At 61.2% G+C, this 49,302-nt stretch carries 45 protein-coding genes and 2 pseudogenes (1 of these 47 cut by a window edge); 15 read left to right on the forward strand and 32 right to left on the reverse strand.

The window, feature by feature from the left end; genetic code table 11:
• On the forward strand, window positions 1-91 hold the 3' end of the coding sequence (locus ACT4ML_RS19170; protein WP_444722303.1) for a beta-ketoacyl-ACP reductase. It extends 653 nt beyond the left edge of the window; only the last 91 of its 744 coding nucleotides appear in the window; its start codon lies beyond the left edge, outside the window; its stop codon occupies window positions 89-91.
• Between the two features lie 13 nt (window positions 92-104).
• On the opposite strand, the gene ACT4ML_RS19175 is transcribed toward ACT4ML_RS19170, so the two are convergent.
• From ACT4ML_RS19175 to ACT4ML_RS19205, 7 genes and pseudogenes are all read right to left on the reverse strand, one after another.
• A complete protein-coding gene (locus ACT4ML_RS19175; protein ID WP_444722304.1) occupies window positions 105-740 on the reverse strand; it encodes a hypothetical protein in 636 nt (211 codons plus the stop codon).
• Window positions 741-742: 2 nt separating this feature from the next.
• Window positions 743-1,570 (reverse strand): DUF4330 domain-containing protein, encoded by an 828-nt coding sequence (locus ACT4ML_RS19180; protein WP_444722305.1) that lies wholly within the window; start codon window positions 1,568-1,570, stop codon window positions 743-745.
• A 94-nt stretch (window positions 1,571-1,664) separates the two neighbouring features.
• Window positions 1,665-2,153, reverse strand: coding sequence for a metal-dependent hydrolase (locus ACT4ML_RS19185; protein ID WP_444722306.1), 489 nt, complete (start codon window positions 2,151-2,153; stop codon window positions 1,665-1,667).
• Complete coding sequence (locus tag ACT4ML_RS19190; RefSeq protein ID WP_444722307.1) at window positions 2,146-2,679, reverse strand: DNA-binding protein; 534 nt, start codon at window positions 2,677-2,679, stop codon at window positions 2,146-2,148. The genes ACT4ML_RS19185 and ACT4ML_RS19190 overlap by 8 nt, the downstream gene beginning before the upstream one ends.
• Window positions 2,680-2,746: 67 nt before the next feature.
• The gene (locus tag ACT4ML_RS19195; RefSeq protein ID WP_444722308.1) at window positions 2,747-3,184 is read right to left on the reverse strand and encodes a VanZ family protein; all 438 of its coding nucleotides are present in this window, start codon (window positions 3,182-3,184) and stop codon (window positions 2,747-2,749) included.
• 62 nt (window positions 3,185-3,246) lie between these two features.
• On the reverse strand, window positions 3,247-6,060 hold the full coding sequence (locus ACT4ML_RS19200; RefSeq protein ID WP_444722309.1) for a type IV pilin N-terminal domain-containing protein: 2,814 nt from the start codon (window positions 6,058-6,060) through the stop codon (window positions 3,247-3,249).
• A gap of 201 nt (window positions 6,061-6,261) precedes the next feature.
• Window positions 6,262-6,851, reverse strand: a pseudogene (locus ACT4ML_RS19205) (GDP-mannose 4,6-dehydratase).
• Between the two features lie 160 nt (window positions 6,852-7,011).
• Between ACT4ML_RS19205 and ACT4ML_RS19210 the strand changes: the two are divergent.
• Both ACT4ML_RS19210 and ACT4ML_RS19215 read left to right on the forward strand, forming a co-directional pair.
• Window positions 7,012-8,484: a sugar transferase gene (locus ACT4ML_RS19210; protein WP_444722310.1), complete on the forward strand. Its 1,473-nt coding sequence runs from the start codon at window positions 7,012-7,014 to the stop codon at window positions 8,482-8,484.
• Window positions 8,485-8,605: 121 nt separating this feature from the next.
• Window positions 8,606-10,402, forward strand: coding sequence for an ABC transporter ATP-binding protein (locus tag ACT4ML_RS19215; RefSeq protein ID WP_444722311.1), 1,797 nt, complete (start codon window positions 8,606-8,608; stop codon window positions 10,400-10,402).
• A 177-nt stretch (window positions 10,403-10,579) separates the two neighbouring features.
• Here the strand turns inward: ACT4ML_RS19215 and ACT4ML_RS19220 are convergent, their stop codons facing one another.
• Window positions 10,580-11,527, reverse strand: coding sequence for a D-glucuronyl C5-epimerase family protein (locus ACT4ML_RS19220; protein WP_444722312.1), 948 nt, complete (start codon window positions 11,525-11,527; stop codon window positions 10,580-10,582).
• Window positions 11,528-13,646: 2,119 nt separating this feature from the next.
• Between ACT4ML_RS19220 and ACT4ML_RS19225 the strand changes: the two genes are divergently transcribed.
• A complete protein-coding gene (locus ACT4ML_RS19225; protein WP_444722313.1) occupies window positions 13,647-14,039 on the forward strand; it encodes a glycosyltransferase in 393 nt (130 codons plus the stop codon).
• 129 nt (window positions 14,040-14,168) lie between these two features.
• Here the strand turns inward: ACT4ML_RS19225 and ACT4ML_RS19230 are convergent, their stop codons facing one another.
• A complete protein-coding gene (locus ACT4ML_RS19230; protein WP_444722314.1) occupies window positions 14,169-15,479 on the reverse strand; it encodes a sulfatase-like hydrolase/transferase in 1,311 nt (436 codons plus the stop codon).
• A gap of 120 nt (window positions 15,480-15,599) precedes the next feature.
• Window positions 15,600-16,940, reverse strand: a complete 1,341-nt coding sequence (locus tag ACT4ML_RS19235) for an O-antigen ligase family protein (protein ID WP_444722315.1) — start codon at window positions 16,938-16,940, stop codon at window positions 15,600-15,602.
• 157 nt (window positions 16,941-17,097) lie between these two features.
• Between ACT4ML_RS19235 and ACT4ML_RS19240 the strand changes: the two genes are divergently transcribed.
• The 3 genes from ACT4ML_RS19240 to ACT4ML_RS19250 all read left to right on the forward strand — a co-directional run bounded on the left by ACT4ML_RS19240 (window position 17,098) and on the right by ACT4ML_RS19250 (window position 20,706).
• Window positions 17,098-18,249, forward strand: coding sequence for a glycosyltransferase (locus tag ACT4ML_RS19240; RefSeq protein ID WP_444722316.1), 1,152 nt, complete (start codon window positions 17,098-17,100; stop codon window positions 18,247-18,249).
• A 151-nt stretch (window positions 18,250-18,400) separates the two neighbouring features.
• Window positions 18,401-19,603, forward strand: coding sequence for a glycosyltransferase (locus tag ACT4ML_RS19245; RefSeq protein ID WP_444722317.1), 1,203 nt, complete (start codon window positions 18,401-18,403; stop codon window positions 19,601-19,603).
• A gap of 2 nt (window positions 19,604-19,605) precedes the next feature.
• Window positions 19,606-20,706, forward strand: a complete 1,101-nt coding sequence (locus tag ACT4ML_RS19250; RefSeq protein WP_444722318.1) for a glycosyltransferase family 4 protein — start codon at window positions 19,606-19,608, stop codon at window positions 20,704-20,706.
• Here the strand turns inward: ACT4ML_RS19250 and wecB are convergent.
• From wecB to ACT4ML_RS19320, 14 genes are all read right to left on the reverse strand, one after another.
• On the reverse strand, window positions 20,703-21,770 hold the full coding sequence (gene wecB / locus ACT4ML_RS19255) for a non-hydrolyzing UDP-N-acetylglucosamine 2-epimerase (protein ID WP_444722319.1): 1,068 nt from the start codon (window positions 21,768-21,770) through the stop codon (window positions 20,703-20,705). The genes ACT4ML_RS19250 and wecB overlap by 4 nt on opposite strands.
• 102 nt (window positions 21,771-21,872) lie before the next feature.
• Complete coding sequence (locus ACT4ML_RS19260) at window positions 21,873-23,237, reverse strand: nucleotide sugar dehydrogenase (RefSeq protein ID WP_444722320.1); 1,365 nt, start codon at window positions 23,235-23,237, stop codon at window positions 21,873-21,875.
• A complete protein-coding gene (locus ACT4ML_RS19265; protein ID WP_444722321.1) occupies window positions 23,234-24,211 on the reverse strand; it encodes a Gfo/Idh/MocA family oxidoreductase in 978 nt (325 codons plus the stop codon). Before ACT4ML_RS19265 ends, ACT4ML_RS19260 begins: the two co-directional genes overlap by 4 nt.
• Window positions 24,208-25,293, reverse strand: coding sequence for a DegT/DnrJ/EryC1/StrS family aminotransferase (locus ACT4ML_RS19270; RefSeq protein ID WP_444722322.1), 1,086 nt, complete (start codon window positions 25,291-25,293; stop codon window positions 24,208-24,210). The genes ACT4ML_RS19265 and ACT4ML_RS19270 overlap by 4 nt, the downstream gene beginning before the upstream one ends.
• Before the next feature lie 21 nt (window positions 25,294-25,314).
• On the reverse strand, window positions 25,315-26,103 hold the full coding sequence (locus ACT4ML_RS19275; RefSeq protein ID WP_444722323.1) for a methionyl-tRNA formyltransferase: 789 nt from the start codon (window positions 26,101-26,103) through the stop codon (window positions 25,315-25,317).
• Window positions 26,104-26,159: 56 nt separating this feature from the next.
• The gene (locus ACT4ML_RS19280; protein WP_444722324.1) at window positions 26,160-27,338 is read right to left on the reverse strand and encodes a glycosyltransferase family 4 protein; all 1,179 of its coding nucleotides are present in this window, start codon (window positions 27,336-27,338) and stop codon (window positions 26,160-26,162) included.
• A 646-nt stretch (window positions 27,339-27,984) separates the two neighbouring features.
• On the reverse strand, window positions 27,985-30,447 hold the full coding sequence (locus ACT4ML_RS19285) for an MFS transporter (protein ID WP_444722325.1): 2,463 nt from the start codon (window positions 30,445-30,447) through the stop codon (window positions 27,985-27,987).
• 68 nt (window positions 30,448-30,515) lie between these two features.
• Window positions 30,516-30,680, reverse strand: a complete 165-nt coding sequence (locus ACT4ML_RS19290) for an HVO_A0556 family zinc finger protein (protein ID WP_444722326.1) — start codon at window positions 30,678-30,680, stop codon at window positions 30,516-30,518.
• A 97-nt stretch (window positions 30,681-30,777) separates the two neighbouring features.
• Window positions 30,778-31,605 (reverse strand): undecaprenyl-diphosphate phosphatase, encoded by an 828-nt coding sequence (locus tag ACT4ML_RS19295; protein ID WP_444722327.1) that lies wholly within the window; start codon window positions 31,603-31,605, stop codon window positions 30,778-30,780.
• 81 nt (window positions 31,606-31,686) lie between these two features.
• On the reverse strand, window positions 31,687-33,489 hold the full coding sequence (gene glmS / locus ACT4ML_RS19300) for a glutamine--fructose-6-phosphate transaminase (isomerizing) (protein WP_444722328.1): 1,803 nt from the start codon (window positions 33,487-33,489) through the stop codon (window positions 31,687-31,689).
• 2 nt (window positions 33,490-33,491) lie between these two features.
• Window positions 33,492-34,673 carry a sugar phosphate nucleotidyltransferase gene (locus tag ACT4ML_RS19305; protein ID WP_444722329.1) on the reverse strand — a complete coding sequence of 394 codons (1,182 nt, stop codon included), beginning with the start codon at window positions 34,671-34,673 and terminating at the stop codon, window positions 33,492-33,494.
• Window positions 34,674-34,836: 163 nt separating this feature from the next.
• The gene (locus tag ACT4ML_RS19310; RefSeq protein ID WP_444722330.1) at window positions 34,837-35,871 is read right to left on the reverse strand and encodes an NAD(P)H-dependent flavin oxidoreductase; all 1,035 of its coding nucleotides are present in this window, start codon (window positions 35,869-35,871) and stop codon (window positions 34,837-34,839) included.
• Window positions 35,868-36,413: a cyclic pyranopterin monophosphate synthase MoaC gene (moaC, locus tag ACT4ML_RS19315; protein ID WP_444722331.1), complete on the reverse strand. Its 546-nt coding sequence runs from the start codon at window positions 36,411-36,413 to the stop codon at window positions 35,868-35,870. The genes ACT4ML_RS19310 and moaC overlap by 4 nt, the downstream gene beginning before the upstream one ends.
• Entirely contained in the window at window positions 36,406-37,884 is a 1,479-nt protein-coding gene (locus ACT4ML_RS19320) for an NAD(P)H-hydrate dehydratase (RefSeq protein ID WP_444722332.1), read from the reverse strand. Before ACT4ML_RS19320 ends, moaC begins: the two co-directional genes overlap by 8 nt.
• 103 nt (window positions 37,885-37,987) lie before the next feature.
• Between ACT4ML_RS19320 and ACT4ML_RS19325 the strand changes: the two genes are divergently transcribed.
• The 3 genes from ACT4ML_RS19325 (at window position 37,988) to ACT4ML_RS19335 (ending at window position 39,215) form a co-directional block, all read left to right on the forward strand.
• A complete protein-coding gene (locus ACT4ML_RS19325) occupies window positions 37,988-38,485 on the forward strand; it encodes a hypothetical protein (protein ID WP_444722333.1) in 498 nt (165 codons plus the stop codon).
• A 120-nt stretch (window positions 38,486-38,605) separates the two neighbouring features.
• Window positions 38,606-38,914: a hypothetical protein gene (locus ACT4ML_RS19330; RefSeq protein ID WP_444722334.1), complete on the forward strand. Its 309-nt coding sequence runs from the start codon at window positions 38,606-38,608 to the stop codon at window positions 38,912-38,914.
• Window positions 38,915-39,056: 142 nt separating this feature from the next.
• Window positions 39,057-39,215, forward strand: coding sequence for a hypothetical protein (locus ACT4ML_RS19335; protein WP_444722335.1), 159 nt, complete (start codon window positions 39,057-39,059; stop codon window positions 39,213-39,215).
• Window positions 39,216-39,234: 19 nt separating this feature from the next.
• Here ACT4ML_RS19335 and ACT4ML_RS19340 read toward each other — a convergent pair whose 3' ends face one another.
• The gene (locus ACT4ML_RS19340; protein ID WP_444722336.1) at window positions 39,235-39,513 is read right to left on the reverse strand and encodes an acylphosphatase; all 279 of its coding nucleotides are present in this window, start codon (window positions 39,511-39,513) and stop codon (window positions 39,235-39,237) included.
• Between the two features lie 93 nt (window positions 39,514-39,606).
• Between ACT4ML_RS19340 and ACT4ML_RS19345 the strand changes: the two genes are divergently transcribed.
• Window positions 39,607-40,626 carry an mRNA cleavage and polyadenylation specificity factor-like protein gene (locus ACT4ML_RS19345; protein WP_444722337.1) on the forward strand — a complete coding sequence of 340 codons (1,020 nt, stop codon included), beginning with the start codon at window positions 39,607-39,609 and terminating at the stop codon, window positions 40,624-40,626.
• The gene (locus tag ACT4ML_RS19350; RefSeq protein ID WP_444722338.1) at window positions 40,626-40,871 is read left to right on the forward strand and encodes a hypothetical protein; all 246 of its coding nucleotides are present in this window, start codon (window positions 40,626-40,628) and stop codon (window positions 40,869-40,871) included. The genes ACT4ML_RS19345 and ACT4ML_RS19350 overlap by 1 nt, the downstream gene beginning before the upstream one ends.
• Window positions 40,872-40,896: 25 nt before the next feature.
• On the opposite strand, the gene ACT4ML_RS19355 is transcribed toward ACT4ML_RS19350, so the two are convergent.
• Both ACT4ML_RS19355 and ACT4ML_RS19360 read right to left on the reverse strand, forming a co-directional pair.
• A complete protein-coding gene (locus ACT4ML_RS19355; RefSeq protein WP_444722339.1) occupies window positions 40,897-41,214 on the reverse strand; it encodes a DUF3784 domain-containing protein in 318 nt (105 codons plus the stop codon).
• Window positions 41,215-41,277: 63 nt separating this feature from the next.
• The gene (locus tag ACT4ML_RS19360) at window positions 41,278-42,159 is read right to left on the reverse strand and encodes a DNA-3-methyladenine glycosylase family protein (RefSeq protein ID WP_444722340.1); all 882 of its coding nucleotides are present in this window, start codon (window positions 42,157-42,159) and stop codon (window positions 41,278-41,280) included.
• Between the two features lie 143 nt (window positions 42,160-42,302).
• On the opposite strand from ACT4ML_RS19360, the gene ACT4ML_RS19365 reads away from it, so the two are divergent.
• Window positions 42,303-42,791 (forward strand): DUF555 domain-containing protein, encoded by a 489-nt coding sequence (locus ACT4ML_RS19365; RefSeq protein ID WP_444722341.1) that lies wholly within the window; start codon window positions 42,303-42,305, stop codon window positions 42,789-42,791.
• 158 nt (window positions 42,792-42,949) lie between these two features.
• On the opposite strand, the gene ACT4ML_RS19370 is transcribed toward ACT4ML_RS19365, so the two are convergent.
• The 4 genes from ACT4ML_RS19370 to ACT4ML_RS19385 all read right to left on the reverse strand — a co-directional run bounded on the left by ACT4ML_RS19370 (window position 42,950) and on the right by ACT4ML_RS19385 (window position 45,245).
• Window positions 42,950-43,186: a UPF0058 family protein gene (locus ACT4ML_RS19370; protein WP_006431330.1), complete on the reverse strand. Its 237-nt coding sequence runs from the start codon at window positions 43,184-43,186 to the stop codon at window positions 42,950-42,952.
• Window positions 43,187-43,475: 289 nt separating this feature from the next.
• Window positions 43,476-43,655 (reverse strand): DUF7836 family putative zinc-binding protein, encoded by a 180-nt coding sequence (locus ACT4ML_RS19375; RefSeq protein WP_444722342.1) that lies wholly within the window; start codon window positions 43,653-43,655, stop codon window positions 43,476-43,478.
• 109 nt (window positions 43,656-43,764) lie between these two features.
• Window positions 43,765-44,748 carry a transcription initiation factor IIB gene (locus ACT4ML_RS19380; RefSeq protein WP_444722343.1) on the reverse strand — a complete coding sequence of 328 codons (984 nt, stop codon included), beginning with the start codon at window positions 44,746-44,748 and terminating at the stop codon, window positions 43,765-43,767.
• Window positions 44,749-44,957: 209 nt separating this feature from the next.
• On the reverse strand, window positions 44,958-45,245 hold the full coding sequence (locus ACT4ML_RS19385) for a DUF357 domain-containing protein (protein WP_138244483.1): 288 nt from the start codon (window positions 45,243-45,245) through the stop codon (window positions 44,958-44,960).
• An 80-nt stretch (window positions 45,246-45,325) separates the two neighbouring features.
• Between ACT4ML_RS19385 and ACT4ML_RS19390 the strand changes: the two are divergent.
• Together ACT4ML_RS19390 and ACT4ML_RS19395 are read left to right on the forward strand one after the other, a co-directional pair.
• Window positions 45,326-46,031 (forward strand): annotated as a pseudogene (locus ACT4ML_RS19390) (DUF389 domain-containing protein); the annotation flags it as partial.
• 81 nt (window positions 46,032-46,112) lie between these two features.
• Window positions 46,113-47,438, forward strand: coding sequence for an FAD-dependent oxidoreductase (locus tag ACT4ML_RS19395; RefSeq protein WP_444722346.1), 1,326 nt, complete (start codon window positions 46,113-46,115; stop codon window positions 47,436-47,438).
• Between the two features lie 559 nt (window positions 47,439-47,997).
• Here ACT4ML_RS19395 and ACT4ML_RS19400 read toward each other — a convergent pair.
• Window positions 47,998-49,302: BGTF surface domain-containing protein (locus ACT4ML_RS19400; RefSeq protein WP_444722344.1), on the reverse strand; the 1,305-nt coding region annotated here is incomplete at its 5' end.

A 49,302-nucleotide genomic window follows, 5' to 3' on the forward strand; every position in this document is an offset into this window, starting at 1 on the left:
CGTCGCCGCGGTGGTTCGGTTCCTCGCGAGCGAGGATTCGTCGTACGTGACCGGCGAAGTGATCGACGTCAACGGCGGGATGGACCTGTAGTCGGTTCCGGTTCTCAGTTCTCTCGATCGGGGCCTTCGTTGCCAGCAGTCTCCGCCGGTTCGTTCGCAGGCTCGTCCGACTCGTTCTTCCCGGTTCTCCGGTGGGACTCGGGGGGCTCTGGCGGCTCAAATGCCGCCGCGAGCAGTGAGACTGGTCGGCTTTCACGGAGTTCCCCGAGCGACCGCGTCGATCGGAGCGCGACCGCCGAGAGCGCCGCGGCGACGAGGTGGCCGGCGAACAGCGCGATCGAGAGCGCGCCCAACAGGGTGAGCGCGAGCAACGAAACTGGTACGCAGGCGAGACCGACCGCGCCGGCGGTTCGAATCGGCTGTGCCCGAACCGCCCCGGCGGCTCGCGACACTGCGGGTTCGGTCCGCGAATTCGCGTAGCCGTCCGCGAGCCGGTCGCCCGCCGACTCGAGGACTCGAATGATCGGGCCGACCGTGTAGGTTTCCCGAAGGTCGATCACGATCACGTCCGGGTCGGGCTCTGCCGTGAGCCACCGATAGCAGTACGAGGCACGGACCCACTGGGAGATCGTCTCGCCGAGGCGGCGCAGGCCGCTGGCCTCGACCGCGGCGGCGGCCCGCTCGGGGAGCGACTCGAGGAATCGAACGACCCGCGACCGCTCGAGTGCGCGATCCAGCATGATCAGTCGGTCTCGTCGATCGGTTCCGACGGCCCGCGGCGGAGCAGGTCGCCGCTGACATCGTAGCGCTCCATCCGGAGGGTGAGTCGAGAGCCGGTCTCGAGCGACCGGCCGCCGAACGTCTGCGTACCGGCTCGGTTGAACGTCACGAGATCCGCCTCGAGATCGACGACGACTGCCGACGAATTGTCCAGTTCGGTCGTCGTAACGTCGGTGACGGTCGCGACGGTTCGCCCGGCGAACCGGTACTCGTCGCCCACCTCGATCGCGTCGGCCGTCGTCGCAGACACGTTCGACTCGAGTCGAACGGTCGTCCGTGCGGTTCGCAGCGTCGTGCCTTCCTCCTCGAGTCGCTGGACGGTTCCCTCGAGTTCGTAATCAGCGGTGTCGATCGCCACGTCCGAACCGATTCGAACCGAATCGTTGTCGAACTGGAACGCGGTTTCGTCGGCGTCGGCCGGCGGATACTCACCGTCGATTTCGGCGCGGACGACCACGTGTCCGTCGTCACCGCCGTTCGTCGGGGAGACGTACACGTCGGTGAGCGTGAGGTTGTGACCCTCGGTAGCGACGGCCACCTGATCGCCCTCCGCAACGGTCTCCGCGACGTAATCTGGCTGGGTACCGAGGTCGATCGTGGCGTAGCGCGTCGCCTGCTGGCTCGTATTGTTGTCGTCTCCCGTCTGGGGACCGCCGATTCCGTTGCCGTCGTTGAGGGCACCGACGACGGCGATGCCTGCGACCAGAACGGCGACGAGGAGACAGACGGCGAGCGCGTCGATGACGTTGACGACGCCGAAGAGGTTTCCCTCGTCGTCGATCAGCGGCATGAAGTCCTCCGGATGTTCATGCGGGAGAAAGCCGGTTGCGGGACCATAGGCATTGTTATGTCGATGCTCTCGACGAGAGCGGTCGCCGGGCAGCCTACTGCGGTCGAATTGCGAACCTGTCGAGTGCGAACGCGATCGCCGCAACCGAGACGGCGACCGTGAGGACCGCCGGATCCGAGGACACGTAGAGGCTCGGCGTCGGATGGCGCGCCCACGTGAACGGGTACAACCACGCGCCGGCGGCCCCGTCGGCGTAGGCCTTGACCCCGTCGATCACATAGTGGGAGAGCACGCCCGCAAGAAGGGCCGCAAACACCCGTCGATGCCGGTCGGCGACGACCATCGCGCCGATGCCCGCGAGGACGATACCGCCGCCGAACGTCGACAGCGCATCGAAGTCGAACGGGGTCCCGAGAATACCCTCGAGCGTTCCGTTCGCGACGAGCAGGGTGATCCGATTGAGGTCCGGCAAGATTGCACCGACCATTACGACGGCGATCCAGCGGTCCGGGATCGGGCGATACCAGCTCGCGACCGTACAGCCCGCGTACGCGAGCAGGACGTGTGAAAGGAGATCAGCCACGGCGGTGCCCCTCCGTGTGGTCGGCGTCGGGTTTCGAGTCGGTGGCTCTCGGTTCGAACGCGAGTTCCCGAACATCGATCCGCCAGTGACGGAGGAAGTACCCCGCCGCGAGTAGCAGGCCGACGACCGACGCCCCGAGTTTGAACGCGGCCGCCGATGAATCCCGGTTCACGACCACCGTTCGATCCGCGTGCATCGTCGACGCCGACTCGAGGACGCCGTACACCTGTACGACACCGCCAGGTTCCACTCGCTGTTCGACGCCGGTGACCGCGAGTTCGGCGGCGACTTCATCGCTGTCGTCCGTGACGCGGATGGTGATCGTTTCGGCGTCGGCATCGACGGCTCGAACCTCGCCGAACAGGAGCACGCGGTCGCCGACGAACGCGTCGGCTCCCCGGTCCTGAATCTGATCGCCGGTCGGGTGGGGCCAGTTCTCGTCGTACGCCGCGCCGTAGTGGACACAGAGCCCACCGAGGGCGACGAGCAGTGTGGCGACGACGGCGAGCCTGATCGCGGGACGCATTCGGTGCCCGCGACGATGGACGGCGCGTCCTTGATCGTATCGATGCTCGAGCGACTCGGTTCTCGACTCAGGACCGGCGCTCGAGTCCGGCGAGCGCGAGTGCGGTCCCAGCTCCGACAGTGTTGCTCGCGATATCGGCCATCGATGCGACGCGGGTGGGGCGGAACAGCTGTCCGGCCTCCATCAGCGCGCCGTAGGTGATCGTGACGCAGAATAGCAGGAGAATCGTGTGGGTGACGGACATCTTGCGATCGGGAACGGCATACTCGAGGCTCAGCGCCAGCGCCGCGTACGCGAGCCCGTGGCGCAGGTCGAACCAGCCGAGTTCGGGGATGGCGACGACCGCTGCCCGCGTGCTATCGGCGGGCGGGGTCAGTGACGCCTCGAGGGGCACCGTGATCGGCGGCGGCGATGTAACGACTGACCAGTAACAGATGAGCCCGGCAACGAGGACGGCCGGGACCCATCGAACGGGCGGCCCCCGAAACGAGAGACGAGCGGGCATCGCCAGCGCGTTGTCCGTCGGCCGGTATAGTAAGGCGGCGGCTGCTACTCGTCAGGAGCGGATTACCTGTCGAGACGTTCGTGGCTGATCGCCTCGCTCCCCTTGAACACGATCACGACCGCAACCGGATCACGGTCCCGCTCGCTCGCCTCGTCGAGGTCCACTGTCGTGGCATCGCCCTTCGAAACCGTTTCGTAGTCGTCCCAGCCCTGCGGTTCGTGCATCGTCGGTTCGACGACGACCCCGAGGTCATCGGCGGCAATCTCATCACCGCCCGCGTGTTCGATGGTCACGCTCCCATCGTCGGCGTCGTATTCGACATCGAACTCGGTATCCGGGACGACGACGTGCTCGGTGACCGCCCGCGGCTCATCGGGAACGGTCCACTCGACCGTGATCTCGGTACCGGCCTGGTACTCCCCGAGTTCGATCTCTTCACCGTCGGTCAGCGTCTCGTACTCGTCGGCCGGCTGTACGTCGGCCGGTTCGTCGTCGACGAGGAACCGGAAGGCATCGGCGTCGCGGTTCGTCTCCTCACGGTAGACGGCGACGAGGCCTTGGTCGCGTTCTTCGATTCTAAACGCCAACCGTGGCTCCGGCGTGAAGTGGAACAGCGACCGGTGGGAGACGTAGCCGTCCCCCTCCTGGACCAGCATAACCGAGATCCGATCATCGATCGCTACGTCTTCGATCACCACGCTATCGCCCTCCGTGAGAGTGTCGTACTGCTGGGCGAACAGGGGCTCCCCGTCACCCGATTGGGGACCGTCACCAGCGTGGTCGACCGACAGCGCCGACGGGTCGGCAGGCTGTGTGCTCGTATAGACGAGTTCGATCGTCTCCGTCTCGGGCTCGTAAACCGCGTCGAGCGCGTCCCGGCCAACGGTGATACGACCGAGACCGTATTCGGTGTCGTCGGGCCCTTCCCAGACGAGTTCGACCGATTCGAACGGGGCACCAGCAACGCGTACGTCATCACCGGGTGAGATCGTCTCGTACTCGTCGGCCGGCTGTGTCGCCGCCGGTTCGTCGTTGATCCGCAGTTCGAGGGCATCGGCGGCGATCTCGTCGCCCTCTCGGTACTCGCCGACGACCGTTCCCTCGGCGTCGTCGTACGTGAAATCGACGCGACCGTCCGGACGAAGGACATGCTCCTCGATGACGACGGGATCGTCCGGATCGGGCTCGAGCCACTCGACGGTCACGGTGGTTCCGTGTGAGACCTCGCCGAGCTCGAGTTCGCTGTTCGCCGACAGGGTATCGGTTACGTCCGCGAACTGCGTTTCGGCGGGCTCGTCGCCGATCAGCACGCGGAATTCGTCCGCATCGTGTTCCCGATCACCCAGGTACCGTGCGATGAGGGTCCCCTCGCGGCGATCGAGGTAGATACGCGGCGGTCGAACGCGAATCTGTGCCAGCGACCGCTGTCCACGGTTCGGATTGGCCGGTGCCGTCGGCTCGAGCGAGACTCGGTCACCGAGTGTCACGTCTTCGACCGTGATGGTTTCGCCCTGTCCGAGCGATCCCGACACGCTCTCGAGATCCCCGAGCGTCGTTCGTTCGGTCCTCGTCGGTCCGTTGTTTCGGTCCTGGCCGCCGTCGCGCTGCCGGTGAACGATCTCGAGACGGCCCGGATCCGCATCGAGTTCGCCGACGTATGTGATCTCTACCGCGTCCGCCTCGGGATCGTGGCTCGCCTCGAACGATTCCGAACCGACGAGCGTCGTGGCGTAATAGTAGTAGACGTCCTCGCCCTCGTCGAACCAGCGGAGCCCGACATTTGCGACCGGCCCTGTCTCGAGTTCGACGGAATCTCCCTCGGTAAACGTGTCGTACTCATCGGCGAGCTGTCGATCCGCGAGTTCGCCGTCGATCCATACCTCGAGGTCCGCAGCGTCGATCGCTTCGCCGTCGACGTGTTCGAACGTCACCCGTCCCTCGTCGGCGCTCGACTTCGCCCGAACGCGGGCGTCGGGCGCTGCGTCACGGTCGCGTTCGGGCGGCAGGTCGATGACCGCCTCGACGTGGGCGAACGTCCCGTCCCGCTCGATCGTTGTCTCGACGAACTCGCCCTGCTCGATGCGCTCGAGTTGCTCGAGGATCCAGTCGTCGTCGACGTCAGCATCCGACGCGAGTTCCAAGACGTACTCGGACTCGACCGTCCCGGTCCCCGACCGCTCCGCCGGCGACTCTTCGAAGCCTGCGCCGAACGATTCGACGCTGTCGTCGAACTCGAGATAGTCGATCGCCTCGAGGTCAGGGAAGAACACGACGAACGCCGCGGACTCGAGCCGCTCGAAGACGGATTCGGTCGCGTCGGGACTGACGAGGACCGTTTCAGTCTCTCCGGTGGCGGCATCGACCGCCGTTCCGGCAATCTCCGTCGGATCCGTTTCGGTCGCCGAGACGGCGATCAGTCGGTCATCTGCAGCGGCGAAGGCCTCGTCATCACTCACCTCGGCGATTCGCCAGTCACCTTGTTCCTCAGTGTCGGTGGCATCCGTGCTCGGGCGGTCAAACGAACCAGTCGCGGCACTGAGCCGGAGATCACCGTTCTCCGTGTCGACCGAAACGACGTCCGATACCGCTTCCGGCTCTATCTCGCCGTCGACCTCCGCTACCTCCTCCAGGATCTGGCGCGTCTGATAGTCGACGGTCTCCGCGTCTCTTCCATCCACGTGGGAGTACTGCAGTCGGAGGTAGTTCGCGTCGAGGGCCGCATCCGCGGGGAGCAGTTCGAGGACGGTCTCGAGGTCGCCGTCGGTCGGCGATGTCATTTGGCCGTCGTCAGTTTGGTTCGTCGCCGCGCCGGCAGAACCGGAGAGGGCAACGGTCGCGACGATACCGCTTCCGACGATGACTTCGCGTCTTCGCATAGCTGGACCTTTCGAACGAATCACAGTTAAATGGATTGGATATTGAAATGTGTATTTCGGTGGATTGTTTGGAACGTATACAAAATCCGTACTCGTCACGGGATCGGCTCGAGCCGTCACAGGTCTCCTCGGGAGGGTGGCAGACAATCGAGGTCTGAGCCACCGCTTGAGATCGCGGAGGTAATTAGAGAGGATGTGCGGTTATGACGAGCGGACGAGCGGATCGTACCACTCGCGGTTCTCGCGGTACCAGTCGATGAACTTCGAGACGCCCTCACGGATGTCGACAGTGGGCTCGTAGCCGAGTACGTCGTTGGCTTTCGAGATGTCGGCGTGCGTGTGTTCGGCGTCGCCCTCGCGGGCCTCGTCGAACTCGAGCTCGAGGCTGGGATCGATCGCGTCGCGGATGACTTCTGCGAGCGTGAGAATGTCGATATTGTCAGTCGAGCCGACGTTGAGGATCTCGCCGTCGGCGCTGTCGTCCGTGAGAAGTTGTTCGTTGACCCGGACGATGTCCTCGAGGAGGTTCATCGTTCCGTTCACGTTGTACTCGTTGACCTTCTTCGGCTGCTCGACGCTCGTCCGAACGCCCGCTTGAGCCGCCTGGTGGTAGACGATATCCGCGTCCGCGATCAGACCGTCGATCAACTCCGCGTCGGTGATCGTCCCCTCCACGAGATCATAGTACGGTTCGAAGTCATCGAGCACGGTCACGTCGTGGCCGCGCCCTGTGATGGCCTCCGCGATGTGACCGCCGATGAAGACCGACTGCCCGTGATGAGAACGTCTATTATGGTGGACGAAATCGCAGCCAGTACAAAATCGATGCGTCTCCGCGCTGACTGCTCGAACGGCTTTGTCTCGAATCGGCCACAATCACTATATAGAGGTATGTCAGCACACTAGCCGTTTCAAAGAGTATATGAGCATGCAGTTCCCTCACTGTATTCGATGCTTACCGGCTGGCGGTATCGGTTCGCGAGCGCGACCGGCACGGCGTGTCTCGTCGTCGCCGCAGTCCTCGCGGCTAATCACCCGTCCTCTCAATCCGCGTTCACGACGGTCGTCCCCCTGTTTGATCGGTTAGATCCAACCGTCTTGAGCGGCTCGTCACTCCGATGGGCGCTGACACTGAGCGTCATCGCTATTGCGGGAGTCGTCTGGCCCCTCTACAAGCCACGGCCACGGCGCATTCTCGATACGGTCTTTCTCGTCCAGAAGCGCGTCATCGTCGGTGGATTTGCACTGGCGACGCTCGGATACTTCAAGTGGTCCCACCGGTTGCCGCGGGCGACGCTCGTGATGAGCATCGGGTTGCTCGTCGTCGCACTCCCCGCCTGGTTCCTCCTGATCCGTGCCCGACCGACCGGTACCGACGGCCGTACGTTGCTCGTCGGCGACGATCCCGAACAGATCAAACGCGTCGCATCCACCGTCGATACGCTGGTTCTCGGTTACCTCTGTCCCACGATTGCCGGGTCTCGAGCCGAATCCGCATCCCCGTCCGACACGACAGGCGAGGCGGTCGCCGACGGCGGCATCGAACTTCGCCACGACGGGCTCGCCGATCTCGAGTCCGGATTCGATCGATCGGGACTGTCCGGATCGTTGTCTCGACTCGGCGGTCTCTCCCGACTCGAGGACGTCCTCGTCGAGTACGACGTCGACACCGTCGTACTGGCGTTCCGGCAGGCCGACCGCGCAGAGTTCTTCGGCGCGCTCGATGCCTGTCACGAACACGGTGTCGACGCGAAAGTCCACCGGGAGTACGCCGACAGCGTGCTGGTCTCGGAGGGTGACGTTGGTGAATTGGTCGACGTGGATCTCGAGCCGTGGGATCCGTTGGATCACTTGTTCAAGCGGCTGTTCGATATCGTCTTCGCGACGGCCGGTTTGCTGGCGTTCGCCCCGTTGATGCTGGTGATCGCCGCCGCGATCAAACTCGATAGTCCCGGTCCGGTATTCTACAATCAGCATCGAACCGCGGGCTTCGGCGACACGTTTCCCGTCTACAAGTTCCGCTCGATGCGGCCCGAGGGGGCCGACGCGACGCCTACTGACGACGCGGAGAACGATCGGATTACGCGCGTCGGGCGCGTGCTCCGGAAGACGCACCTCGACGAACTGCCCCAGCTCTGGTCGATCTTCGTCGGCGACATGAGCGTCGTCGGCCCGCGCGCCGCCTGGACCGAGGAGGAAGTGCTGCTCGAGAAAGACACGCCGTCGTGGCGCAAACGCTGGTTCGTCAAACCCGGACTGACCGGACTGGCCCAGATTCACGATGCCAACAGTACCGATCCGAACACGAAGTTGCGGTACGACCTTGAGTACATTCGCAGGCAATCATTCTGGTTTGATCTGAAGATCGTGATCCGCCAGATATGGACGGTGGTTGTCGATATCAGGAAAATCGTTCGCCGATAATCGGAAACGGAAGACCTACGTGAAACCACGTTTCGTCTCCCGTTGCGGCGGTGATCAGAATTGCTCGTGCTTATGTACCTGCCGACGAACCCTGTAGCAAGTTCGACTCTCTACTATCAGTATGTTCGATGAAGACAAGGGAATCTCCCGTACAGAGAAAATTGAGGCGTTGGCTGCCGTCGCAAAGTACAATCCGACCTTCACCGGCGGTATTATCGCGCTCAGCATCGTCGCCGCGTTACTCGAAGCCGTCGGGCTGAGTTTCATCCTCCCGATTATAGAACTCGTTCAACTCGACGGCGATCCGACCGCGGACGCCAACGGGCTGTTGTTGGCGTTCGTAACAGTGTATCAGACCCTGGGGATTCCGTTCACGTTGGGATTCGTCGTCGCAGGCGTCACGGTCGTGATGACGGTTCGGTATACGACATCGTTCGTAGTCGGATGGCTCCGTGCTGCAGTCCAAACCTACTATATCCGAGACATTCAGAAGCGCGCGTTCGGTAACGCGCTCGATGCACGGATCGAGTACTTCGACAGGGAAGGATCGGATGATATCCTCAACGCGATTATTACGCAGACGAACTACGCGGGTCGCGTCATTCAGCGATGTATAAAGCTCGTTGAACAGTCCTTTCTGGCACTGGTGTACCTCGCGATCGCACTCATAATCTCACCCACGCTCACGCTTTTCGCCCTCGTCGTCCTCGGTGGCATCACCTACCTGCTGCGTAGCGTGATCAAGCCCGGATACGAGTTGGGCGACGAAGTCGCGGACGCAAACGAGGAGCGACAGGAAGCGGTTCAGGCCGGAACGCAGGGGATACGAGACACTCGAGTCTTCGGGCTATCCGAGGAGCTGTACGGCGATTTCGTCGACGCCGTCGAGAAGTTCACCAGATCGCAGATCACCCTCCGGCGAAACGAAGCGGCGCTGAACAACTTCTACAACCTCACCGTCGCGGTCTCGGTGTTCGTGTTGATCTACGTGGCGATCAGTTTCGCGAGTCTGTCGTTCAGCAGTCTCGGGGTGTTCCTCTTCGCGATGTTTCAGCTCGGGCCGAAAGCAAGTATGGTCAACCAGCTCCTGTATCAGATCGAGAACGACCTCCCGCATCTCATCCGGACGCAGGAATTCATTCGAGAGTTAGAGCAGTTCGAGGAGCCGACCGAGACGAGCCGTTCGACGCCGAGTACGGTCGAGCGGGTCGAGTTTGACGACATCCGGTTCTCGTACGACGAGGACACCGAGATCCTCCGTGGTATCGATTTCGAGGTGGAGAAAGGCGAGTTCGTCGCGTTCGTCGGCCAGTCCGGGGCCGGGAAGTCGACGATCGTCTCGCTGCTCGCCCGGATGTACGAGCCCGATTCCGGCTCGGTCGAAGCGAACGGCGTTCCGATTCACGAAATGGACATCACCGAGTGGCGAGAGCGGCTCGCCGTCGTGAGACAAGACCCCTATATCTTCGGCGATACGCTCGAGTACAACCTCACGATCGGGAACCGAAACGCGTCCAGAGACGAACTCGATCGCGTCTGCGAAATCGCCAAGGTCGACGAGTTCTTCGACGAACTGCCGAAGGGATACGACACGCTACTCGGCGACGACGGCGTCCGTCTCTCGGGCGGCCAGAAGCAACGGGTCGCACTGGCGAGAGCGCTGTTGAAAGACGCCGATCTCCTCGTGCTGGACGAGGCGACGAGCGACCTCGACTCGAATCTCGAGCAGGACGTCCAGCGTGCGATCGAAGCGCTTGACCGCGATTACGCGACGATCGCTATCGCACACCGTCTCTCCACGGTGCAGAACGCGGATCGGATTTACACGGTTGAAAACGGTCGAATTATCGAGGCCGGGGGACATCGCGAATTGATCCAGAACGACGGTAAATACGCCGAGTTACATTCTATCCAATAAATATACACAGCATATGTTATTTCAAAATCGCTATCTCGTATAGGAATAGGAGTCTTGTTGAATTTCTCCGTTGATAGGCACGCTGGATACAGAGTGTATGCCCCTCACAACCAATAGCGACAAGTATCTATTTCTTCGTTGATTTGATTGTAAGTGTTGAACACTGTATCTCAAAACCTACCATTCTCCTTTCCAGAAATCTGCACGAAACTGCTCAGACTTCTCTTTAAATCGCCTATCGCCTGTCATTTGGTATAGCTGCTCGAGTTGAACTACGTGGCGATGGTGATAGCCCTCATCTTTTATGTCATGCTTGAGGCAGTAATAACTCACATCACCTGGATTCCGGAACTGATCGATGTATATTAAGATCGTTGCGAGTGCTTTTTGAATCGTCTCTTTCACGTCGTCTCGCCCACTTATTAACCAGTATTCATATAATCCATAAATGGCGAAGATTTTCCCATTCAGCGTCTGTGCTGGGGGTTCCGTCGGATACTCTTCGATCCAATAATAGCCCTTCTTATCAATAGTCGTTACCCAGGGTGAATCTGTAGACGGAGATTGGGCCTGGGCCAGACTCTGAAACGTTTTCTCAGCAAGTTCAGCGAACCGCTGAGCGCCAGTTAGATGGCGAAGACGGGAAAATGTGCCGAGGATTTCGCCCTGGGCCATCCCTGAATACCAGGGATCGGATAGATGTTCGTTTTCATTACCGTGAATATTAAAATCAAATGTATAGGGGAAGAACAGTGACCCGCCGATTTCTGTTGCAGTTTCAACAAAGGCATCAGTTAACCGGTGTATAGTGTCATCGAATACTGAAGTAACACTGTCTTGAATACTATGGGCGACGCGATTTAGTTGCCGGGCTGTTAGAAGTGGGTGGATATCACCCGGTTCTCCCTTATACATCCGGAGATCGGGGAGGTCACTAACCTCATTCTGGCTGTACTGACGATCGGGTGTTAGTGGCCAATCTTCGTATGGGAGCACAATAGGGCTAATATCTGTCTGTTCAACCGTTGTCTCAGCTAGTGAGGGGGATGTCCCCGGTGCAGCACAACCTGATGTCAGAGTTAACCCACAGAGGGAGATATATTGTCTTCGGCTTGGTTTGCCCATACAATATGAAATCATGGACTGCGATACTATATAATCCCCTGCCAAGAAACTCCTATTGGAATCCTCATCCGATCAGAGTATTCCGTCGGGCGTGAAATAATGGGCTGTCCCGCTAGACTCCTTGTAGAGCCACCGGGAATTAGTTGCGTCCCACACCCATTCTTGGCTGGCAAGATCTGGCGCCTCCGGATTGATATGTTTCTCAGGCCAGTCATTGGATTACCTCGCCAGTCCCACGCGTTGGACGCGTCAAGGACAAGCCGAATCCGCCAGCGCAATGATGATAAAGTCGAACAGTATCATCACTCCGAGTTTGTAGGCGGAAGTGTCAGGGGACAGCAATATTGTCCCAGAATGTAGGGAGACCATCTGCTGAATCATTGGTAATTACATCCCCAGTGGAAGTAAAAGTAGTACTTCGGTTTGTCTCACTGTATTTGACAACAAACGAGTTTTTCTTGACAAATTGGGTTAGGGTGTCACCACTCCTGTCCTCAACCTTCATACGCTTCAAAAGGTCTGTTTGCGTCCCACTCCCAACATCCCCTTCTCTAGTGTAACGGTTCCAATGGTTGTGTGCAGGATGGGCAGTGATAGCCCCTATACGCCCATCAGAATCGCTATACAAGTAGATATTGGCTTTCCCTTTTTCGTTAACTATACTATCATCCTGATTTTGAGGATGATTCCGTGGGCATTCGAGTGGCCGCGGATATGGAGCGGAGCTTCCATTGGTTTGTCGGGAAGAGGACCATCCACTTTGAGCAGTGCTTCAACTGGACTGACGGTTTTGGTGATTGGACTTCGATGGGTTAATTATCCATCCTTACACTGTAAGACACTATGCAGCAACCGCACAAACAGTTCCCTAAAGTATGCAACAAGATCCCTGACGATAATATAACGAATAAAATTTACCAGAAGAAGTACCGGGTCCAAAAACCAGATGGTGGTGAAAAGCTTCTTGAAACGCGTGAAGAGGCGCAGTTTCATCTGGAACTCTGGTATACCTAATCCGTCTTTCATCTTTTTCTGCGTCTTTTTGACCGTAACCTCCTTTGATCGGTGTGCTCTCTTCACGTGACGTCACTGATTGAGTTGGCGCGTTACTCTCACAGTTCCTTGAGTTCCTGTTCGCTAGCCTGCTGGCCGATCTGGAGTTCCTTGGTAACCCCGCCGAACGACCATTCGAGTTACGGGAACTTCAACGTCCCGAAAAACAGGACGGTGAAGAGCAGGATGAGTGCGCGTTCTGGTGGTCCAAGCATGACTATCTGTTTGCGTTCTGGTAGACTTCAAAACACTGTCAGTTCTTTTCGAAATACCAGGCGGTGTACTTCCAGTTTGAGAATTTTTCAATTCGACGAACCAATAATTGCCGGAACATGGTCGGACGAACACTGCTGGAATCAGCCACTTCAAACGATGCCCTGAAGTGCTTAACCACCTATAAGTGATACCAGCGCCACTCAGCGGATTAGTGAACGGACCCAATCATGAATGTCTTTCATGGTCCAATAGAAATATCGGGCCAAGTTGATAATTATTCGAAAGCAATTAGAAAAGTCGGGCAGAACGCAACGACAGCCGTTTTTGAACCTCACAAATACGGATATAGTCACGATGAATTAATATACCCGGACGGGTTTCAGGGCCAGTGGCGAAGCCGATGCCGCCGCATCTTCTACACCGGTAGCGCGTTAAACCGTTTCGATGTCTTCAATTACTGGTTCGGCAGAACAATATTAGGAGGTATCGACTTACGTGCCGCTTCTGCAATGCGGAAAACGGTCGTAATGACGTTCTGTGGAAGTGAGATTAGACCGATACGGAGCGCGTCAGAAAAGAGCCCCTTCATCGATGCGGACAATTGGCCACGATCACCGGTTGACACTGACTATTTACACTGGTTGAACAGGCATATAGATGCTGCTATTATTCAGTATCACGAACTCAAGCCAATGCGGACGAATATTTTGACCGCGTCGAACTCGTACCTCGGGCCGTCGATTGTGACGAAATCCGTGCAAACCCGAATCCGAGTAATGGGGATCGGATACGGGTTGCTCACGCCCCAAGCGACAAAGAAATAAAGGGAACAAAACAGATCGAAGAAGCCGTGTCACAGCTCCAAAATGACGGATACGATATCGAATTACAAGTCGTCGAAGGCAATCACGATACCGTCATTGAGCAGCTACAGACGGCCGATATCGTTGTAGATCAGTTACGGCTAGGAACCTTCGGTGTCGTAGCACTCGAAGCGATGGCTGCCGGGACTCCAGTTATCTGCTATATTCGAGACGATTTGAGAGAACGGTATCCCGGTTCGCTTCCGATCGTTAATGCGACGCCCGAGTCGATCGAATCTGTCCTCAGAAGACTCGTATCGGATTCCGAGCGACGACTTGAGTTGAGTGCTGACGGGAGAGATTACGTTGAGGAATATCACAGCCTTCCAGTAGTCGGAGAAAGGCTCGTTGAATTGTACAGTTCTCTCGGCGCGAACTAGCGACCGAACCCCCTCGTGGTCTGTCATGACTTTCAGAACCGTGTATAGACCGAACTAGACCTACGAGAGGAATTCCATATGCATTAGTCCAAAAATATTGATATTTGGGGAGCTACCAAGGTACATAATTCACATGTATCCGAGATCTTCCAACTGTTGACGGGTATTTTGGCTGATATCTGCCGTATCGGGCGTTGATACTGACTTCACATCACGGTTCGTGAGTTCCTCTTCCAATCGTGTTTCCGGCTCATCCAATGGTGAACGGCCGGTTTCCTCGAATCCGTCGACTGTTTGCCAACCATAGTACCCGCCCGCAGCGATTCCATACAGGGGCGTATCGTGGCGATCAATCTCGTCACGTGCGAACCCATCGGCCTCGAGTGCGTCGATTCGAGAGGGACGAAGTCCGTGTGACTCGGTGAGCCACACGGCCTCAGTGAGGTCGCTGTAGAGATCTCGTCCGCGCGATTCGACGCCCTCGACATCGGTGAGAGAGAGGATCGTCCGGTGGGCATCCAGTAAGCTGAGGCAGTCCTCGCGGTACTCTACCTCGGATTCACCGTTCCAGACGGTGAAGACGACGTTCGTAAGCTCCGGATAAACGCCGTGCCAGTGGCCTCGAGCATCGTGTTCACCGAAGAGTTCGCCGTGATCGGAGACGGTGATGATGTAGTCGAAGTCACGCCGTAATTCCTCGAAGATACGTTCGTACATGCCCGAGAGATAGCGGACACAGTCGTCGTACGCTTCCCGGAGAATACGACAATCGGTATCGCCGCCGAGGAGCGTTGTGGAGGTATCCTCGAAGTCGGTCGAACTGACGGTCCGGTAATCAGCAGGTGGGTCGTAGGGAAGATGCGCTTCCATGAGGTTCATGAAGAGGAACTCGTCCTCGCCGAACGACGTGCTCGAGACGTAGTCGAGCGCTTCCGGTGCACCGTCGTGATCTGCGTTCTTTATGTGCCACGCGACATCGAGCGAGGGAAGCGTGGGACTACCGGAACGCACGCACTTCCAGACGGCGCGGAGGTGGCGTTCGACGCGCGAGACATCGCTGAGTTGGTCGAGTTCTTCCGACCAGTTGAAGACGCCGGGAGCGGCGGCACGTGCACGCCAGCCGAGTTCGTATTCGTCGAAGCCGCGATCCCACTCGTTCCACGGAGACAGGAGGACGTTCGCCGAGAATCCGCGAGTCGTATAGCCGTGATCGCGGAGCCGTTCGGCCAGCACCGACGTGTCGCAGTCGAGTGACTCGCTCTTCGCGTGAACACCGACCTCGCTTGCGTAATAGCCGGTGAACAAGCCGGCGTGTGCGGGTATCGTGTAGTGGCCCGGGGAAAACGCGTGTGGATATCTAACTCCAGGAAGCCAATCGAAATACTCTTCGAAGGCGTCTCGCCGGAGCGTATCGAGGACGACGAGAGCGACGTTGGTCATATTCGTATCGGTTACACCAATACAGTACTATCTCTCTTTCGGCCGCTCACGCCGTATGTCAGAAAATGACTCGAGGGGCTAATACGATCTCCGAGACTGGTCCAACAGGGCATCTCATCGTCACTCATTTCGCAAACCATCCCGTGACGGGCTATCGGTGTACACAGTGTGGTAACTAACGGCGAAGCCGAGGAGAATCCAAACGATGTGGCGTCCCCATAGCGCGTTACTCGATCCGACACCGGCGAGTGTAAACGAGAGTATCGACAGGAACAACGCCAACGCCACCTCGTCGCTCTCATCGAGATAGCGATTAAGTAGAATGTCGGCGTTCCTGCCGAACATGAGAACTGCGAAACCGATTCCGACGATCCCGAACTCACCGAGAAACTGCAGTGACCAGTTGTGGGGTGACAACGTCCCGTTCGTCTCGCTCGGTAACTGCTCTAGCGCGAGATGAAAATTCGACGCGCCGACTCCGAACGGCCACTTTATGAACATATCGTCGGCATAGGTCAGTAGCTGCCATCGGATCCAGAGACTCGAATCAGCTGAAAAGGGATTTTCGATCAGCTGCGGGAGAAATAAAAACGCGGTCATTGATGTTACGAGGGTAAGTGTCCCTATCCTCTGAATTCCAGGAACACGACGAATGCGTGAACCGACTCCGAGAAAGAGGGAGTAGACGAGCAGAACACCGACGACCGTGACCAATGCCGATCGGGAGTTATTATAAGATAAAATATATACTCCCAAGGCAAGTGTACAGACACCAATCCAACTGATTGCTCGGCCGTTTCTGTTTAATATCTTATAGACGACTACGGGAGAAACCATTGCTAAAAACGTCCCGAAATCGTTCCGATTATACCAGATTGATGACACACCTTTGACCCCAGCGAAATTTTCAGTCGCGAGTCGACTAACAGATAAATGAGATCCAGTTGCCAACTCCCAGATGGCGATCGCTAGTACGGTCAATGCGGCGACTGGAATTGACCAGAGGGCGAACTCAAACTCTTCTCTGGTCCTCAGTAAGAGAACGATTACTGCGAATCCGACGACGTGTTGGCCGAAACTAACGAGTGCGGAAATTGTCACAGAAAGAGATTGTGACCACACTACCATCGCTATCGAATATGTGAACAGTACTATCGGCGCGAAAAACAGGGCAGACATTTTAAGTGTCGGGTTTCGGGAGAGGTATAGCAACGAAACGGCGAATACGAGAACGTAGAGCCAGAAATGGAAAAACTGGTATCCCCCAACGATCCACGTGGGTAGGACAGAGTCGAAGATTCCGAGAAAGACCACGGTGCAAACGAAGATCGCTCGTAGAGGATTACTTTGATCGCCGATAAAATCCCTTCCGAGCATTAGCTGACCACTGATTTGAACTGGGTCGTCTTTAGTGAAACGGTCACGCCGGACGAGAAATGATCTGATTGTTACTAGGTACATGATCGGATCCACAAAACTCGAGATCGGATAACGTTATTTCTATGTCATATCTACAGGGATTCCCAAAGTGGACTCATTGCATTCACACGTCGTTTCGTTGAGCGACGCGACAATCGATGCACACATATATAGAGGCGAAAGACGGGAACACGCTGACATGGAACAGCCTCGAGTTCTTCTAATTAGCTATAACTATCCTCCTGGCGGCGGTATCGGTTCGGTTCGGGTCGCGAAATTCGCGAAGTATCTCTCGGACGAATGGGACGTACACGTCGTTACTGCACCGACGAATACTGGTCCGCAAGCGGATGCAGAAGTCGACAGCGGAGAAAACGCGACAGTCCATTACGCGTCCGAAATCTGGCCGACAGCCCCTAAAGAGTTCGAGAAGTCACGATGGGTCCCACCGTTGTGTTGGGAAATAACTCGACTCCACCGAAAGTACGAGTTCGATGCAATTTGGCAGACTGCCGGTCCGTTTCTCCCGCTCACGACCGCTCTGTTCGTCAAGCCACTGCTACAAATACCGTACGTTATCGATCTGCGCGATGCATGGACGCTCCATCCCTATAAACCGGACCGCACGGTCTTCGGCAGGATACACGACGGCGTCTCCGCTGTCGCGGAACCGGCAGTGTTTCGCGTTGCAACAGCGATCACGACCGCGACGGACGGAATAACGAACGAATATAAGAGTCGCTATCCGTCGCTGTCGGCGAAGTTTCGGACGATAGAAAACGGATACGACCCGAGCGATTTCCCCGTTCACGACGTCGAGAAGCCCGACGAGTTCACGATCGTTTACGTCGGAAAGTTCGATCACTTCAGGGATACTACACCCTTCCTTCGGTCGGTGGCTGAACTGTCGACTGAAACGGACGTTACGTTCGTTCACGTCGGCCGGGAAGAAGCACAGGTGAGTTCGGCTGTAAGTCAACTCGGACTGTCTGACCGGTTCCAGTGTACTGGTTTCGTTAGCCGATCGGAAGTCGCACGGCAAATCCAGCGAGCCGATTTAGGGCTGGCCGTTTCGGGCGGGTCGCGTCAAGAGATGACAACCAAAATATTCGACTACATTGCCTGTGAAACACCAATTCTCGCGTGCGGCCCGAAAGACGGGTCCATGGCGAACGTGGTAGAGCAGTTCGAGCACGGATACATCGCCGAAAACCGAACCGATGAGATCACCCCCATTCTCACTGATGTGCTGACCTCGTCTCCCGAATCTCTCGGCAGCGGTCCGTATTCCGAATATACCAGAGAAAGGATGTCGGAGAAACTCATGGATTTGCTCAGCGAATTCATATAGGGACCACGAACCCTCGGAGACAGTGAGTCCCAATCGACCGGATGTCTGAGGCGTGAGGGATTCGAATTCACAATTCGATACCCGACTCAAGATATTCGGAAATCCGACAGTAGAATACGGAGAGCGACAGGTTTTATATCGACGTGATAATATGCTCCTCCGCAGTATGAATATCGTCTTTGTTTCCCATTTATTCCCGACGCCAGAGAATTCGATGAAAGGCGTTTTCGTCTTGCGACAGGCACGAGCGCTCTCCGAGCGCGGTCATCAAGTGACAGTTATCTCTCCGATACCATATGTGCCGCGAACGGTTTCTCGATTGTTGGGACGTCCGACATCGGCTGATATCCCGCGGAGAGACACGTACGATGATATCTCCGTCTACTATCCCCGATACTGGTCTCTTCCCGGTGCGAAAACCCTGCCGATCATCACATATTCGTTTCGGCGGTCGCTACACGAGTATCGTGAACTGTTCGAAGCAGCTGATATTATCAACGCTCACGTCGCTCTTCCGGACGGATTCGCATCGATTTCCCTCGCCCGACAGTTCGAGATACCCTTAGTGACGACGATCCACGGAGCAGACATATATAAATCCGCGAAGAACCCGATTTGTCAGAGACAGATCCAAACGACCTTCGATGAATCCGACGATATTATCATGAATAGTAATATGCTGCTGGACGAAGCTAAGCAGCACTTCTCTAATCTTGATTGTGTCCACGTCGTATACAACGGAACCACAGTAAAGGAAATCGATTCGGTCGAACCTCAGGACCTATCGGATACCTTTTCAGATGGAAGAATGATCGTAACAACGGTGGGGACGTTAATCGAACGAAAGGGCCATAAAACGGTTATAGAGGCTCTGAGAAAAATTCCGGAAACGGACCGACCCTACTATCTCGTTATCGGCGATGGGCCGCTTCGAGATGAATTAAGATCGTACGTCCGTGACATCAATCTCGAAGATTATGTCCAGTTCACTGGCTATATTCCCGATCATGATTCCGTGTTCGCGAAATTGAAATCCACGGATGTAATGGCTATGCCAAGTATTGATGAGGCATTTGGTGTTGCATACCTAGAAGGAATGGCCTGTGGACTTCCTGTCATCGCATGTGAGGGCGAAGGACCATCAGATTTTATCACGGATCGAGAAACCGGTTTTCTCGTACCGCCACACGATTCCGATAAACTCTCCGACGTGCTCCGAGAGTTGCACCGTAATCCCGAACTGCGACAGCGCGTCGGAAACCGAGGGCAACGCACGGCCTTCAATGCATTCAGTTGGGAGCGGAACGCAAAGTCCGTAGAAGGGATCTTCAAGAACGCGGTAGAAAGTCGATAATTATGGATGGATTACACCTAACAACAGCTCATAAACCAACTGATACGCGAATATTCGACAAGGAGGCAACGAGCCTCGCGAGCAGGGGTTTCGATATTGGGATCATGGCGCACGAAACGCCCGGTGAAAACCGAAACGGTGTTAGATTTCACGATCTCCAGACTGCAACAAATCGAGTAGAACGCTGGCGGAGCCTCACGCAAGTCGCACGGCAGGCAAAGCAGTTAGATTCGTCGATCTATCATTTCCACGATCCGGAACTGATTCCAATCGGACTGTATCTCGCTACAACTACCGATAGTGCCGTCATTTACGACGTTCACGAGGACTATGGCCACGTCGTTACGACGAGAAACTGGATCCCTGGAGCTATTGCACTCCCACTTTCGTATAGTATTCCACGACTCGAGCAGCTAGCCGCCGCTCGATTCGATGCAATCGTTGCAGTCTCCGAATGGATCGGTGAACCGTTTACCCGAGCGAACGATAACGTGACGACTATTCACAACTTTCCAAAGACCGACTTTCTTCCCTCGGACTCAACGGAGGTAGAGCGTACCGCTGATCACGTCCTTTGTTACGTCGGCGGATTGGAGGAACTGCGAGGCATCTATCGAATGCTCGAACTCTTGGATCTGTTGATCGACCGCGGTCTCAACGTCGAACTGTGGGCACTCGGTCCGTGGACGTCTGACCAACGTTCGGTAGAGCGGTTTATTCGTCAACGAAACCTCGAGCAACACGTTCGATTCCCGGGTTATCTGGAGTACGATGAAATGTTTCGATACCTCCACTCTGCCGATGTCGGGCTTGCGCTGCTGGATACCGAACACTATCAGAATGGTATCCCGACGAAGTTATTCGAGTATCTGTATGCCGGCTTGCCGATCGTCACGACGCCGGTCGATGCGGTCGCCAAGTTCATGCCGGAGCAATACTGCCACGTCGTTCCGCAGGGAGACACTGCCGTCACTGCAGACGCCGTCGAAGAGGCACTGGCTACCGAATACGACACGGAAACGATGCAGTCGCTCGTCGAATCGGAGTACAGTTGGGAGGCGGAAGCCGAATCACTCGCCGCGCTCTATGACGAACTGATTTAAGAACTCTCGTCTGAAAGCACTCGAGAGATTTCCGCGGCCGCCGTTCCGTCACCGTACGGTTCGGCGTCCGAAGCCGATACCGGCGGGTTCTCGAGGGCGTCTCGAATGGCGTCGGCGTCCGCTCCGACAAGCACGTTCCCTCCCGAATCGACGGTTTCGGGCCACTCGGTCTCTTCTCGAAGGGTGATACAGGGCACGTCGAGGAAGAACGCTTCCTTCTGTATCCCGCCCGAGTCGGTTACGATACTCTCGGCGTTAGCCTGGAGAGTGATGAAATCCAAATAGCCGACGGGATCGATGAGCGTGAGTTCTCGTTTAGCGAACGTCAGTAATTCGATCTCAGCGAGTTGCTTTCGCGTCCGCGGATGCGCCGGGAAGATCACGTCGCGGGGATCGGCAGCGAGACAGGAAACGATCGTCTCGAGGCGATCCGGATCGTCCGTGTTACGGGGTCTATGGACGGTTGCAAGCAGATAGTCCGTCCCCTCGATCCCGAGGTCCCGGAGAATCGACGACTGGCGTGCGGCCTCCTCGCGTGCCCAGAGCAGGGTATCGTACATGACGTCGCCGACGAAGTGAACGCCGTCGGTAATTCCTTCGGAGGCGAGGTATTCGACCGCTCGCTCGCTCGGGGCGAACAGGAAATCCGAGACGTGATCGGTCAGTACACGGTTCACTTCTTCCGGCATCTCTCGGTTGAAGCTTCGGAGGCCCGCTTCGACATGGGCCAGCTCGACGTCCATCTTCGAGGCGACGATACCGGCCGCAAGCGTCGAGTTCGTATCGCCATAACAGAGCACCACGTCCGGTTCGGTTCCGTCGACGAGCCTCTCTAGCTCGATTATCATTTCACCGGTTTGCTGTCCGTGCGTCCCTGAGCCGACGCCCAGATTGTACTCGGGTTCGGGAATACCGAGTTCGTCGAAGAAGACATCGGACATTTCCTCGTCGTAGTGCTGGCCCGTGTGGACTAACACTTCGTCGTGGTCCGTCCGAAGTTCGCGGGAGACGGCGAACGCCTTGATGAATTGTGGACGGGCCCCGATGACAGAGAGAACTCTCATAGCGATATTGGGGCACAGGAGAACGGTTCGCTTATACCATTCGGTATCTCACAGACGCGTCGGAGTTTCGAAACCGATCGGTTGCGGGTCCAGGTCGCCCGCTCACTCTCGCCCGGTGCCGATGGTGTAGACGCGATGAGGCGTGTCGTCGAGATTGAGCGACTGTCGGCCGTCGATAACGATGAGGGGATCGAATCGATTCCACTCGATTCGGTCGAATTCGGTTTGCGGAGTCACCATCACGGCGGCGTCGGGATCACAGTCGTAGATCTCTCCGAGTGGGGTGGGTGTCCCCGCGAACGTCTCGAAGTCGCTGAGTACGGGGTCGACGATGCGAACGTCCATTCCGAGTTGGTCAAGCTTCTCGGCGATCGGCCGAGCGGGCGTCGCGCGGGTCTCTTCGACGCCGGGCCGATACGTGAGCCCCAGTACCAGCACCGTCGCTCCGGCGAGGTCCCGTCCCTCCGCGACGAACTCCTCGCGGAGCTTCGAGACGGTAAACGCCGGCATGCTGTCGTTGACCCGCCGGGCGGTTTTCAGGATCGGCGCCTCCGTTTCGAACTGCTGTATCAGGAAGTACGGATAGTAGGGAATGCAGTGGCCACCCACCCCAGGGCCGGGCGTGTGAAGGTCTACGTACGGAGCGGTGTTCGCGACTTCGATGGCCTCGTTCACGTCGACGCTCATCTCGTCGGTGAACGTCGCGAGCTCGTTTACCAGCGCGATGTTCACGTCGCGGTACAGTCCTTCGAACACTTTCACCGCTTCGGCGACCGTGATATCCGAGACGGGGATCACTCCGCTACTGTTTATTTCCTCGTAGATCAACTCGGCGGCGGCAGTGCTCTCCTCGTCGGCTCCGCCGACCACCTTCGGATACGACCCGCGAATGTCCCGGAGTGCGCGTCCACTGGCAGTACGTTCGGGGCAAAATGCCAGCCCGAAGTCGCCGAGCGAAAGTCCGCTTTCGGCCTTGAGTATCTCTAACACGACCTCGCGGCAGGTCTGAGGCGGAACCGTCGATTCGACTATTACGATGTCACCCTCCTCCACGTTAGACCCGATATCTTCGCTCACGGCACGGAGCGCGGACATGTCGGGTCGGTTGTCATCGTCGATGAGCGTCGGAACGATGATGACGTGGACGGCCGCCGCGGACGCGGCCGCCGCCGGGTCTTCGACCGCACGTAGCGCGTCGTCCGCGACGAGGTCGGAAACGAGTTCGTCGAGTCCTGGCTCACCAGCGACGGGGCTTTTCCCGTCGTTGATCGAAGCGACAACGTCGGGGTCTATGTCCGCACCGATCACGTTCCCGGTCACGTCGGCGTACACCGCTGCAAGGGGGAGTCCCATTTTACCGAGCCCGTAGACAGCAACGGGAACGCGACCGGTGGTCAGTGCCTCGCGGCGCGCTTCCGCGGACGAATCGTCGCCGTAAATCGATCGAGGTCGGTCGTCCGTTTTCATTGAGTTCGCTCCTCGTTTTCGTCCCCATCGGCCAAGCGTTCGATCGTGGTAACGTATTCGAGCGCCCGCAGTCCGTCTTCACCAGTCACGTGCGGTCGGTTACCGGTTCGAACCGACTCGAGGAACGACGAAAGCTCGCTCTTGAGCGGTTCGGCGTTGTCGACCATCGGACGTTCGACGATGCTCTCGTGGCGATAGCGGACATCGCCGTTTTCCTCGATATACTCCGGAAGTGAGTGGCGGTAGATCTCGACCGACTGGTCGATGTAGTCGACGACCACCTGACACGAATGTGCCGTGATCGTGAGCTCGCGGACCTTCCGCTGGGTCACGCGACTCGCGGTCAGACTGGCGACCGTTCCGTCTTCGAATTCGAAGTTCGCCGTCGTGTATGCTTCGTCGCTGTCGAACGTGGCGACCGACGCGACCGGTTCGTCGACGATCCAGAACAGAATATCGATGTCGTGAATCATGAGATCCTTCACGACGCTGTCGTTCATATGGCGCTCGAGCGGTGGCCCCAGTCGTCGTGCGTTCACGCTAATGATATCGAGATCGGAGACGATATCTCGGAGCGCGATGATGGCGGGATTGAACCGCTCGATATGACCGACCTGGATGACCACCTCGTTTCGATCGGCCATCGCCAGCAGCTCTTTGCCCTGATCATGGTGCTCTACGAACGGCTTTTCGATGAGGAGATGGACGCCTTGTTCGATGCACTGTTTCGCTATCTCGGAATGGTACTGTGTCGGAACAGCGATTGACACGACGTCGACTCGGTCGAGCAGTTCGTCAAGTTCCCGCGGTTGGGTCCCATTCTTTTCGGCGACACGACTCGCCTGTTCGTAATCTACGTCGTACACGCCGACGAGTTCGACATCCGGTAATTCGTTGTAAACGCGAGCGTGATGGCGGCCCATATTCCCGACGCCGATGACACCGGCATCGATCTGGGCTGTTTCTTCGATCATTGACGGTCCTCGTATTCCGAGACGGTTCTGGTGATCGTTTCGATGTCCGTCGTCGAAAGTGCCGGGTGGACGGGAAGCGAAAGAACGTCTCCGGCAGCCCGTTCGGCAGCCGGTGCGTCGCACTCGATACCCTCGTAGGCCGGTTGCTCATGAATCGGCGTCGGATAGTAGATGCTCGTACCGACGCCGTTTTCCTCTAGATAAGAGGCGAGTTCGTCTCGCTCATCCGTTCGAATCGTGTACTGGTGGTAGACGTGGGTGCGATCGTCAGGTTCGGTCGGCGTATTGACCGGCGTGTCGCTGAGTCCGCGGTCGAGGAGTGCTGCGTTGGCCCGTCTGGTTTCGATGTACTTGGGGAGTCGGTCCAACTGCGCCCGCCCGATGGCAGCCGCGATCGACGTCATCCGAAAGTTGTGTCCGAGACGAATGTGTTCATACCCGCCTTTCGCGGACCGACCGTGATTGACGTAGCTCGCCGCGTTCCGAGCCACGTCATCACGATCGGTTGTCACCATACCGCCCTCGCCCGTAGTCATGTTTTTCGTCGGGTAAAACGAGAAACAGGCAGCGTCTCCGAACGAGCCGACTCGCTGACCGCGATATTCCGCACCGTGTGCCTGTGCGGCGTCTTCGATCAGTGGAATACCGTGATCGTCCGCGATGTCCCGAAGCGGTGCCACGTCCGCCGGAAGTCCGTAGAGATGGACCGCCAAGATAGCGTCCGCATCGTGCTCACGGACGGTTCGTTCGACCGCAGCCGGGTCCAGGTTGAACGTGTCGGTATCGATGTCGGCGAACACCGGCTCAGCGCCCGCCAAGCGACAGGCGTTCGCACTCGCGACGAACGAGAACGGCGAGGTAACGACGCGGTCGCCCTCACCGATGTCGAGCGCTTCGAACGCGGTGTGGAGCGCAGTGGTTCCGTTGCTCGTCGCGACGCCGTGGTCGACGCCGCAGAAGTTCGCGAAGTCCGTCTCGAATTCCCGAACTTCAGGCCCGTCCGCGAGCATTCCACTGTCGAGAACTTGCTGTACTCTCTCCTTTTCTTCTGCACCAATCTGCGGGTTCGCAATCGGTATCATACTGTAATATATTTCGAGCTGCTATTCCGAATCGGAAACGGGGAGATTCTCGTAGGATGTCGTGGTGAGATAGACCTTTTTTCCTCCGACTTTCGTATATGCGGGTTCGAACGGGGGGAAGTCGAGCGCTCGAATCTTGTCGTACACTGCCACTGATTCGTCGCCGGTCAGTTCCTCCAGCGGAATCTCTTTTTCCCCGTCGAGGCTAGTCTTGTTGTAGAAGTAGGTCTTCCCGTCAAACTCCGACTGGGGCACCCGCATGTCATGCACGTCCCCGGACACGATGTTCGGCAACTGCTCTTCGAACAACTCGACCGACGCCCGTTCAGTCTTCTTGTAGAGGGACTTCGAGGTATCTTCGTCAGTAATCTCGACGAAGTTGCGCGCGACTATGTCCCCCTCGTCCACCTCCTCGGACATGAAATGGAGCGTCGTTCCGTACTTCCAGTAGTCGTCCTGACGTGCGTTCATTATCGCGTGGCTAAACGTATTGCTCCCCCGATACCTCGGGAGTTCGGCCTGATGGAGATTGAGTCCGCCGTGTGTCGGATGCTCGAGTAACTCGCTGTCGAGGATCTTGTAGTAGAGAACACTGATGATGTAGTCGAGATCGTAGTTAAAGATGTCCGCGTCATCGACGACGGGATATCCGTACTCCGCTGCGGCCGCACGCAGCGACCCCTCCCACCACCCGTCGTGATCTTCGGGGTACGTTACAACGGCCTCTACGTCGATATCCGGCTCCGTATGGAGTAGCTCGAGACAGGCCCGACTAAGCGGACGACTTCCGAAAAGCGCCACTGAAGGCATACCTTAACCGCTCAGTAAGGCTCTCTATTAAAATCGTCGGTTCGATAAACCATTTATTATTCCCGGACGGCCGCTTCGAGGTTGCGGCGGTAGTCGGCTGCGATACTGTCCCATAGGAGATGATTTCGAACGTATTCTCGTCCGTTCGCCCCGAAGCGATCGCGGCGGTCGGCATCCTCGTAGAGTGTTTTCACTGCATCGACGAGTCCGTCGGGGTTTTCCGGCTCGAAAACGACCCCGACATCGCCGCTCTCGACGAGACGCTCGGCCTCACCACGAACCCCGAGCGCGATCGGGGTCCCGGTGGCCATCGCTTCGCACATTTTAGAGGGAATCGCAGTTCGGAACACGTCCCTGTCTTTGAGGTGGACTAACGAAACGTCGGACGCGTCGAGAAAATCGGGAACGTCCGCCTTCGGGCGACGGCCGACGAACAACACGTTATCGAGGTCGCGCTCGCTCGCCGCTCGTTCGAGCAGTTCGGCTTTCGCGCCGGTTCCGACGAACAGGAACAGCACGTCGTCGTAGTCGGAGTTCGACTGGAGTCGCTCGGCGGCGTCGACCACGACGGACAGTCCGTGTGCGCGCCCGATCGTTCCGACGTACGAAACCACGAACCTGTCCTCGAGCGTCCCCTTCAGTTCCGAACCGATACGCTGTCGGTCTTCGGATCGCTCGTAGAACGTCGGGTCCACGCCGTTCGGGTGAACCCAGACATCTCGTTCGGAAACGCCCGCGGAAACGAGGGTGGGAACGAACCCTTCGGAAACGACGACGAGTCGATCGGCACGTCGATAGAGGAACGTAACGAGCCGATCGAGAAACGCGATCAGCAGTCCATTATCGAAATCGCTCGCCGCCGTAATACTCTCGGGCCAGAGGTCGCGGACCTCGAACACGAACTTCGCGCGACGGAGACGCGCGACGATCCAGCCGGTAACGCCGGTGAACGGCTGCGGTGACGTGGCGATTACGATATCCGGTCGGGCGACCCGAAGTCCGACGAGAGTTCCGATGAGCATGAACCAGAGAAACTTCAGACCGCGCAAGACGAAACCGTCGTTCGAAGCGGGAAGCGTCTTCGTCATATAGACGACGACGCCGTCCCGCTCCTCGCGGTGGAGCCACTCGTTTTCGTACCCGTCATACACGTCGCCCTCCGGATAGTCGGGAGCAGACGTCAGTACCGTTACGTCGTGGTCGGCTTCCGCCCACCGCTTCGTTAATGCGTCCAAGCGAGTCGGTGCCGCCCCTGTTTCCGGCGGAAAGTACTGGGAAACGTACAGTATCGAGAGTGACTCGCCCGAATCGACCATGCGTTGTACTTCGAGAACAGTACTAATTGCCTTTTGATTCGGCCTGACCATAGGGAGCGGTCTCCTTGAGAGCGGTATCGGGCGCAGTAGGCCGTCCATTCTAATGCTGGTTCAGATGGGCAACCGAGGTATGAGTCATTCAGGCAAGAAGAATGAGGACGCGTGTGACGAATGCGGAATCCGGACGACCGGCCCCTTAGGTGATGTGCAGGTACCAAGCGGAACGACGAACTGTTACCACTGTGGAGCGCGGTTGTCCTCCATCTGAGGATCCCCTGTCGTACATCTATTGAACGACGACGCTACTGACGATCGCAAACTCGCCGGACCGAACAGACGAGCTAAAACATCCGGTTGATAACCCACATGAGGGAAGCGGGCCTGTCCGAAGAGGATGCGAAAGTAGTCATGTGCCAGGTCGACGGGCACGGGCTATACATGACCGCTGAACTCTGCGAAGAATCAAACGAACTCATCGAAGCAGCGGCCGTGAACCACGGTCTGATAGTGGTGTCCCGTCATCTGATCTTGGGGCTACAGCTGGTAACAGTGAGTGATATATCCGTTACCCGTTACCTACAAGTACGACCGAACGCCCGTTCAGCACGTCGTCCTCAGTAACGGTCGCCATCCGGTCGCCGACCGTGTACTTGCCGGCGTACGGCACCGTTACCGAAGCTTGCCCGTCCTCACCCACAGGCACGGTTCGTTCGTACGCGACCGACTCACCGGACACGGACACGTCGGTTTCGACGGTCACGTTCGTCCCTGGCTCACCGGAAACCTCGAGCGTCGCGCCGGGAACCACGGCGAACGCAGCGGCATCGTCGCTGACGAAAATCGCTTGATAGTGCGCGAGCCCGTCTTCGTCGTCACCGCCCGCTCCTCGTTCCTCGAGTAACTGCGCTTGCGCGCTCTCGGCCGGCATCTCCCCGTCGACATCGGTCACGACGACGTAGCCGACCCGACCGTCGAATCGGTCGTACCAGTTATCCGGATCGGTGGCGGACTGGAACTCCCCGTAATTGCTCTGGGCGTATCCGTACCCCTGCGATTCGCCGTTCACCAGATAGTTGTACATCCGGTTGTCGCCCCACTCGCTGAGCACGAAGTTTTCGGGATAGGTCCGGTTCGCCGCCTCGGCGTGGTCGTCGATCGCACTGGCCGCTTCGACCTGTGCCTCGCCGTGGGTCACGTCCGCCGTCAACCCGGGCACGTAGATCAGACTCAGCCCGAACACGAGCAGCCCGATGCCGAGGACGTAGCCGACCTTTCGGCCGTCGGGAAGCGAAATCGATGGCTCGAGCGCCCGCCCGCTATCGGCAGCGACACCGTCACGGTCTCGAGCGGTCCTCGAAGACGCCGAATCTGAATCACGGAACGGAACCGGCGTCCTAGCCAACTCAACGACCGCGAGCAACTGGACGATCCCCAGTCCGGTCAGTACGGCCAGCGGAATCGCCAACTGCCCAGCAAAGCGAACCTGAACCCCCGCCAGCACGAGCAGATACCCGGTGTAGGTCCCGACGAGCAACCAACCGGGTTCGTACCGGCGGGCGACGATCCACGCGACCCAGCCGAGCACGACGAGCGCGAGGTAAAACCCCATCCCGAGCTGGTACATTGGCCCGAAGAAGACGGCGTACTCCGTCGAGAACAGCGAGGCCGTCTCGGTCGCTCCCTCGCGGAAGAACAGGTCATCGACGCGGGCCATCGCTTCCGCCCAATCCTCGGGCTGAAGCCGCCGAAACACGTAGAGGCCGCCGCCCGCGACGAGCCCCTCGAGCGCGAGCAACCCGCCGAGATGACCCTCGAGCCGTCGCCACAGTTCGCCGAGCGCGACCACGGCGATCGCGCCGCCGAGGACCAGCGCCGGCGTGGTCGCGACGAACTCCGCGTGCCAGCCCCAGCGGTGGTGCAGGGCGAGCGAGAGCGCACTCCCGACGGCGAGCCCGACGAGCAGCGGCAGGTTCGCACGCGCCGGCGACACGCCCGCTCGAGCGTCCATCGCGACGCGGAGCGCGACGTAGCCCGCGAGCGGGACCAACAGCAGCGGCGAGCCGCCCCACGCGTGGATCCCGGCCGCGACCGAGAGTCCGAACGCGGCGGCGACGACCCACGTCATGGGGTCCTGAAGGTGGTCCCGAACGGCCACCCGGCCGTCGCGACCGCGCTCGAGTCGCCGTTGCAGATCGACGGCGAGCCACGTCAGCGTCAGGAGCGTGACGCCGAGCCAGAAGTACTGGTGGAGTTGGTGATCGATGAATCCGAGTCCCGTGTAGACCGCGTTGATCGGCGTCACGGCGAAGGCGAGCACGGAGGCGATCCCGACTCGAACGTCTCGAGTCAACAAAACAGTGAGCTTGTAAATCACGAATCCAAGCGCGACGGAGGCGACGATCGGCAGCCACGCCGCGACCGTCTCGGCCGCGCCGTGTCCGCCGCCGAGTAGTTCGGCGAGAAACCAGTTCGTCGCGTGGGCGAACGGCCGTGTCCCGAAGACGGCACCTGACGGATCCGTGAGAACACCGAAGTCCGTGGGTCCCGAGGATCGTCCAAGCAACTCCTCCATCCAGTACCGGAAGTAGTAGGGATCGTTCGCGGGCGAGACGACGTAGCCCTGCTGAAAGACCGACCCATACGCCGTCATCCGCGCACCGGCGACGGCGATCAGCGCCCCGACTAACGCGATCGCCGCTCGAGGATCACTGGTCCAGAACCGTTCGAGATCGAAATCGCGGTCGGCAGGTACTGAACGCGAGTCCGTTTGGTCCTCCTCACCTGCGATCACCGCGTCGACGGCCTCGGGGTCCGCAACCCGATACGCACCGTCGACCTTCTCGACGATGCCGCTCGAAACGAGTTCCCCGAACGTTCCCGAGTCCAGATCGATATCGTCGAACGTCCAGGTGTCGTGTTCGGTGTCGACAGCGAGGACGGCCTCGAGCGCCCGCTCGCCGTCCTCGCGGTCTTCGAGAAAGGCCGCCGTCGCGTCGGCGAGTCGGCTCGAGTCGCCGTCAGTAGGCATTGTGACTCAGGTGAGTGTACGGGGCTATCACGTTTTCGTTCCCGAGAGCCGTCGACCGCCGATTCGCGTTACCACACCTGTGCGCCGGGCGTGTGGCAGTCGTCGCAGACGACCGCCGCGTTTCCGTGGTACCGATCACGAACGAGCGTCCCGTCCTCGCAATACGAGCACGCGTCCCCCTCGAGCGCATCGAGGACGGACCGGCCAGTAGCGGCGTCGTCCGTTAGTTGCATCTATTCGACACCAAGTCAGGATTCTGTTATAACTTTTCTGGACGGAGGAATGCGATCCCGCCGAGACGGTTCCCGGATCGGTCGTCGACTGATCGTCTCACACGACGACGGAGACGACGCCCCCGCCGACGATCGCGAGGCCACCGAGACCGAAACAGACGAGCCAGAACGGCACGCGATCGACGACTCGCATGAGCGCGTCGATGGTGAGATAGCCGACGATCGCACTCAGCCCGAGCGCGACCGCCGCTGGGACGGGATCGATGCCGGGGAGGCCGCCGGCACCCGCAACCGTGAGCGCGGCCGCACCGAGGCTCGCGGGAATTGACAGCAGGAACGAGAGGCGAAAGGCCGCCGGCGGATCGTAGCTGCGGAACAGCAACGCACTGGTCGTCACGCCCGACCGCGAGATACCGGGGAGGATCGCAACGCCTTGAACAGCGCCGACCAAGATCGAGTCCGGCAGCGTCGGCGCGTTACGGATACCCATCGACACCGACTCCGAAGCGAGTTGGAGGACTCCCGTGAGAATCAGGAGGACACCGATGAGCGCGATGAAGACGCCGCCGGTGAGCTGGCCGGCGAGGTCGACCGCGTAGACGTACAACGGAACCCCGACGAGTCCGGTCATCAGCGTGGCGACGACGACGTACGACGGGATGGCGTTCTCGCCGCGGTATGCATCGCCGGGCCGCCAACCGGGCACCGCGCGGACGGCCGTCGCGATGTCGTCGCGGTAGTAGGTCGCCGCCGAGAGCGTCGTCCCGACCTGCAGGAACAGCGCCAACTGCACTGCGACCGCGGGGTCGGTCCCCGCGAGCGTCAGAAACAGCGAGAGGTTGCCCTGGCTCGAGACGGGGAGCCACTCGACGATCCCTTGGACGATCCCGGCGAGGATCGCGACGATCAGGTCGACACGACTCACTGGTATCCCTGCGCCATCGCTATCACTTAAATGACCGCGATTCGGATCGGCGGCCGAATCGCTCGACTCCGTCCAGCGGGGTCATTCGACCGTCACGCTCTTGGCCAGATTCCGCGGCTTGTCGATCGACCGGCCGAGCAGGTTCGCGACCCAGTAGGCCACCAGCTGTAACTGGACGTTCGCCAGCACCGACGCGCCGAGGTCGTCGACGGCGGGGATCTCGAGGACGTGATCGGCGTACCGGGTCACGTCGGACTCGCCGTCGGTGATCGCCACGACGGGCGCGTCGCGGGCTTCGACCTCTTTGACGTTCCCGATCGTCTTTCGGGCCGTCTCGCCGTCGCCGGTGACAATCGCGAACACCGGCGTGTTCTCGGTCACGAGCGCGAGTGGGCCGTGTTTGAGTTCGCCGGCCGCGAACCCCTCCGCGTGCCGGTAGGTGATCTCTTTCATCTTCAGCGCGCCCTCGAGCGCGACCGGGTAGTGGTAGCCCCGCCCGACGGAGAAGTACGCGTCCGCGTCGACGAACGCCTCGGCGACCGCCTTGGCCTCGGTCGTCTCGAGGACGGTCTGGACCTGCCCGGGAACGTCCCGGAGCGCCTCGAGTTCGGCGCGCGTCGGATTGTCGCCGAGTTCGAACGCCAGCATCGCGAGCGCGAGTTGCTGGCTCGCGAACGTCTTCGTCGCGGCGACGCCGATCTCGGGGCCGGCCCGGATATAGAGGGCGTGATCGCACTCCCGCGCGGCCGAACTCGCGACGGTGTTCGTCACCGCGAGCGTCGTCGCCCCGGCCCGGGCGGCCTCGCGCAGGGCGCGCAACGTGTCGGCTGTTTCCCCGCTCTGGGTGACGCCGACGACGAGCGTGTCGCCGTCGACGGGAACGCGATCGCTCGCGTACTCGCTGGCGAGGAACGCCTGCGCGCTCACGCCGCCGGCCCGAAGCCGCTCCGCGCCGAACATCGCCGCGTGATAGGAGGTGCCGCAGGCGACGAACTGGACCGGCCCGTCGTGGTCGATTTCCGCCAGTTCCTCGAGATTGACCGTCCCCTCGAGTTCGTCGATCCGGCCGCGGAGACACTGTCGCAGCGAGGACGGCTGCTCGTGGATCTCCTTGAGCATGTAGTGGTCGTAGCCGCTCTTCTCCGCGTCTTCGGGATCCCACGCGACCGTTTCGATCGGTCGGTCGACGGTCTCCCCCGTCTCGTCGGTGACGACCGCGCCGTCGGCGGTCAACCGGACGAAGTCGCCGTCCTCGAGGTAACAGACGCGGTCGGTGCGGTCGACGAACGCGGGGACGTCGCTCGCGAGATACGTGCCGGTCTCGCCGAGGCCGACGACGAGCGGGGAGTCCTGCCGGGCCGCGTACACCGTCTCCGATCCCTCGAAAACCGCGGCGATCGCGTAGCTGCCCTCGAGTTGGTCGATCGCCAGCCGGAACGCCGCTTCGGCGTCCGCGCCGCGGTCGAGGTAGCGTCCGATCAGGTGGGGCACCACTTCGGTGTCGGTCTCGCTCCGGAACGCGACGCCGGCGTCGGCGAGGTCGTCGCGCAGCCGCTGGTAGTTCTCGATGATCCCGTTGTGGACGACGGCGACGCGCCCCGCCTCGTCGCTGTGGGGGTGCGCGTTGGCGTCCGTCGGCGCGCCGTGGGTGCTCCAGCGCGTGTGGCCGATCCCGACCGACTCGCCCGCGAGGTCGCCTCGCGGAACTGCCCCCTCGAGGGCCGAGAGTTCGCCGGCGGCCTTGTGGACCGCCATCGACGGAGTCGGCACGGCCAGTCCCGCGGAGTCGTAGCCGCGGTACTCGAGCGTCGAGAGGCCATCGAGGACCACGTCCACGGCGTCGTCCCCGCCGGCGGCTCCGACGTAGCCGACGATTCCGCACATCGTTACTGCACCTCGGTTCCGTCGTCGACCGTCCCGCGAACGGTCGTTCCGGCGTTGATGACGGCGTCGGAGCCGACGATCGTTCCCGGCGCGTAGGTCGCGCCGCCATCGTCGCGAACGCGGTCCGCCAGCAGCGCGCCCAGTCGCTCGCCCTCGTGGACGCGGTCGCCGACGCGGACGTCGCCGGGGCCGCCGACGACGGTCGACCCGGTGCCGACCCGGACGTTACGGCCGGTGACACAGTCGACGAGCGCCGCCCCCGACCCGACGCGCGTGTCGGCGTCGACGACGCTGCGTTCGACGACGGCGTTCGCGTCGACCGTCACGTTCTCGCCGAGCGCGACGTTGGGTCCGACGACGGCGCCGGGCCCGACGACGCAGTCCGCCGAAATCGCGACCGGTTCGACGATCGTCGCCGAGCCGTGGACCCGCGCGGTCGGCGACACCGTGCTCTCGATGCCGTCCGCGCTCTCGAAGAGGGTCTCCGCGACCTCGAGTAAGTCCCACGGGTACGTCGCGTCGATCCAGATCCCGTCGGACGTGACGCCGCGGACGGTCTCCTCGGCGTCGACAGCGTTCGCGATACCGTCGACGAGCGAGTACTCGTTCAGGTGTGGCTCCGGCCCGTGGAGATAGTCGAAGAGTTCCGGATCGAACGCGTAGACGCCCGCGTTGAGCTGATAGGAGCGGTCGTCGCGGGGGTGCTCGACGATGGTCTCGACGGTGCCGTCGTCCTCGCAGATCACGCCGCCGTACTCGCCGACGTCCGCGTGCCGAATGAGGCCGAGCGTCGCGATCGCGTCGTCCTCGCTCTCGTGGGCGTCGCGGACGTCCTCGACGATCTGTCCGGCGACGAGTTGGTCGCCGTTGAGGACGAGTCGCGGCTCCGAAACAGCGGATTCGGCCGCCAGCAGCGCGTGGCCGCTTCCGAGTTGCTTGTCCTGGACGACGTACTCGAGGGACGCGTCCCGGTACGTCGACCCGAAGTGCGACTGGACGTGGGTGTGGCCGTAGCCGACGACGACGGTGATCTCCGTGATCCCGGCGTCGACGAGCGCATCGAAAACGTGCTCGAGAATGGGTTTGGTCGCCGCGGGAAGCATCGGCTTCGGTCGATGCTTCGTCAGCGGCCGCAGACGGGATCCCTCGCCCGCCGCGAGAACCACCGCAGAACGGATACTCATGTCGACAGTGACAGTAATACACTACTATTAGTTTTGTGGCTCGGTTTTCCTCCCGTTACCGGCTCTCGAGCGTCTCTCGTCGGTCGACAAGACGTGACGGCTCACTGTGAGCAAACAGCGCTTACCCGGCTCGAGTTCCCGCCTGCGCTGTGCTCTCCGGGGACTAACTCGGCAAGTTCGAAATCGCTGTCCGCGTCTCCGTGACGAGATCCTCGAGCAGCGCACCGGCCGGTCGCACCTCGTCGGTAAGGCCGACGCTCTGGCCGGCGAACAGCGCCATCTCACCGATCTCGCCATCGACGGCCGGCGTCGCGAGCGCCTCGTCGTAGCGTTCGATCGGCTCGCCGCGACCGTCACCGTCGTCGGTCCGCGCGACAACGTCGGTCTCGCCGGGCCGTTCCCCGGCGGGCGGCCGACCCTCGCGGTCCCAGCGCTCGAGCGTCTCGTTTCGCAACACGCGGTGTGGTGTTCCGGGCCAGCCCTTGTCGAAGAGGGTCGTGTACTCGGTTGCGGTCTCGTCGCTCTCGCGGAGTCGCCGCTGGTACTCGTCGTGGACGGCCGCCTCCTCGGTCGCGACGAACCGGGTACCGAGCCACGCGCCGTCGGCGCCGAGAGCCAGCACGGCTGCGATCCCGCGGCCGTCGGCGATCCCGCCGGCTGCGACGATCGGGACCTCGCCGCCTACCGTATCCGCGACGCGGGGGACGAGCGCCGTCGTCGCCACCTCGCTCTGGACGTGGCCGCCCGCCTCGAGGCCCTGCGTGACGATCGCGTCGACGCCGGCGTCGACGGCCGCGCGGGCCCCCTCGGCGCTGCCGACGGTCTGAGCGACGACCGCGTCCGCGTCGTGAATCCGATCGGCGTAGGGGGCGGCCTCGCCGAACGAGAGGGTGACGACATCGACGCCCGCCTCGAGAATTGTCTCGAGGTGCTCGTCGGTGTCGACGACCGTCGTCGCGTCGTCGAGGACGAGGTTGACCGCGAACGGCTCGTCGGTCCGCTCGCGCGTGTCGCGGATCACCCGGCGAGTCTCCTCGAGATCGCGCCACGTGACCGCGAGGTGGCCGAGCCCGCCGGCGTTCGAGACGGCGGCCGCGAGGTCGGGCGTCGTCGCGCTTCCGATCGGGGCCTGCACGATCGGGTACTCGATCCCGAGGGTCTCACAGAGCGGCGTCCGGAGCGCCGTCTCGCTGCTCATGCCTGCCGTTTTTCCTTATCGAGCACGCGGACGTTCTCGATGCCCGTCTCGGGGTATTGGCCGTCGTCGTCTTTCTCGACCGCTTTGACCATGTCCCAGACGACGTTCAGCCCGGTCGTCACGCCCTCGAGGGCCTCCATCTCGCAGCCCGTCTTGCCAGTCGTCTCGACGCCGACCCGCACCTCGATCCGGTCCTCGGCGAGCGAGAACTCGGTGTCGACGTTCGTGATCGGGATCTGGTGGCACATTGGGATCGTCTCCCACGTGTGCTTGACGGCCTGAATCGCGCCGATGCGAGCGGTCGCGAGCACGTCGCCTTTCCCGACCTCGTCCTCGCGAATCGCCTCGACGGTGGCGGGCCGGAGGCGAATCTCCCCGGCCGCGACCGCGCGGCGCTCGCTGTCGGGTTTGTCGCCGACATCGACCATCTGCACGTCGCCGGAATCGGTGGTGTGCGTGAGGTCGTCGGCCGCGCGTTCGCCCTCGCTCGCGTCGACCGCATCGGTGTCCGGCTCGTCGCGCGCGTCGTCGTTCTCACTCATCGGAACCACCCCACAGGGCCGCCGGAATCTCGTCCACCAGATCCGACGCGAGGAGCCCGTTCGTCTCGGTCTCGGCGAGTCGCTCGCCGGCGAGTCCGTTGACGTACGCGCCCGCTGCTGCCGCATCGAGGGGATCGGCGTGCTCGAGCAGTGCCGCGACGATGCCGGCGAGCGTGTCGCCGGTGCCGCCGACCTTCATGCCGGGGGCGCCGGCTCGGCTGATCCGGGTGCGCTCGCCGTCGGTCGCCACGTCGTCGACGCCCTTCGCGAGCACGACGTGACCCAAATCGGCCGCGAACGCCTCGATTTCGTCGACCGCGTCGCGGAGCGAGTCGACCTCCGGGCCGCCCATGCGGGCGAGTTCCCGGCGGTTGGGCGTACAGACCAGCGTCGCGTCCGTCTCGAGGTCGGGAACGACCTCGAGCGCGTCGGCGTCGACGACCGCCGGCCCGGTATAGGACTCGAGGAACGCGCGGGCTGCCTCGAGGGTCTCGTCGGCGGTGCCGAGACCCGGGCCGAGGACGACGATATCGTCGTGGCGCTCGGCCGTGTCGACGAGGCCGTCGACCTGCTCCGGGGTGAGCCGGTCGTGTTCGTAGGGCTGGACGATGAGGTCCTCGGCGTAGCCCTGGATCTCGCCGGCGACGGAGTCGGGCGCGGCGACGAAGGAGAGTTCCGTGCCGGCACGGAGCGCCGCCTGTGCGGCGAGTGCCGGCGCGCCGGTGTAGGGACCGCCACCGATGACGAACGCGCGGCCGTCGCGGCTATCGGGGCGAGCGAGGGCGACATCGCCGGGGCCGGCGAACCGCTCCGCGGCGGCCGGAATCCCGATGTCCGCGACCGTCACGTCGGCCGCGAGTTCCTCGAGTCCCGGCTTCGCGTCGTGGAAGGTGACGACGCGGTCGGCCTCGACGCCGTTCGCCGCGTGGTCGCCCGCGTCGGCGTCGAAGCCCGAGGGCACGTCGACCGCGACCACGGTGGCGTCGGCGTCGTTGATCGCGTCGGCCGCGGTCGCGGCGGGCTCTCGAAGGTCGCCGCTGATCCCCGTTCCGAGCATCGCGTCGACGATCACGTCCGCGTCGGGGAGGGCGAACTCGCTCGAGTCCGTGATCTCTCGCGTGTCGTACTCCGACTGCTCGAGGGCGTCCCAGTTCTCGCGGGCGATTTCCGTGCCGATGTTCGCGGCGCGCCCGAGCAGCAATGTGGTAACGTCGTACTCACGCCCGAGACGCGACGCGTCTCGGTCTGATGCCGAATGACGTTCGGCACCATCCAGGAAGCGAGCGGCGACGAACGCGTCCCCGCCGTTGTTCCCGCGGCCGGCGACGATGGCGACTCGAGCGCCGGGGTCGGCCGCCTCGCGGACCGCACGGGCGACGGCGTTTCCGCTCGATTCCATCAACTGCTTGCGCGGCACGCCCAGCGCCGCGGCGTTCGCGTCGACGGCGGCCATTCGCTCGCCTGTAATCATGCTCGAGGGTTCGACGGGCCGTCCGTTCAACGTTGCGGACCCCATCGGAAAACGCAACATCGTTAGGCGGCAGAGCCAATCCGATCGAGTCACTATCACCGCCGTGAACGTCTTCTGGCTCGACGAGGACCCGCGGCTCGCCGCGCGCTATCACTGCGACCAGCACGTCAACAAGCTGCTGCTCGAGGCCGCGCAGGTGCTGTGTACCGCGGCCCGCGAGAACGGCTACGAGGCGGACTTTCTCTACCAGCCGACCCACGTCGATCACCCCGTGACGAAGTGGGCGACGGAGTCGCGGGCGAACTGGCTCCGACTGCGGGACCACGCCGAGGCGCTCAACGCGGAGTTCGTCGAACGCTACGACAAAGAGGGTGACCACGCGAGTTGGGCGGTTATCGACCGCATCGACCCCGACGCCATCGCGTTTCCCGACGACGAGCCGACGCCGCGCCCGCAGACCATGCCCGACGAGTACAAACGGCCCGACGACCCGGTCGCCGCCTACCGCGCCTACTACGCCGGCGAGAAGGCCGACTGGGCGGAGTGGCAGTACACCGAGGAGCCGCCGTGGCTCGAGGCGTACTTGCCCCAGCCCGGGTGATTTTCTCGGTCGAACCGTGACGCTCTCGATCCCTCACGAAGCCAGTGGTAGCGGTATCGATCGGCATTGCTCTCGAGTACGGTATACTTATATGATATACGGTTGTCATCCGAGCCACCGATGTTTCCGCCGATCGCCGGTCGCGACTCGATCGTTACGGACAGTGTGAACCCCCTTACGCAGGCCTACCGGGACGTCGTCATCTATGGCGACGCCGACTCGGATGACATCCTCTACGAAGGGCCGATCGTCGTCCACGCCAACGGCTGGATCGAACTCGAGGGCGAGCGCCTGCTCTCGCCGCACGCGATCCACCACATCGATATCTACGACGACGAGCGCGGCGAGCGGAGTGGAGACGACGAAACCGACGGCAGGAGAAACGGAGACGGCGACGACGGCTATCGAACGAACCGGTTCAGCCCGTGAGAATCGGATCGACAATCGCTGCTCGAGTCGTCAGTTCCGTGGTTCCGCGCCCCGTGCGACGGTTACTCAATCACGATTGTTAGTTCGTAACTCCGAAACTATATTTCTGAATTCATAAATAGCCGCGGTTCGTAGGCGGATCATGGACGCACCGGAAGCCGACAGTACTCTCGAAACCGCTCCCGCTGACTACCCCGACCTGCCGCTCGAGCAGTCCGACCCCGAACTCTACCTGCCGGGGACGCCGACGGTCTCGTTCCTCGAATACGTCGATATCGCCGTTCGAACGCTGTTTCGCTGAGACGATTCGCGAGCGCGGATCAGTACCGAATTTCGAACCCCTCCGCTCCCTGTGGGTCTCCGTACTCGGCCTCGACGCTCTCGACCTCGGCCGCGGGGCTACCGGTGTGACACCACTCGATCAACTCCTCGACAGCGTCCTCGGGTCCCTCGAAGACCGCCTCGACGCGGCCGTCGTCTAAGTTCTTCACCCAGCCGTCGACGCCGGCCTCGCGGGCCGTGTCGCGAGTGTTCGCGCGGTAGTAGACGCCCTGTACCGTCCCCGAGACGAAGACGTGTGCGCGGATTCGCTCTGCCATGTGCGAGCCCTCGACCGCGACCGCCAAAAATCCGGCTCCGAGAGACCCGGTGGAAGCGACAACGGGAGGTGCCTCGAGCCCCTAGCCCTCCCAGTGACGATACGGCACCGAGACGGCATTCACTTCGAACGCGAGGGCGGGGAGCCGCGGGTCGTCGCCGACGCCCGGAGCGCCGTCGGCGCGGTCAACGTGGTGAGCCACGCCCACGCCGATCACACGTTCCGAACGACGCCCGAAACCGTCGTCTGCTCGGCCGAAACGGCGGCGATCGCCGAGGCCCGCACCGGCACCGGCTTCGAGTTCGTCGAGTCCGCGCCCGGTATCGACCTCATTCCCGCCGGCCACGTCGTCGGCTCCCGCGCGGCGATCATCAAGCTCCCGGACACCGCCGACGGCGGCCCCCGACGCTACTGCTACACCGGCGACTTCTCCACCCGCGATCGGTGCTACCTCGAGGGGTTCGACCCCCGTGCCGTCGATGCGGACGCGCTCATCATGGAGACTACCTATGGACTCCCGAAGTATCGGTTTCCGGCACAGGACGACCTCGAGGCCGCGATTACGGACTGGATACGTGACAACGACGACCGCCCGCTGTTCCTGTTCGGCTATTCGCTGGGTCGCTCACAGAAGCTCCAGTGGCTCGCCCGGGACGCGACCGGCGACGACGATCGCGAGATACTCGTCTCGGCGTCGATTCGCGACGTGAACGACGCCATCGAGACCGCGACGGAGGTCGACCTCGCGTTTCCGGGTCGGCGATACGACTCGCTCCGCGGGCTGACCGACGAAATCGTGATCCTCCCGTCGAATCAGGCGCGAGCCGACTGGGTCGAAACCGCCGTCGAGCGCGAGGACGGACTCAAGGCAGGCTTTTCGGGCTGGGCCGTCGACGACTCCTTCCGATACCGGGGGAACTACGATGTCACCTTCCCGCTGACCGATCACTGCGACTTCGACGAACTCGTCGCGACGGTGCGCGCGATCGACCCCGAGATCGTCTACACTACCCACGGCTCCGACGAGGAGTTCGCCGACACCCTCGCGACCGAATACGGCTACCGAGCACAGCCACTGAAGCGAAACCAAACGACGCTGGGTGAGTTCTGCTGATGGGAATCATCGACCGCTTCGAGGACGAGTACGTCGACGTCTCGAGCACCCGTGCATCGCTTCGGGAGCTACTCGAGTTGCTCGTCGGTGCGGTACTGTTCGTCGTCGGCGCGAGCGCGCTGACGTACTACCTGCTCGGCCAACGGATCGCGCTCTGGGTCGCGGGGATCCTCGTCGTGGTCTTCGCGATCACGCTCGTCTCGCAGGCCTACTGGGCCGTGGCCGGTCGCGACGATTACGAGTGAGACTCGAGCGTCGAGAATCCCGCGCTCACGTCGGCTCCTCGTAGCGGCGAGCGCCGACGATCATGCGGGCGGTGAGCGCGAGGACGCCGACGGCGAACGCGAGCCAGACCGCCTCGGTGCCCTCGAACGGCTCCGCGTATTCGACTACGGCAACCAGTAGGACGAGCGCCGCGACGTACAGCGTGTTAGTGCCGACGAAATCCGCCAGCCCCTCCTCGTCGGCGACCCGATCCGGATCGTAGCCCGCGATCAGTCGGACCATCCCGAACCACTTGATCAGGATCCCTAGTGCACCGATGAACCCCGCGGTTGCGAGGAGCGAGAGCAGTGATTCGGTGGCCATACGGGAATATTGACAATCCATTCACAAAATCGTTCCGCGGCGAGCCGCCCGGACCGACGGCCGTTACTTCCCGGTTCGAAGATGGTGGAAGACGTACGTCTGGGCGTAGCCGGCGTACTCGCCGCCCAGCCGTTCGCGGAGCGCTCGAGCGGTCGCGGCGTAGGACCCGCGGTCGCAGTCGGGAAAGTAGTCCTCGATCGCCGACTTGATCCACGTATCGAGCGGCACGGCCTCGTCGAACTCGAGCGAGAAGAGGAGCACGCAGTCGGCTACCTTGTCGCCAACGCCGACGAATTTGGTGAGGTACTCCCGCGCGGCTTCGTACTCGAGGTCGCGCGCGTCTTCCGGATGGGCTTCGCCGCTGGCGACCATCTCGGCGGTTCGGACGACGTAGGGGGCGCGGTAGCCGAGTCCCAACTCGCGCAGTTCCGCTTCGGTCGCCGTCGCGAGTTGCTCCGGTGTCGGGAACGCGTGATAGGTCTCCCCGTCGAAGACGATTTCGTCGCCGTACTCGCTGGCCAGTGTCTTCACCATCGTGTGAATGCGCCCGACTCGCATCTGGGCCGAGCAGATAAACGAGATCAGACAGCCAAAGGGCGGATCCCGAACGAGGCGCATCCCGCGGTGGGCCTCGTAGGCCTCGCGGAGCAGTTGGTCGTCCGGCCCGGCCGCAATTATCGCCTCGAGGTCGTCGTCGAGGCGCAACAGCCGGCGCACGATCGGTTCGGCGTCGGCCGTCGACTCCCACTCGAGGCGGCCGTCGCGGGTCCTGACGCGGATCACGTCCCCCTCGACGACGGTCGAGTACCACGCGCCGGGTGCGGGCGTCTCGCTGTACATCTCGCCGTCGTCGCGCCGCCAGAGGTAGCTCTGACCGCTCTCGAGCGTGCGATACAGGTCGAGTCCGCCGGCGAGGTCGTCAAGTGGGATCGTCCCCGTCTCCATTCGTTCGAGCCTTCGGGGGCGCGGGCTTTTGCCTTTCGAACTGCCCGGATGTCCCGTCGCGCGGTCGCGTTCCGGCGGCCGATGCAGTGCAGTCGTCCGTCGTCGGGCGAACCTTCTTACTGTAGGCCATACAACGTCTACGTATGGATTGCAGGGTTGTCGTCGAAGCTGCCGTGCCGGTATTCGACGTGGAAACGGAAGACGAGGCGATCCGTATCGCCATCTCGAAGACGGGCGAGATGTTGAACCCTGACCTCAATTATGTCGAGATCAACATGGGCGAGCGAACTTCCCCATCGGGGGAGGAGCTTCCGCCCGCGTTCATCGCGGCCGACGAAGCGCTCGTCGCGCTCGAGTTGGAGATGACCGTTTTCAACGTCGAGCGCGAGGAACACGCCTCGCGCATCGCGCGCAAAGAGATCGGCCAACGCCTCGAGAACATCCCGCTCGAGGTCACGCAGATCGACGTCCTCGAAGACGAGGAAGACGGCGAGGAGTCGGACGAAACAGACGAATCACCGGACGCCGAGCAGGCGGACGACCGGGCCGAGGCGGCGAGCGACTCGGATGCCGGGGCCGACGACGAGGACGACGAAGAAATCCTCCCCGAGTTCGAGGACCTCGTCGAGTAATCCGCGGCTGTCGACCCACGATCGGTCCCTGCTTGCCGTCTTCTGCTTTCGAGAACCCGACCCGCGATGAGTAACTGATCCCGTAGTCGATACGTCTCCATCCAGAAACGAGTCTCGCCAGTAGGGACTGTGATCGATCGGAGGATGCGACGAGTTGCTCAGTCCGCAGTGGCGGCGACTGCTTCCTGCTCCTCTTCCCGCATGTTCGTCGTAATTCCCTCGGCGATCGCAAAAACAGCGGCTTTGTGATCAGTTTTCGACTTGTGAATCGATGTCGGCCGGATCCCCTTCGACTCGTACTTCTCGAGGTCGATCTGGCAGTCGTTCCACTCTGCACACTGGTTCGATACTTCCGCCAGAAGGCCGTGAAGGTGAATGAGCTCCTGTTTCTTCATAACCATGCACTCCTACCCACTGCAGGGTTATATTATTATCTTGAGTCGCGTTAACACGAAACCCGTGTCGGCTGGCTGGTCTGTCACTGCTCGGGACGATTCGAATGCACTCCCTACGCGAGGAAAACCGCGGGATGACGCGTAGTTACTATTTTATTTATCGGCGTAATGAGTCCTTTCGTTCCAGTTTCCGATACGCAGATTCTGGAGAGTTAAAACGTTGCTACTGCTGGAACGATGGTCGTACACCTGACGTTTCGCCGAAAAGAAAATCGCCGCCAACAGCTGGCTACCCGAGCTGTTTCAGGGTCTGCAGATCGCGATCCGTCCGCATGAACTCGGCCGTCCGACGAGAGGCGTGACAGTTCGGACAGTGAAACATCTCGGCGGGCACGGGTAATTCGTCCGGAGAAACCTGCCAGTCTTTCGCACATTCTGGACACAACAGTTGGACGGTCGTTCTATCCATGTCACACACTTTCACATGAGCAGTGAAAAACGTTGCCGCAGTTCCGCTCGACCGAAAAGACCACCCGCGTTAGCGGGACGACAGATGACAGCCGCCGATGCCGACCGCTTTAGGCGGGCGCGGCAGTGTCCGAGGCCTCGAGCAGTTCCTTGTACCGGTTGCGGATGGTTACTTCGGAGATGCTCGCGACTTCGCTGACCTCGTTTTGGGTGACCTTCTCGTTGGTCAGGAGCGCGGCGGCGTAGACGGCGGCGGCCGCGAGGCCGACCGGCGATTTGCCGCTGTGGACGCCCTCTTGACGGGCCGACTCGAGCAGTTCGCGGGCCATACGCTCGGTCTCGTCCGAGAGATCGAGGTCGCTGACGAACCGCGGCACGTAGTGTTCGGGGTCGGCCGGCTTGACCTCGAGGCCGAGTTCCCGGATGATATAGCGGTACGTGCGGGTCAGCTCCATCTTCTCGACGCGGGAGACCGCCGAGATCTCGTCGAGGCTGCGCGGCGTGCCGGCCTGACGTGCGGCGGCGTACAGCGACGCGGTCGCGACGCCTTCGATCGATCGGCCCGGCAGCAGGTCCTCCTCGAGCGCGCGGCGGTAGATGACCGATGCGGTCTCGCGGACGTTCTCGGGAAGGCCGAGCGCGCTCGCCATTCGGTCAATCTCGCCGAGCGCCTGCTTGAGGTTGCGCTCCTTGGAGTCGCGGGTGCGGAAGCGCTCGTTCCACGTGCGGAGACGCTGCATCTTCTGGCGCTGGCGACTCGAGAGCGAGCGGCCGTAGGCGTCCTTGTCCTGCCAGCCGATGTTCGTCGAGAGGCCCTGGTCGTGCATCATGTTCGTCGTGGGCGCACCGACGCGGGACTTCTCGTCTTTCTCGGCGGCGTCGAAGGCTCGCCATTCGGGGCCGCGATCGATCTCGTCTTCCTCGACGACGAGTCCGCAGTCAGCACAGACGGTCTCGGCGTGCTCGTCGTCGGAGACCAGCCGACCGCCACACTCCGGACAGTGTTCCTGCTCGTCGGATACCGCTGTGGTCTCCTCCTCCTCCGTCTCGGTCTCTCGCTCGTTCGTATAGGTTCGGATGCTGGTGTCTGTCATGGTGTATCGGGTGGGTTACTCGGGGCTCCCGGGTGGGGTAACCAGAAGAAACCCGGTCGCCTCAGCTAACATAGAGTAAGGCCGTAATCCATATAAATGTTCCGCCTACTTTATAAACTAACCGCGAAAATTGGTATATATGTTCCGGTTACATGGTGATTAATCGTTTGGGATGGCAAGGCCCAGATTCACGTCGCTGAACCCGGACCCTACTCGACGGTGAAGAGATGACCCTCCGTCGGGACATCGAACAATCCGACGCGGGCACCGGCGTCAAGCCACGCGTGCCCGTACGAAAACGATGCCAGCGCGTTGACGAGGTCGTCCTGCTCTCGAAAGTGATTGCCGTCCTCGAGATAGGACGCGGCCATCTCGTAGCAGTCGGCAGCCGCCTCGGCCATCGGGGTCCCCTCGGGCGGCGCGATCGACGCCTCCTCGAGTGCCGCCGCGAGCAACTCGCCGTACCGGTTCGTCTTCTCCTCGAGATCAGCGCCCATGATCGTTCCTCGTCGCTCGGGCCCGTAAGTGCGTCGTCCGTAGTCGGCTGCCGGAGTAACTGCCACATACGTTTCATCCGTCCAGCGGTGCCGTTCCGTCGGCGATCGACATCACTGCCATCTCGCAGGTCCAGAATCGGATTTCGACGGGACTGCTCGCGCTCATCGTCGGCGTCTGTGCCGGGGCCGCGGGCGCGTTCGGTCTCGCGACGGCGATTCCCGTGTCGCTCGCGGGCGTGATGATCGCCGTTGCACTGATCCCCGCCGCGGCCGCGGTCGGTATCGGGCTGGCGTGGAGCCACGCGACCGTCGCCATCGGTACCTTCGTCCTAGTCGCCGTCAACGCCGCGTCGATCCTATTATCGGGACTCGCCGTCTTCTGGTACCTCGGCTACCGGCCGGCGGACTGGACGATGGGGACGCTCCGCGGAAACGTCTCCCGAGACCGGATCGGAACCCTCGCCGTCGTGTTCGTCCTCGGCGCCGTCGTTACCGCCGGTGCCGGCGTCGTCCTCGGCCACCACGTCGCGTTCGAGAACGATCAACGACGAGGTCAGAACCGTCCTGGACGACGAGTATACCCGCCTCGAGCTAGTCGAGGTCCGAACCGAGTTCAACGACGGGGGCGTCGTCAGCGACGAGACGAGCGTGACAGTCGTCGTCCAGCGGCCCGCCGACCACCCGTATCCCAGCCTCGTCGACCGACTCGAGACGGCCCTCGAGGCGCGAACCGATCGAGAGATGACGGTCTCCATCGAGTTCGTCGACGGTGCGACATCGGCGGACGAGGACCCACAGCCGTCGTCACAAGAGGGGGCGATTGCTGAGAGCGCAAGGGGTTTAGGCGCTCTATCCATACCTTGTTACATGAGCGACCAGCCACGCGTCGAGATTTATACGAAGACTGACTGCCCGTATTGCGAGAAGGCCAAGGACCTCTTCGACAGCAAGGGAATCGAGTACGAGACGTACAACGTCACCGACGACGACGATCTCTTCGAGGAGATGGTCGAGCGTGCGGACGGCCGAAAGACCGCCCCCGAAGTATTCATCGACGACGAACTGATCGGCGGCTGGGACGACACCAGCGCGCTCAACGAGACCGGCGAACTCGACGAGAAACTCGGCATCGCAAGCGACGACGATGACGAGGTCGTCGAACACCGCAAACTCATCATCGCCGGCACCGGCATCGCCGGGCTGACCGCCGCGATCTACGCCGGCCGCTCGAACAACGAGCCGCTGGTCATCGAGGGCGACGAACCCGGCGGCCAGCTCACCCTGACCACCGACGTCGCCAACTACCCCGGCTTCCCCGAGGGTATCGGCGGCCCGGAACTGGTCAACAACATGAAAGAGCAGGCCAAACAGTTCGGTGCCGACCTGAAAAACGGCATCATCGAGTCCGTCGATGACTCGAGCCGTCCCTTCCGCGTCGAGATGAAAGACGGCGACGTCTACACCGCCGACGCCGTCATCGCCGCCTCGGGTGCCAGCGCCCGCACGCTCGAGATTCCCGGCGAGGACGAACTCATGGGCTACGGCCTCTCGACGTGTGCGACCTGTGACGGCGCGTTCTTCCGCGGCGAGGACATGCTCGTCGTCGGCGGCGGCGACGCCGCCATGGAGGAGGCCACCTTCCTCACGAAGTTCGCCGACACCGTCTACATCGCCCACCGCCGCGAGGAGTTCCGCGCGGAGGACTACTGGGTCGACCGCGTCGAGGAGAAGGTCGAAGACGGTGACATCGAGATCATGAAAAACACCGAACTGATCGAGATCCACGGCTCCCAAGAGGAGGGCGTCGACCACGTCACCCTCGTCGAGAACGACAAGGGCCACCCCACCGACCGCCTCGAGGACCCCGAAACCGAGGAGTTCGACTTCGACGTGGGAGCCGTCTTCTTCGCCATCGGCCACACGCCCAACACCGACTACCTCGAGGGCACCGGCGTCGAGACCGACGCCGACGGCTACCTGAAGACCAAAGGCGGCGAGGGCGGCGGCCAGACCGAAACCCACGTCCCCGGCATCTTCGGTGCCGGCGACGTCGTCGACTACCACTACCAGCAGGCCGTCACCGCCGCCGGCATGGGCTCGAAGGCCGCACTCGACGCCGACGAGTACCTCGAGGACCTCGAGCGAGCCGACTCGAGCATCGAAGAGGTCGAACCGGCCGCGGCGGACGACTGATCGGTTTCAGCGGTTGCGCAGCGGTTTGTCTCTCTGACTGAACCGGGTCTCGATCTTTGGCGCGACGCATCGTTTTGTCTTCTCGAGTCACACCGGCAGAGCTGCATAGTCTGGCACAGTGATGCCGGACCTGTAATCGACTCGTTGCCTCGAGGCGAGCGTGAAATCGCACGGAAGGCGTCAGTCTCGAGCGCATCGGAACGTGCTGTCGCATCGGCGGCGTTGGCCCGGTCCTGTTCCTCGAGACAGCTCAAACGCGATCAGCTCGAGCGTGTTCGATCAACTGGTCTGTGAGCGACCAGCGTCATTTCGGACTTGTACCGGTCGACAATAGGTGGGAAGACGTCTCTTCAAACGAAGTGGTGGCTGTCAGTGTCTCGAGCGCAACGCAGGTGTCCCCGATGACCCGTCGGTTCTCGTAGACGAGCGGAGACAGTCGCGGCTATCCCTGTGTCGTTGTATCGACTCGAGACGATCTACACCTGTCGCTGGTGGTGTAGTGTGCGATAAAAGAAAACTGCGGAAGTTAAGGCCGGCGTGAGCCGGTAGTTCTTACAGCTTAGTTCTGGCGGCGGAGTGCCAGCATGGCAGCGCCGAGCAGAGCGACGAGGGCGACGCCGACACCGAAGCCGGGCGTACCGTCGTCTTCGCCGTCATCGGAACCGGAGTCGTCCGAGCCGGAGTCGTCCGAGCCGGAGTCACCGGAGCTGTCCGAGCCGGAGTCCGATTCGTTACCGGAGTCGTCCGAGCCGGAGTCTTCGACAACGCTGAGAGTGCCGCTTTCGGTGGTGTCACCGTAGGTGACCTCCCAGTCGATGTCAGCGGTTGCGCTCGTGTTGAAGTCGTAGCTCTCCTCGAAGGAGTCGCCGCTAGCGACTTCGAGTTCCTGCTCGTCGACGACTTCACCGTCGATGGTGACGGTGTAGTCTTCGACGGACGGCGCTTCACCGTCGTTGGAGATGGTCACACCGAGTGCGGCCTTCTCGTCAACGGTGACTTCTTCGGGTGCGCTGGCGTCAACGTCGACGATCGCGTCGCCAGCGTCGACGAGTTCGGCGTCGAGTTCGTCGCTCTCGCCGCCGTCTTCGGTTGCGGTGAGTTCGACTTCGGTGCCGGCCTCGTGGCCGCTGAAGTCGAAGTTAGCGCTGTAGGTGCGGTCTGCGGTGACTTCCGTGTCGGGGTCGAGAACGAAGTTACCGGAGGAGACCGCGCGGACGGTCACTTCCGTGCCGGGTGCAACGTTCGTGTCGCCGCCGACAGTCGCGTTAGCCGAGTTCGGAAGTTGTTCGTGACGGTCGTCGATCGAGATCTCACGCTCTTCGAGCGTGAACTCGCCTTCGACTTCCGTACCCTCGTCCTCGTCGACGAAGACACTGTCGTCAGAGAACTTCAGCGTCCAGTCGTAGCTCGAGTCTGCCTCGAGTGCACGGGTCTGGAAGTCACTAGCATCAGCGCCGTAGTCTGCATCATCCAGACTACCGAACTGTTCGTACGGGACCTTGAGGATCAGCTGGTCGCCCTCGTAGTCGTCACCGTTGACGACCTTGAAGTCGAGCGCGTACTCGTCGCCAGCGTCAGAGGAACTACCGTAGTCCCCGGTCAGGACACTGTTGTTCCAGACGCGGTCGGGGGAGTTAGCCGGCACGTCCTGCTGTTCCATTTCGAGGTAGACACCGTTCTCGGCGAGGAGTTCGCCAACAGGGGCGTCGTCACCGGAATCTGCGAGCATGCCGGTCGCGCCGTAGTCGTCGAGGGTGACCAGGAAGTGGTCCTCCTCTGCGACGACGTTCGATTCGGTGACCGTCGTGTCCTCGAAGTCTTCGAGGCTGCTCATGCTGTCGCCACCCGGTGCCGTGTGGGTTGC

The organism is Natrinema sp. LN54 (assembly GCF_052439245.1).
Lineage (GTDB): Archaea > Halobacteriota > Halobacteria > Halobacteriales > Natrialbaceae > Natrinema > Natrinema versiforme_A.

Excerpts from the sequence above, each read along its gene's own strand:
- ACT4ML_RS19175 (WP_444722304.1), bottom strand. The coding sequence starts at position 740 with ATGCTGGATCGCGCACTCGAGCGGTCGCGGGTCGTTCGATTCCTCGAG.
- ACT4ML_RS19180 (WP_444722305.1), bottom strand. The coding sequence starts at position 1,570 with ATGCCGCTGATCGACGACGAGGGAAACCTCTTCGGCGTCGTCAACGTC.
- ACT4ML_RS19190 (WP_444722307.1), bottom strand. The coding sequence starts at position 2,679 with ATGCGTCCCGCGATCAGGCTCGCCGTCGTCGCCACACTGCTCGTCGCC.
- ACT4ML_RS19195 (WP_444722308.1), bottom strand. The coding sequence starts at position 3,184 with ATGCCCGCTCGTCTCTCGTTTCGGGGGCCGCCCGTTCGATGGGTCCCG.
- ACT4ML_RS19200 (WP_444722309.1), bottom strand. The coding sequence starts at position 6,060 with ATGCGAAGACGCGAAGTCATCGTCGGAAGCGGTATCGTCGCGACCGTT.
- ACT4ML_RS19210 (WP_444722310.1), top strand. The coding sequence starts at position 7,012 with ATGCTTACCGGCTGGCGGTATCGGTTCGCGAGCGCGACCGGCACGGCG.
- ACT4ML_RS19215 (WP_444722311.1), top strand. The coding sequence starts at position 8,606 with ATGTTCGATGAAGACAAGGGAATCTCCCGTACAGAGAAAATTGAGGCG.
- ACT4ML_RS19220 (WP_444722312.1), bottom strand. The coding sequence starts at position 11,527 with ATGGGCAAACCAAGCCGAAGACAATATATCTCCCTCTGTGGGTTAACT.
- ACT4ML_RS19230 (WP_444722314.1), bottom strand. The coding sequence starts at position 15,479 with ATGACCAACGTCGCTCTCGTCGTCCTCGATACGCTCCGGCGAGACGCC.
- ACT4ML_RS19235 (WP_444722315.1), bottom strand. The coding sequence starts at position 16,940 with ATGTACCTAGTAACAATCAGATCATTTCTCGTCCGGCGTGACCGTTTC.
- ACT4ML_RS19240 (WP_444722316.1), top strand. The coding sequence starts at position 17,098 with ATGGAACAGCCTCGAGTTCTTCTAATTAGCTATAACTATCCTCCTGGC.
- ACT4ML_RS19245 (WP_444722317.1), top strand. The coding sequence starts at position 18,401 with ATGCTCCTCCGCAGTATGAATATCGTCTTTGTTTCCCATTTATTCCCG.
- ACT4ML_RS19250 (WP_444722318.1), top strand. The coding sequence starts at position 19,606 with ATGGATGGATTACACCTAACAACAGCTCATAAACCAACTGATACGCGA.
- wecB (WP_444722319.1), bottom strand. The coding sequence starts at position 21,770 with ATGAGAGTTCTCTCTGTCATCGGGGCCCGTCCACAATTCATCAAGGCG.
- ACT4ML_RS19260 (WP_444722320.1), bottom strand. The coding sequence starts at position 23,237 with ATGAAAACGGACGACCGACCTCGATCGATTTACGGCGACGATTCGTCC.
- ACT4ML_RS19265 (WP_444722321.1), bottom strand. The coding sequence starts at position 24,211 with ATGATCGAAGAAACAGCCCAGATCGATGCCGGTGTCATCGGCGTCGGG.
- ACT4ML_RS19270 (WP_444722322.1), bottom strand. The coding sequence starts at position 25,293 with ATGATACCGATTGCGAACCCGCAGATTGGTGCAGAAGAAAAGGAGAGA.
- ACT4ML_RS19275 (WP_444722323.1), bottom strand. The coding sequence starts at position 26,103 with ATGCCTTCAGTGGCGCTTTTCGGAAGTCGTCCGCTTAGTCGGGCCTGT.
- ACT4ML_RS19285 (WP_444722325.1), bottom strand. The coding sequence starts at position 30,447 with ATGCCTACTGACGGCGACTCGAGCCGACTCGCCGACGCGACGGCGGCC.
- ACT4ML_RS19290 (WP_444722326.1), bottom strand. The coding sequence starts at position 30,680 with ATGCAACTAACGGACGACGCCGCTACTGGCCGGTCCGTCCTCGATGCG.
- glmS (WP_444722328.1), bottom strand. The coding sequence starts at position 33,489 with ATGTGCGGAATCGTCGGCTACGTCGGAGCCGCCGGCGGGGACGACGCC.
- ACT4ML_RS19305 (WP_444722329.1), bottom strand. The coding sequence starts at position 34,673 with ATGAGTATCCGTTCTGCGGTGGTTCTCGCGGCGGGCGAGGGATCCCGT.
- ACT4ML_RS19310 (WP_444722330.1), bottom strand. The coding sequence starts at position 35,871 with ATGAGCAGCGAGACGGCGCTCCGGACGCCGCTCTGTGAGACCCTCGGG.
- moaC (WP_444722331.1), bottom strand. The coding sequence starts at position 36,413 with ATGAGTGAGAACGACGACGCGCGCGACGAGCCGGACACCGATGCGGTC.
- ACT4ML_RS19320 (WP_444722332.1), bottom strand. The coding sequence starts at position 37,884 with ATGATTACAGGCGAGCGAATGGCCGCCGTCGACGCGAACGCCGCGGCG.
- ACT4ML_RS19330 (WP_444722334.1), top strand. The coding sequence starts at position 38,606 with ATGTTTCCGCCGATCGCCGGTCGCGACTCGATCGTTACGGACAGTGTG.
- ACT4ML_RS19335 (WP_444722335.1), top strand. The coding sequence starts at position 39,057 with ATGGACGCACCGGAAGCCGACAGTACTCTCGAAACCGCTCCCGCTGAC.
- ACT4ML_RS19340 (WP_444722336.1), bottom strand. The coding sequence starts at position 39,513 with ATGGCAGAGCGAATCCGCGCACACGTCTTCGTCTCGGGGACGGTACAG.
- ACT4ML_RS19350 (WP_444722338.1), top strand. The coding sequence starts at position 40,626 with ATGGGAATCATCGACCGCTTCGAGGACGAGTACGTCGACGTCTCGAGC.
- ACT4ML_RS19355 (WP_444722339.1), bottom strand. The coding sequence starts at position 41,214 with ATGGCCACCGAATCACTGCTCTCGCTCCTCGCAACCGCGGGGTTCATC.
- ACT4ML_RS19360 (WP_444722340.1), bottom strand. The coding sequence starts at position 42,159 with ATGGAGACGGGGACGATCCCACTTGACGACCTCGCCGGCGGACTCGAC.
- ACT4ML_RS19365 (WP_444722341.1), top strand. The coding sequence starts at position 42,303 with ATGGATTGCAGGGTTGTCGTCGAAGCTGCCGTGCCGGTATTCGACGTG.
- ACT4ML_RS19370 (WP_006431330.1), bottom strand. The coding sequence starts at position 43,186 with ATGAAGAAACAGGAGCTCATTCACCTTCACGGCCTTCTGGCGGAAGTA.
- ACT4ML_RS19375 (WP_444722342.1), bottom strand. The coding sequence starts at position 43,655 with ATGGATAGAACGACCGTCCAACTGTTGTGTCCAGAATGTGCGAAAGAC.
- ACT4ML_RS19380 (WP_444722343.1), bottom strand. The coding sequence starts at position 44,748 with ATGACAGACACCAGCATCCGAACCTATACGAACGAGCGAGAGACCGAG.
- ACT4ML_RS19385 (WP_138244483.1), bottom strand. The coding sequence starts at position 45,245 with ATGGGCGCTGATCTCGAGGAGAAGACGAACCGGTACGGCGAGTTGCTC.
- ACT4ML_RS19395 (WP_444722346.1), top strand. The coding sequence starts at position 46,113 with ATGAGCGACCAGCCACGCGTCGAGATTTATACGAAGACTGACTGCCCG.